Below are 57671 nucleotides of genomic sequence, written 5' to 3'. Positions count from 1 at the left end.
AAGTATCTTGAAAACCGCGGTTTAATCCAGGCGCAAGGACGTAAAGTCTGGGCATTTCTTGGTGATGGTGAAATGGATGAACCTGAATCAGTAGGTGCTTTAACAATTGCTGCCAGGGAAAAACTGGATAATTTAATTTTTGTAGTTAACTGTAATTTACAGCGTCTTGATGGGCCGGTACGGGGTAACGGCAAAATTATCCAGGAGCTTGAAGGATTATTCCGCGGTGCTGGCTGGAATGTCATCAAAGTGATATGGGGCGGACGTTGGGATCCATTATTTGCACGTGATGACAAAGGAATCATGCAAAAGCGGATGGAAGAATGTGTGGACGGTGACTATCAGGCTTATAAAGCAAATGATGGTGCTTATGTTCGCGAGCATTTTTTTGGCCAATACCCAGAGCTTAAAAAAATGGTCGAAAATATGACTGATGAGGAAATATGGCGCTTAAATCGTGGAGGCCATGATCCGCAAAAAGTGTATGCTGCCTATGCCCAGGCTGTTGAGCACCAAGGAAGTCCTACGATAATTCTTGCTAAAACAATCAAGGGTTATGGTATGGGAGCTGCTGGTGAAGGTCAAAACATTACACATCAACAGAAGAAAATGTCTATTGAGCAGTTACGGGCATTCAGAGACCGATTTAGTATTCCTGTTAGCGACGACAAAATAACAGAAATTCCATTCTATCGTCCCGATGATCAAAGTCCGGAAATTCAGTATTTGCGAAAACAGCGAGAGGCGTTGGGTGGCTATTTGCCAGCGCGTACCAGTAAGTTTGAACCTCTAACAATTCCAGCGTTATCCGCTTTTTCAGCCTTGCTCCAAAGTACAGGAGAGCGCGAAATCTCTACAACGATGGCTTTTGTACGCCTCCTTTCTGTTTTACTTAAAGATAAAGCGCTGGGAGCGAGAATTGTTCCCATTGTTCCAGATGAATGCCGTACCTTCGGGATGGAAGGTTTGTTCCGCCAAATTGGTATCTATTCACCAGTAGGGCAGTTATATACGCCTGTTGATCACGAGCAGGTGATGTATTATCGCGAAGCTAAAGATGGCCAAATTCTGGAAGAAGGAATTAATGAAGCAGGTGCGTTTTGCTCATGGATAGCGGCTGCTACCTCCTATAGTTCCAATAAATTGGCAATGATTCCTTTCTATATTTATTACTCTATGTTTGGTTTCCAGCGTATTGGTGATTTGGCTTGGGCTGCTGGTGATATGCAGGCTCGCGGCTTTTTATTAGGGGGTACTGCAGGTCGAACGACTTTGGCTGGCGAAGGTCTACAGCATCAAGACGGCCATAGTCTTATCATGGCCTCGACTATTCCTAACTGCGTTGCTTATGATCCGACCTATGCTTATGAATTGGCGGTGATTATCCAGCATGGTTTGTATCGGATGTATGAAAAGCAAGATAATGTTTTTTATTACATTACCGTTATGAATGAAAATTATTCTCATCCTGAGATGCCGGCAGGCGTGGAAGAAGGCATTATAAAAGGGATGTATTTATTGCAAAAAAGCGATAAGCAAGGCAAACACCATGTTCAATTAATGGGTAGCGGCACCATCCTGCGAGAAGTCATTACTGCAGCAAAAATGCTTAAGGAAGACTTTAAGGTAACTGCAGATATTTGGAGTGTGACAAGTTTTAATGAATTAAGACGAGATGGGTTAGATGTCGAACGGCATAATCGCATGCATCCTGAGAGTACTCCTGGGCAAAGTTATGTCAGTAAACTGCTTACTGGCCGAAAGGGACCGGTGATTGCCGCAACGGATTATATGCGTATCTATGCTGAACAAATTAGACCCTTTATCTCTGCGCCGTTTACTACGTTGGGGACGGATGGTTATGGCCGTAGCGACACACGTCAGCGCTTGCGCCATTTCTTTGAAGTTGATGCCAAATTTATTGTTTTAGCTGCATTAGATGCCCTGGTTCAACAAGGCGAGTTACCTAAATCAATAATAATTGATGCAATGAAACGTTATGGTATTGATAGTGATAAACCCAATCCTGTAACACATTAATTGATTAAGGTTTTTAATAGGCAGTCCTTGCTAATACCGCAAGGAGCTTGTGAGGATAAATGCATGGCAGAAGAGATTAAAATAAAAGTCCCCGATATTGGTGGTGCAACGAATGTTGATGTGATTGAAGTATTAGTCAACAGAGGGGATGAAATAAGCAAGGATACTCCGCTTATTACCCTGGAGTCAGATAAGGCGAGTATGGAGATTCCTGCACCTGAGTCTGGAAAGGTTGTAGACATACAAGTCAAAATTGGAGATAAAGTTTCTGAGGGTGATGTTATTTTAACTTTACTGGTAGAAGCAACTAAGAAAAGCAGTTCAGAGCCCAGGCAATCTGATAGAGAAAAAGAAGGTACTGAAAAATCAAAAGCCAGGGAAGAAAGCGCAGAAAAACCTGTCGTGTCCAAATCGATGGAAGTGCGGGTTCCTGATATAGGTGGGGCAACGGACGTTGATGTGATTGAGATTTTGGTCACGGTCGGAGAAGCAGTTAGCAAAGATCAATCGCTTATTACTCTGGAGGGTGATAAGGCAACCATGGATATTCCCTCTCCTGTTGCTGGGGTAATCGAAAAGATTGCTGTCGGCGTAGGGGATAAAGTTTCCCAGAATTCACTTATCCTTATCATGAGTGCAGAGCAGCCTGCTGAGGAAGTATCAGCATTGCCCTCTGCGCAACCTGCAGCTGCACAGGTAGAGTCTGTAGAAAAAGCAGAAACGAAGCAACCTGTTGCAGCGCCTGCTAATTATCAGGAGAGTGTTGGCACAACTATTTCTGCCGGTCCTGCTGTACGACGTATGGCCAGGGAGTTTGGTATTAACCTCGCTGATATCAGGGGAACTGGGCGAAAATCAAGGATTACCAAAGAAGATCTTCAGCTGTATGTAAAAAACAAATTAAGTGAAAAAGAAACTACAGGCGGTTTTTCATTCCCGGCTGCACCAACTATTGATTTTAGTAAATTTGGTGAAATCGAGACCAAACCTTTAAATAAAATTAAAAGGTTAACGGGTGTAAATGTTCATCGTTCATGGATTACGATTCCTCATGTGACTCAATTTGATGAAGCTGACATTACTGAATTGGAAGCATTCAGAAAAACAGAAACGGAAAAAGCGAAAGAGGGTTATAAGTTAACAATTCTTGCTTTCGTAACCAAGGTTGTTAGTAAAGCTTTAGCCGTGTATCCACAATTCAATGCTTCTCTTGATTCAAGCGGTGAAAATTTAATATATAAACATTATTACCACGTTGGTATTGCTGTGGAAACGCCAAATGGCCTGGTGGTACCGGTTATTCGTGATGTTGATCAATTGTCAGTTAGTGATATTGCAAGAGAAATGGGACGATTAAGCGCCAAAGCGCGTGACAAAGGATTGATGCCGGCTGATATGACTGGTGGCTGTTTTACGATTTCCAGCTTGGGTGGTATTGGTGGAACAGCGTTTACCCCAATTGTAAATAGCCCTGAGGTTGCTATTTTGGGGCTTTCACGATCGAGCATAAAGCCTGTATATGAAAAAGGTGAGTTTAAACCGCGGCTGATGTTACCTTTGTCGTTATCTTATGATCATCGTGTTATTGATGGTGCAGAAGCTGCCCGATTTACCCGTTTTATAGCGGATTCACTTGCGGATATCCGGCGGATTTTATTGTGAATAACGAAGGGTTGCTCCCAAATTAGTAAAATATAAATAATTAAGAGGCGTGAGATGAGTGGAATTAAAGCAGAAGTAGTTGTATTGGGTAGTGGACCAGGTGGATATACCGCAGCGTTTCGTGCGGCTGACCTGGGAAAAAAAGTGGTACTTGTTGAGCGCTTCGATAATTTAGGCGGAGTTTGCTTAAATGTAGGTTGTATTCCTTCAAAAGCGTTGCTTCATATTGCCAAGGTTGTTGATGAAACCCATGAAATGGCAGAGCAAGGTGTGACTTTTGGCAAGCCAAAACTGGATAATAAAAAATTGGTCGCCTGGAAAAATTCTGTTGTCAATAAACTCACTGGGGGTTTAAAAGCCTTAGCCAGGCAACGAAAAGTAGAAGTAGTAACCGGAACTGCCAGGTTTTCCGGAACTCATCAGATTAGTGTGGAAGGAAAAGAGGGTGTTGTTACTGTCGATTTTGAAAATGCCATCATTGCTGTAGGAAGTGAATCGATAAAATTACCATTTATTCCTGAAGACCCACGTATTTTCAGTTCTACCGGGGCTTTGGAGTTGGCTGATATTAAAGGTAGCCTCTTGGTACTAGGCGGTGGGATTATTGGTTTGGAAATGGCAACAGTCTATTCGGCGATGGGTGTTGAGGTAACTGTCGTTGAGTTCATGGATCAATTAATGCCTGGAGCTGATGCCGACTTAGTGAATGTTCTGCAGAAAAGAATGGCTAAAAAAGGTGTCAAGTTCTTGCTGAAAACAAAGGTTACCGCAGTAGAAGCAAAAAAAGAGGGTATTTATGTCTCTATGGAGGGGGAGCATGCAACTGACAAACCGCTTTGCTTTCAGCAAGTATTGTTGTCAGTGGGAAGAAAACCAAATGGAGGCGCTATTGATGCAGAGAAAGCTGGCGTTAATGTTGATGAGCGTGGCTTTATAAAAGTTGACAAGCAAATGCGAACCAATGTATCTCATATTTACGCTATTGGTGATGTGGTTGGACAACCTATGTTGGCTCACAAAGCAATTCCAGAAGGCCGGGTAGCAGCCGAAGTAATAGCGGGGATGAAGCATTACTTTGATCCTAAATGTATTGCCAGTGTTGCTTATACTGATCCTGAAGTAGCCTGGGCTGGTCTTACAGAGAAAGAGGCCAAGGAAAAGGGTATTGCCTATGAGAAAGGGGTTTTTCCTTGGGTAGCCAGTGGACGGGCTTTAAGTATGGGACGTGAAGAAGGCATGACCAAACTTTTATTCTGTCCGGAAACAAAGCGTATTCTTGGAGCTGGAATCGTTGGGGTGAATGCTGGTGATTTGATTGCCGAGGCTGCATTAGCAATTGAAATGGGTTGTGATGTAGAAGATATCGCCTTAACTATTCATCCTCATCCTACCTTGTCTGAGTCTATTGCTTTAGCTGCGGAAGTCTTTGAAGGGACTATTACTGACTTATATCTGCCTAAGAAGAAAAAAGATAAATAGACGAAGCTTCTAAAGTCTTTTAACTCCATACGCCATCCATTGCTTCGCTCGGAATGGCGTATGGAGTTAGTTTTTGTGCTCCATCCAGGCTACCATTAACCGCAGTTTTAATCACACCCTCCATCCGATATTAAATTGCGTTTACTTCAAAACACTCCCTCACCCGCACAAGGAATTTTAATAGTATGATGGCTTTCGCCTAAGTCGAGCCTTGATCATCCGAACTTTGATTATTTTAAATGGATTTCCATAGGAGTTGACCTATTTTTCTTGGCTCCCTTTTGGATAACATGGATTTTTACACATCTTGATTAATTAAAATATATACAAAAAGGCAGATATTTTGCTATCATAGCTGCCTGTGAAAGTTTAACCTTTTTGGAAAGAGATATGGCTAATTTTGAATACCTGGAAGATATTTTAAAGATGGATTTTTCCCAGATGCGAGCATGGTCGACTTCTTCAGGAGAGATGAGGGCTACGGATGACGCTATTTTCTTTTTTGTCACTAACTTAAATATGTTTTTTAATCAATTTGACAGCAAGCCTTCTGAAGAAGAGAAAAATAAATATCGTAGTTGCCTTGAACAATTGGTTAAAAAAATTAATGAAAGCGAATATGAATATTTTAAGAAGAAGTATTCTAATGATCCTGATTATAAGGATGTATCCGAGAAAGAAATTGAAGAATTGGCTAAAGATAGCGGTTACATTAGCTCTATTTACAATATCCCAGCAAGAATGCAATTTTGGGCAAGAGCCGAAGAGCGGGGGGATTCAATAAGAAATGCTGAAGCACATAGGAAGGTTGTCAGCAATCTGAATAAGTGGTCAAGGTCTTTGCAGTCTAAAAGATCATTTTTTGCAGATTACAGTCAGACAGAGATTGAGGAATCACCTACTCAAGCACCCAAGCGCCTTAAGCTGGGCAATTAGAAGACTATCACGGGAAGGGCATTTTTTGATATTAAAAAAGGCTCCAAACCTTTAAAACTGGAACGGATCGCTGCGGTGATTTTCTTTTTTACGTACGGTGCCGTCTTTGGCATGGATATACAAGGCGGCTCCCGTACTTTGACTCATCTTGCGAGCGGCATCGATTGCGTCTTTTTGTTTCTCAAAGTACTGAGCATTACCTGACTCATGCTCTCGTTTCACTTCCCAGCCACCTGCTTTAGCAGGAATAACATGATAATCGCCATATTTTCTCATTTTGCCAATTCCTTTCGCTATTTATTTTAATTTTAGTCAACAGTGAATGGGAATATAACGATTTAGAGTTTTTAGTGTCAGAAATTATTTCTGGTACAATTGATTATTAATGAAAAACAGGATTTCTTATGTTCAATTTTACGGGAACTTACACTGACAAGTATCAGCTTACTATGGCTCAAACGTATTTTATGAAAGGTCAGAAAGAGCATACTGCTATTTTTGATTATTTTTTTCGTAAGCTGCCGTTTGAGGGTGGCTATGCTGTTTTTGCCGGCCTGCAAGTGTTACTCGAAGCACTTGAAAACCTGCGTTTTGACAAGGCAGACATTGATTATCTCTATGGACAAGGTTTTAATCCTGAATTTCTTGACTATTTAAAGGGTTTTCGTTTTCAAGGAAACATTTTTTCTTTTCAAGAAGGAGAGATTGTCTTTCCTGCTTGCCCGGTACTAACCGTTGAAGCGACCTTAATTGAGGCTCAACTTATTGAAACAATGTTGCTGAATTTATTGAATTTTCAAACACTGATTGCTACAAAAGCAAGTCGTATACGGCAGGCTGCCGGTAGTTGCCAGTTAATTGATTTTGGTTTGCGAAGGGCCCAAGGGCCTGGGGGCTATTATGCCAGCCGAGCGGCGATAATTGGTGGCTTTAATGCCACAAGTAATGTCTGTGTTGGTCGTGATTACGATATCCCTACTTCAGGTACTATGGCTCATTCGTTTGTACAAAGCTATGATACTGAATTATCTGCCTTTCGTGATTTTGCCCAAATTTGGCCTGATAACTGTATCTTACTTGTAGATACTTATAATACGTTGGAAAGTGGTGTTCCCAATGCCATTAAGGTAGGGAAAGAGTTAGCCAATCAGGGTTATCAATTACAAGGAATCCGGTTAGACAGCGGTGATTTGGCTTACTTATCCAAGAAAGCGCGGCAGATGCTGGATGATGCTGGAATGCAGCATGTAAAAATTGTAGCGTCTAACCAATTGGATGAATATGTGATTAAAAGTTTAATGGAGCAGCAGGCACCCATCGATGTTTTTGGTGTTGGTACCAATCTGGCTATAGGAAATCCTGATGCAGCATTGGATGGGGTATACAAGCTTGCTTTTTCTAATAACCAGCCACGTATCAAGCTTTCAGAGAATATCGCTAAAATTACATTGCCCTATAAAAAGCAAGCCTACCGAGTTCTGGAAAACAATGGATTTTATTTAGGGGCAGATGTCGTTGCCCTTGAAAACGAGCAGGATCCTCCTGTGATGTACCACCCTTTTGAGCAATCCAAGTCATTGATAATTAAAAATTATAAAAAAATGCCTTTATTGCGCAAGGTGATGGGAAATGGAGAATCCTTAGCTAAGGAAAAAAGCCTTTATGAGATAGCTCAACACAGCAAAGATTGTTTGAAAAGGCTGCCTGATGAGTATCAACGTTTTAGTAACCCGCATATTTATAAGGTAGGATTAAGTAAGCAGCTTAAAAATAAGCGAGATGAATTAATTCAACAACATCAAAATAAAGCATGAAAAGATTAGGGTCTACGCATGAAAATTAAAATAGAATTTAATGACACCGAACTGATCGATATTTCTACCTCCCGTGACTTGTTCACGGGATCCATAAATTTTCGAATGTCACTCGATTCCGCGGATAAACCGCGGAACGTAGAAGTCAAGAATTTTTTCATGCGTAGGCTCTAATGAAGACATTAATTATTATTGATGCTCAAAATGATTTTATGCCTGGTGGCTCTTTGGAAGTGCCAAATGGTGATGCTATTATCCCGGTAATTAATGCGTCATTGAATCAGTTTGATTTAGTCATAGCAACACAGGATTGGCATCCAGGGACTCATAATAGTTTTGCATCGAATCATGTGGGCAAGAAGCCTTTTGAAAAAATTATCCTGAATGGTCTGGAACAGGTACTTTGGCCTGATCATTGTGTACAAGGCACTGTTGGTGCTGAGTTCCATCCTGAACTTGAAACCCGGGCAATTGAAACTATTTTTCGCAAAGGAACTGATCCAATCATCGACAGTTATAGCGGCTTTTATGATAACGGACATTTAAAAAGTACAGGTTTGGCTGGCTATCTTCGTGAAAAAGAAGCGAGCGATCTTTATTTTGCCGGTTTATGTGCCGATATTTGTGTTTTTTACTCAATAAAAGATGCTTTAAAGGAAGGATTTAATTGTTGGCTAATCGAAGATGCGACTTGTCCGCTGAATAAAAATGAATATTCTCGTCTCAAAGCGGGTCTTTTAAAAGAGAGAGTCAAGATAATTAAAAGTAATCAATTGTAATCATTTTCCTGCTATAAGATTTCCTATACTTAAAAGAAATGTAAAGCTGGGGGTAATCTTATGAGTGCCGATAAGCAATCTGTAGAAAGTACTCATTATGATGTTGTTATTTCAGGTATGGGCATCGGCGGGTTGGTTTGTGCTTATGAAGCGGTCTGTGCTGGCAAAAAAAATATCCTTATCATAACCAATCGGGCAAATGATTTTGTCAGAACACAACGAACTGTGCTTAAAGTGGAGGTGGATTTATACGCTGATCATAACAGAATTTATTTGCAAGAAATGATTTCTGACACAAATCCCATAAAACAATTAGCAAAAGAATTATATCAAATCAATGATCGTGAAACGGTGGAATCAATTATTGCTACTATCAATAAGTCGATGGAAGAACGTCCTGAGTTAATTCTATCGTTAGTAATTCCCGAGGGTCATGAGGTAACGATAAAAGCATTACTGTCCCAGATACCCCATACAGCCGATAATATTCAAGATTTGAAAATGCTCTATAGTCTGGAAAAAGATGTTGCTGTTTCGTTAAAGGATATTGAACGTTACCTTAAACGAAGGGTGGATGAGGCTGCCGAAGAAAACAAAACAAATATAGATTGTCTTCAACATCATCAGCTTCAGACAGTTAACTTAACTGATGGTGTGGCAAGTGTTTCATCGCTTCAGGAGATAGACCAAGAAAAAATTGTTACCTTTACTTATCTGGTAGGCGCAGATGGAACCAGGCATCATGCATTGGATCTCGTAAATGCAGGATTTTCTCCCCCTTTGATCACACACAAAAAAGATGAGGTTGAATTTCATGAGCATAACGTCAGTGCTTATATTGTAGTAAAACGCAAGGATGGCTTACCTCTTGAATTACCAGAAATTTCTGAGCAATCAGGTGATGAAGAAATCAAAGCATTAAAAGAGTTCTATATAAGTAAAGACGGTGATTTGGTGTATATTTTTGGTATTGATAAATCATCTTATGCTAAATCCCATAATTTGTCATTTAAAACGAATTTTGTTGGTGAAGTGCCTGGTGGACTTATTGAACTTGATTCCGATCAAAGATTAACTTCTACCAGTAAAGAAAACATATTGGATAGCATTAAAGAAAAAATAACAAATGCGCTTGTTGAAGCAGGTATGAAAGAGGTGGAACTAGAGCTTTTAACGGTTAAACCCAGTAGAAAACATGGGGTTGCCAAGGATAAGGTAAAATTTTTATTCTTTCCTACCCATCTGGAGACGGCTGAAAAAAGTGCTGTCTGCGTAAATGGCCATTATTTCCTGCTTATTGGTGATGCTTATCGTTCTTCATTTTACCCGCTAGGGCATGGTGCTTATGATGCAATTAGCTATGGCAGATATACCCAAGAGGTATTTCAAAGCAATGCTATAGAAAGCTTTAATGAGGTTTGTGCAGAGATAGCGGATAAAATTCAAACGGATGTAAAAAAATTTCAAACTAAAAAAAGCGAGTATTTTGAAGAACACAAAGAAAATATCAGAGATGCTGAAATTTATTTGGCAAGCAATAAATTGTGAGCGAAGCCCTCAAGGACATTCCAGATAAGAATATGCCAGGAGATAAATTCGGTTTAATTTTGCACCGGTCCCTTAGTACCGGGATATAATTTCCAAGGAAAAACCGACGCCACCTGATACAACATGATCTTAAAATAATGATTTCTTTCAATAACCTTGCTATCAACTTGTGACCGTGGTAAAAATGCCATTGATAATATCAAGGAGTGAAATTTGATGTCCTATTCTCCAGGAAAGCACTTCCGATCGCTTATTCAAACTCATTCACCTCTACAGATTGTAGGAACTATTAATGCCTATTCGGCAATGTTAGCTGAGGAAGCGGGCTGTCAGGCAATTTACTTATCCGGTGCAGGCGTTGCGAATGCTTCTTATGGTTTACCCGATTTGGGAATGACCAGTCTACCTGAAGTGCTGGAGGATGCCAGACGTATTACAGAAGCCTGTTCTCTCCCGTTGCTAGTCGATGTAGACACCGGTTGGGGGCACGCATTTAATATGGGTAGAACGGTAAAACTAATGGAGCGCAGTGGGGTTGCTGCCATCCATATTGAAGATCAGGTTCTTGCCAAGCGTTGTGGCCATCGTCCTAACAAAGCAATTGTTCCAATACAGGAAATGGGGGACAGGATAAAAGCGGCTGTAGATGCACGAACTGACAAAGAGTTTGTTATTATGGCTCGCACCGATGCCTATGCGGTTGAGGGGATGAATGCTGCTGTTGAGCGAGCACAGCTTTGCATAGAATTGGGGGCTGATATGCTCTTTCCTGAAGCTATGACCACACTCACCGAGTATAAGGAATTTTGTCGGCATTTTAGTGTACCTGTGCTGGCTAATATCACTGAATTTGGGAAAACGCCATTATTTACCCGCGATGAACTTAAAGCGGTCGGTATTCAGCTGATTTTATATCCTCTTAGTGCGTTTAGAGCCATGTCGCAAGCAGCCTTGTTGGTTTATAAAACGATAATAGAGAATGGAACACAAAGGGAGTTGCTTGAGGATATGCAGACTCGCAATGATTTATACAAAATATTAGGGTATCACAATTACGAAAAAAAACTGGATCAATTGATGGAGGGTAAGGATGGTTAATAAGTCAGGAGCAGGATTGGCAGGCGTTGTTGCCGGGCAATCAGCCATAGCCACTGTGGGTCAAGCCGGTAAAGGTTTAAATTATCGCGGCTACTCTATTTACGATCTGGCGGAGCATGCAACATTTGAAGAAGTTGCCTATTTACTTCATTACGATCGACTGCCTACCCAAAAAGAACTTGATAATTATGTAAAAAAATTAGTTGGCATGCGTCAATTGCCTGACGCCTTAAAGCAGGTATTGAAATTAATTCCTAAGAATACGCATCCTATGGATGTATTAAGAACCGCCTGTTCAATGCTTGGAACACTTGAGCCAGAGGAAAATTTTTCTCAGCAGTATGATATTGCTGATCGTCTGCTGGCGTTATTCCCAGGGATAATGTGTTATTGGTATGCTTATCATTTTCTGGGAAAAGAAATTTCAGGAGAAACCGGTGAGCAGACTATCGGAGGGCATTTCCTGGCCTTGTTACATGATCGCAAGCCAACAAAACTTGAATGCGGTATGATGAATGTATCATTGATTCTTTATGCAGAACATGAATTCAACGCCTCAACTTTTGCTGCCCGGGTTACTGCGGCAACGCTATCTGACTTTTATTCAGCAATCACTACTGCCATAGGTACCTTGCGCGGCCCTTTACATGGTGGGGCAAATGAGGCCGCGATGGAGTTAATTCGCCAATTTAAAAGTGCAGATGAGGCCGAAGAACAGCTCATGAAAATGCTATCCCAAAAAGCAAAGATTATGGGATTTGGCCACCGGGTTTATACTGAGTCAGATCCACGTTCAGATATTATTAAGTCCTGGTCACGTAAATTGGCTGAGGCTCGGAATGACATGCTCCTTTATCATGTTTCAGAGCGTATTGAAGCGGTGATGCGCCGGGAGAAAAAATTGTTTCCCAATCTTGATTTTTACAGTGCCTCCGCTTATCACTTATGTGGTATTCCCACGTCTTTATTTACACCAATTTTTGTTATGTCACGGACTACTGGATGGTCTGCCCATATTTTTGAACAGCGAGCTGATAATCGTTTAATCCGGCCTACATCAGAATATATAGGACCTGAGCCCCAAAAATTCATTGCAATTAATGCGAGAGGTTAAGTATGCATGTTTCTGTGGAAGATAACATAAGACCTGATTATGATGCAGTGATTATAGACATTGCTGATTATGTTTTGAATAGTCCTGTTTCCAGTGTTGTTGCTTATGAAACAGCACGCCTCTGCCTGATGGATACCTTAGGTTGCGGCATGCTGGCACTTAATTTTCCTGAATGCACCAAATTGCTAGGCCCTGTGGTTCCAGGCGCTTTATTGCCGGGTGGTGCTCGAGTGCCTGGTACTTCTTATGAACTTGATCCTGTGCAAGCTGCATTCAATATTGGCACAATGATTAGATGGCTTGATTTTAATGATACCTGGCTGGCTGCTGAATGGGGCCATCCATCAGATAATTTAGGTGCTATTTTAGCCGTTGCCGATTACGTCAGCAGACAAAATTTGCAGCAAGGAAAGCCGGCGCTCAGTATGCATCAAGTATTGACCGCTATGATTAAGGCTCATGAAATTCAAGGTTGTCTCGCACTTGAAAATAGTTTTAATCGAGTAGGACTTGACCATGTATTTTTAGTCAAGATTGCCAGTGCTGCAGTGGCTGCTCAGCTACTGGGTGCCGACAGGGACAGAATGCTTCGCACGTTATCTCAGGTATTTGTGGATGGACAGAGTCTTAGAACCTATAGGCATGCCCCTAATGCAGGATCACGTAAATCCTGGGCGGCTGGTGATGCTACAGCACGTGCTGTTCGTCTTGCGCTTATTGCTGCTGCAGGAGAGATGGGGTATCCCAGTGCTTTAACTGCACCTACATGGGGCTTTTATGATGTATTGTTTAGAGGAAAACCATTCCAATTTCAGCGACCCTATGGCAGTTACGTGATGGAAAATATTTTATTTAAACTTTCTTATCCAGCGGAGTTTCATGCACAAACGGCGGTTGAGTGTGCTGTGTCGTTGCACCCGTTAGTAACAGAGCGGTTTAACGATATTGCTCGAATTGAATTGATTACTCATGAATCAGCAATTCGTATTATAAGTAAACAAGGGCCGTTGTATAATCCTGCTGATAGGGACCACTGCTTACAATACATGGTGGCAATCGGTTTGTTGCATGGTGATTTAAGGGCAGAGCATTATGAAGATATATCAGCAGCAGATCCGCGAATTGATCAGTTACGTGAAAAAATGCATGTTAGCGAGAACAAGCAATTTTCTGTCGATTATCTGGATCCTGAGAAACGCTCCATTGCTAATAGCATAAAATTAATTTTTAAAGATGGTACAGAATCACAACTGGTAACAGCAGAGTATCCTATTGGACACAGGAGGCGACGTGAGGAAGGTATTCCGGTTTTACTCGCCAAGTTCAAGCAAAATTTAGCGACTCGATACACAGCCGATCGGATAGACGCAATTATAACTGCGATGGAAGATACGGACACGTTGGCTGCATTGCCTGTAGTGGATTTCATGGCGCTTTGGCATGCTTAAGCAGTATTTATTGATACGCTTACAGGCTTAAATTTTTTGATCTTGTTCTATCTCAGGGGGAGCAAGGTCAGAATTTTGCATAAATTAAAACTTCCGTTTAATCCCTGCGGAAGCCAGTATTTTAGTTGCAATTTCTTCAATAGAATACCTTGTAGAGTTAAGGTAGGGTATTTTCTCACGTTTATACATGGCTTCGACCTCTGTTACTTCAAGTCGGCACTGTTCAGCGGAAGCATATTTGCTGTTAGGGCGGCGCTCTGTACGGATGTGCTGTAAACGTTCAGGATCAATAGTTAATCCAAATAACTTGTTTTTATAAGGTTTCAAAGCTTCTGGTAATCTAAACGATGTTAAGTCATCGTCTGTAAAAGGATAATTCGCTGCCAGAATACCAAAATGCAAGGCCATATAGATACAGCTTGGTGTTTTACCACAACGGGAGACACCGATTAAAACAACGTCTGCTTTGTCATAATCACGTACTTTTATGCCATCATCATGTGCCAGGGCATAATCTACAGCCTCAATTCGATGCCTATAGGATTGTGAGTTTGCTACCCCATGAGTACGCCCTACAGTATAGGATGATTTGGCGTTGAGTTCTTTTTCAAGGGGAACTAAAAAAGTATTAAATAAATCGAAGATACAGCCCTTCGAGTTAGTGATTGTTTTTACAATATCTGGATTAATAAGTGTAATGAACACAAGTGGTTTGATGCCTGTTTCTTCGTAGCAGGCATTAATGCGTGTTACTGTTGCTTCTGCTTTTTCCATGGTATCGATATAAGGGATTGTGAGTTTATCGAACTGAATACTTTCAAATTGGGTAATCAAACTATTGCCTAAATTTTCAGCAGTAATGCCGGTACCATCTGAAAGCATGAATACGTGTCGCCTCATAATTAATCTCTTTCATCCAATGTAAAAAATATTTTAATCAATAAGATATTTATCTGCCAGCATTGCTTGGAAAACTTTTTTTCTTCTGTTATGGTCATTAAATCAATGAACAATTAGTAAAATTAGCTGCTCGTATGATGGAAACGGTTGTTAATGTAAATCAATTCCAGTTGAAAGGAATTTTCTTGGAACAGAAAGGCTATGTGACACATCGAGTTGATGTGAGAGCCTTAATAGTCCAAACTTTGCAATGAACTTTACATTGTTTATGACTAATTCAGAGTGTATAAAATGGAACATGATCGTTTCAAACAAAATAGTAAGCTTTTTATAATTGGGATAATTGCATTACTGATTAGCTTAAGTTTATTTGCTTTTAGTTTTTATATCTTACCTTACCTTTTGTGGAATTGGATTTATGAGGTACCTTATTTTATTTCTAATTGGCAAGAGTGGATAAAAAGAGAATATAATTTTACCCATACAGGTGCCTCCTGGTTAATTTTTGGTGTATTTATCATTCCCGCATTCATCTTTGGTTATCTCTCTTATCTAATTTCAAACTACATTGACAACCGTATTTATCATATGGTTTCTGAAGAGTTGCCGGAAACAAAAGAAGAAGTCAGTAAAGATGTACGGGATACGCTTGTTTTTTTCTTAAAAATACTGATATTAGGTATTCTGATATTTGTTGTATTAACATTGATTCATCGATTTCTTTCTGTTCCCCCACCAGGCTAAAAGGAGTGTGTATGTTCTTTAAGCGTTTTAAAATTAGACGACTGACAAAAAAATTAAAGGCGATGCAGCAAAGCCGCATACATAATCAGCCACGGGATGAAATATTGGCTAAGGAAATTAGCTATTATCATGAGCTGGCAGCAATTTATGAGACGTTGATAGGCCATAAAAAATATCCTTTTGCTGAAGAGATGATGATCGCTTGCTTGCGGGCGGCTGGTACCCTGGATGATTCAAGTGCCCAATATCAAGTCGCTAAAAAGCTATTGGAAGAAGCTAAATTCAGACAACGATTACAGCTTGAGGGGCTTTTTGCCAGTCCAAGTAATGAACGTCAAATGAAGCAGTTGTATGAGGAGGCACTGGTTTATCTGCAAGCAGCGGAAAAGCTTGGACATATTCAGGCAAAGCGCTTGCATGGACTTTGTTATATCAATGGTTGGGGTGTGGAGTCCGATAAAGAAAAGGGATTTGAGTTGGTAGTTGCAAGTATCGAGCAGGAAAATAGCTGGGATAGAGTGCCACAAATCTTCGCATCAATTGGTTTAAATAAGCCTGAGTTTTTTGCTGCAATTATGAAACATCGTCATAAGCAATGAGAAAAATCAAAAATACTCGTTGGTTTTGGGTGTGATTAAAACTGCGCTTGGTATTAATCAATGGTAGCCTGGATGAAGCGCCAGCGAAATCCAAGGTATTAGTTTACATCAAGCGCTGATCCCGGGTTACAACTTTCAAGGAAAAACCGTACTTAACCTCTTTATTGGTCTGAAAAATTAACTCAGGTCAAATTACCTGTTAGATTTCAAAAAAAGATAATTTCTAGATACCAGGCAATAATGGATTTTCCCCAAAATAGGGAAACAACGCCTGCCACGCAGAGAAAAGGGCCAAACGGAATAGGTGTATCCTTGGTTTTTTTGTTTACTTTCAGGTAAGCAATCCCTGTAATCGCACCTGTGATTGATGCCAGAAATAAAATTAATGGTAATTGAGTCCAGCCAAACCAGGCTCCGAACGCAGCAAATAACTTGAAATCACCATTTCCCATACCTATTTTTCCAGTGACCCAATAAAAAAGGGTTATAAGCAACCAGAGGGCGAGGTAAGCGGTAGCAGCAGTTAAGACGGCGTCTGTTAAAGAGGTGAATAGAGATTGGCTATTGGCTATCAGGCCAAGCCAAAGTAAACCTAAAGTCAGACTATCCGGTAGTAAATAATGATTTAAGTCGATAAAAAACAGGCTAGTAAGAAACCAGATGAACAAGAGTGCAAAAAGGAGCGTTAAATTAAAACCAAAATGCCAGGCTGCATATAATGCGAGTAGGCAACTCAGTAACTCTACAAGAGGATAACGTAATGAGATACGCTTACCACAATGTCTACAGCGGCCTCGCAGCAGGCAATAACTTAAAACAGGAATATTATTGCACGCTGATATCATTGTTTTACAGAAAGGGCAAAAAGAGCGTGGAAGAAATAAATTCAACTTTTCATAAGAACCTGGAGGTAAATTTAATAAATGACGGCAATCTTTTTCCCATTCAGTACGTAACATGATAGGTAAGCGATAAATGATGACATTCAATAAACTGCCAACAGCCAATGCAAATAACGCCAGGAGAAGGTAAGCATAAAGCGAATTAACTAACTCAAATTGATTAAACATAATACCTACATGATGGTGCCAAGTTTAAAAATAGGAACATACATGGCCATTAATATGAATCCAATTAAAATTCCCAAGATCGATATAATAAGAGGTTCTAACAAACGATTTAATGTTTCCACAGCATTATTAACCTCATCTTCATAGTAGTCAGCAACTTTATTAAGCATCAACTCAAGTTTGCCTGATTCTTCTCCAATAGCAATCAATTGTACCATCATACGAGGAAACACCCCTGTATTTTCAATTGCAATCTGCATTTGTTGGCCTGTAGATATTTCGTCTCTAATTTTATAAGTAGCCTGCTCGTAGACACTGTTGGAGGTTATAACTGCAGCAGATTGTAATGCTTCAACCAAGGGCAAACCGGAAGCAAACGTTGTGGCCAGAGTGCGCGAAAACCGAGCTATAATGGTTTTAATGAATATAGGCCCCCAAATGGGTATTCTAAGTACTGCTCGATCAAGGTATTGTGAAAAATGGCGAGAATATTTTCTGGCGTAATTGAAACTGTATCCGCTAATAAGCACTGAGCCTGCCATCCAATACCAATAGCTCTGAAAAATATTGGAAATCATAATAATTCCCCGGGTTAACAGAGGAAGCTCTGCTCCAAATGACTGAAATAATGCAGCAAACTGTGGGATCACAAAAATCAGTAGCGTAGTGGTGACAACAATACTGGTTATCAAGACTGAGGCAGGGTAAACCAATGCTTTTTTTAACTTTCTTTTGAGTGAATGAATATTTTCTTTATAGTGAGCTAATCGTTTCATCATAATCTCAAGAGAACCCGATTTTTCTCCTGCATCGACAAGGCTACAATATAATTTATTAAAAAAAACAGGGTGTTTTTGAAGTGATTCGGTAAATGTTAAACCTGTTTCAACATCAGCTTTGATTGTTTCAATCAAAATTTTCATCCGGGATTTTATTTGCCCCTTGTTAATGATGGTAAAAATTTGGATCAAAGGTATTCCTGCTTCAATCATTACGGCTATTTGTCGTGTGAAAATAACAATATCATTTTGTGTAATTTTCCTGGTGCTTTTACTAATTGGAAGAGTGAACTTTCTTCGGATTTTATTCAAAAGAATGCCTTGGCGGTTCAGCTCCATTTTTGCAAGCAGAAGGCTGGGGGCATCAATAATGCCTCTGGATTCTTTTCCTTCTATGTTGGTTCCTTTCCACTGGTAAGTGATATTTTTACTATCCATAATCAATTGATGGTTACTCTGTTTATTTCTTCAAGGGTAGTAATCCCTTGATTAACTTTTTCCAGGCCGGAACGATAAAGCGTCTGCATTCCTTCAATCTGGGCCTGATTAAAAATATCCAGGGAGTTACCTCCTGATAAAATGAGGTTGGCAATTGTTTTTGACATAGGCATTACTTCAAATAAACCAATCCGTCCGTTATATCCATAAGTACATTGAGAACATCCACAAGCTTGATAACACTTAATCGATTGAGGTTCAACCGGATTATGATTTAAATTACCTTCTTGTAATCGCTTGCAATGATCACACAGTCGTCTTACTAATCGTTGAGATATGAGTAAGCTTATTGAACTGGCAATATTGTAAGGGGCGATACCCATATTCATTAAGCGGGTCAGGGTTTCTGTCGCACTATTGGTATGCAACGTGGAAAGTACCAGATGACCTGTCTGAGCCGCCTTGATGGCTATTTCAGCTGTCTCAAGATCACGAATTTCTCCTATCATAAGTACATCAGGATCTTGCCTTAAAAATGAACGAAGGGTTTTAGCAAATGTCAGCCCTGTCTTGGGGTTAATATTCACCTGGTTGATACCTGGCATTTTTATTTCAACAGGGTCTTCAACTGATGAAATATTCCTTTCCTGAGTATTTAATTTGCTGAGAGCAGCATAAAGAGAGATTGTTTTTCCGCTGCCTGTTGGTCCTGTAATCAGGATCATTCCCTGGGGTTTTTCCAACGCCGTCAGAAAAAGTTTTTCTTGTTGGCTGTTAAAACCAAGTTCTTCAATTCCCAGGTTCGGTGAATCTGAGTTAAGAAGGCGAATAACAATTTTTTCGCCGGAAATAGTAGGGCAGCTATTTACTCTGCAATCAATGGAATCTTTGTCGGATAATTTTAACTGGAATCGTCCATCTTGTGGCAAACGCCGTTCAGAAATATCCAGATTAGACATTATCTTAATGCGAGCGGTGATTCTGCTGGCTAAATCAAGAGCAGGTGCTGCTGCTTCCAATAATATCCCATCTTGCCGATAACGGATTCGATAGCTTTTTTCATAAGGTTCAAAGTGAATATCAGATACTTTCCTTTTAATCGCATCAAAAAGGATTTCATTAACCAATTTTACAATGGAAGCATCTTCATTAGACAGATAAGCAGGTACTGTTTTATTGATAACTGGATTTTCTTTCTTTTCAGTATAATTAGTTACTCGTTGAGCGACTCGTTGGTTAATAATCTGCTCAATAAAACAACGTAGCTTATGAGTCTCCACTACTATAGCGGTGGTGTGCAAGCCAGTATGAAATTGAATTTCTTTCAAGGCAGTTGTGCACCCAGGATCATCCATAGCAACATATAATTGGCCTCCTCGAATGAAAAGAGGCGCTAAGTGATAGCGACGTATTAAATTTTCATTTATTAGCTTTGGGGCCAGGTTAAAATTAATGCACTCTAAATCAAGGAAAGGAATGCCAAAATGTTGCGATATCAGTGTGGCGAGAATTCCAGGGGGAAACTGATGGATCGTAACGAGGTATTCGAGCAGTGTTTGGTTGGTTAACTCCGCTTTTTCTTGATATTCAAGTATCTCCGCTTTTTTCACAAGGTTGTTATGTACCAATAACTGGGCAATGACTTGTAATTGTTGTTGTCTTATTTTTTCCATAGGAGACTTGCTTGTTCATCCAGCACTATAATAGACAAAAAAGACAGACTAAAAAAGTCATGTGCTAAAATTAAAGAATAAAACTTGAAATCAATGAGGGGAAATAGAATGGAAATTGGTGAGCGAATAGCTGATCCACCTCGCTATTATAGTCATCCTTACTCCATACTGACAGATCAGGAGCTGACCAAAGAAGAACAGATTATTGCATTAAAAAACTGGCGAGATGATATTAACTTGAAATTGACTGCGACTGCTGAAAATATGTGCAGAGGAACTGATGACGCATCGCCCATTGCCGAAATTAATGAGTTATTATATTCCTTAGAGAAAGAATGAATATTCAATTACTTCAGCCAGATCAGTTCATAAAAAATACAGTGGATTTTAATATAGTTGCTGCGGAGTATACCTCTATGGTAAAAGTAATAACTGTGCTTTTAAATCATGAGGCATGACTTTGTCTTTAGAAGATGAGGAAAGTAGGTTTAAGGCTCTCCGCGATTGGTTTTGTTCTACCCAAGGCAAGCATGTAGGACATGCTTTTGCTACCGAGCTAGCTTCTGTCGGTGAATGCTTGTATGGACATACCTTATTGCAACTTGGAGATTGCGGCGATAATTTCTGGCTTCAACCTCTGCATTATACTCATAAGTGGCTGGCAACCCCTTACTATAACCATTCCAGTGCACTGATCACCTCATTTAACAAAATTCCTATTGACAGAAACAGTGTGGATTGCGTAATTATGCCTCTTGTTATGGAGGCTTTTAGCCGAAATAACACGCCGATTGATGAGATTGACAGGATTTTAAAACCAATGGGTTATGTTGTTTTCTGGGGCATTAATCCCATGAGCCTTTGGGGGCTTTTTACGCGTTTTGGCCATAATTCTTTCTATGGGAAATTTCCTGTAAATGCTAGCTCAGTTTTTCATATCAAACGTACAATGCTTCATCGAGGCTATATTCAATGTGGCTTATCCAACTTTTATTTTATTCCTCCTGTCCATAAAAAATCTTGGATTCATAAGTTAGAAATTCTAAATGAGCTAGGCAAAATGATCCGGCCTTGTCCTGCCGGGTTTTATTGTCTAATCGTACAAAAATACGAAGAAACCCAACCGAATTTACTGTCTGAGAAAGTGGAAGAAGAGTTATTGGATGCTCAAAGAGTGTCATTACCCGCTTGTCGTTTAAGGAACTCAGTTGATATTAAAAAATAAGTCCTTACCCTGTGTCAGTATTTTTATAAAATACCGCCCCTTACTGCTCCAGTATGTCCAGCGTGGACAAAGTTTCCAGAAGTTTGAATTACTAAAATAAAGTGGAAATAGTATTAAACTACCTGCTTAATTTCGATTTTTATACCCTTATTGGATATAACTCTTGTATCGGCAATTTTAACATTTGATAATTATTAGGAGACTCCCTGGAAAACCTGTTAATTTGACATGATTGCTATTAATTAATGAGATGCTCAGCAAGATTTTGTATAATAGTGCTGGTTCTATTTTTAGGTTGATTGCATGTCAAAAAAATCGCTATATCGGATAACTTTTGCAAATCAAGAGGCAGTTTACGAGATTTATGCGCGAAAAATTTGTGAGAGTGAAATATTTGGATTTCTCGAAGTAGAGGAGTTTGTGTTTGGCGAAAATACTTCACTTGTCGTAGATCCCTCTGAGGAGCGTCTAAAGGTAGAGTTTAGTAGTGTCAAGCGCACTTATATTCCGATGCATTCTGTTTTTCGCATTGATGAAGTGGATAAACAGGGAGTTGCTAAAGTTCACGATAAGTCAAGAGATGATGCTAAAGTAAGCATGTTTCCAATTCCTGGCAAACGTAAAGATTAATTTCTATTTAACTTAGGATTTCTGATGTCTATTCCAACAAAAATTAAAGAGGTATATGAAAAGTCAAGTTGTCTTTTTACAACAAAAGAAGTAGAAGCGGCTTTAGATCGGATGGCAATCAATATTCATGAGCAGTTGCATGATAAAAATCCTGTTCTGTTGTGTGTCATGATAGGTGGCTTGGTACCTATGGGTAATTTATTACCTCGGCTTGATTTTCCTCTAGAGGTTGATTATGTCCATGCGACTCGCTATCGTGGGGATATTAGAGGTGGGGAATTGCACTGGAAGGTTAGACCAAGCCTTGATCTGACTAATAGGGTTGTTTTGGTTGTTGATGATATCCTTGATGGTGGTTTGACATTGGCAGCGATTATCAATGAAGTTAAAACGATGGGTGCCAGTGAAATCTATAGTGCAGTTTTAGTAGATAAACATCATAAACGGGTTCCGGATGGCTTAAAGAATGCTGATTTTGTCGGACTGCAGGTTGATGATCATTACATTTTTGGTTATGGTATGGATTACAACGAATACCTGCGCAATGCACCGGGAATATTTGTTGTAGCACCTGAGCATGAATAATGAGGTTACTGCCAGGTGATATTTTACTGGCAGGATGTTATTTTCTGGCGATTGCAATTTTCTTATGATTGACAGGGTATTGGGCTAAGGCTGTGGCTATTTGTTTATATAATTCAGGTAGCCAACGTGGTTGAGCAAAGTTAGATGTGGCTGGCTTGCCAATCCTTAAATCATTTGGGGCGATAATTAATTTTACATGATTCAGTCCAATGCGGCGGGCAAGCATAAACAACTGATCAATCGCTTTATCACCAACAGCCAGACATCCTACAGAGAGTGATTTGCCATGAATAAAAATATTATTGCCAAGTTTTCTGCGCCCATCCTTAATTGCCTGCAATCGATCAAAATAGTTAGGATAGTCGACCATCATTGATAAATGCATTGAGCTGAAAGGATTAAAAGTAACCAGTCTGTAAATACCTTCTGGAATTTGCCCATCGTTTTCTCTGAGTTTGGGACCTAGACGGCCACTAGAGGCTGTTAATGGATAGGCATGGATATAGCGCCATGATTGATTTTCATTTTTAGCCCACAATTCAATACGTCTCTCTTTTTTAAAAGCCAGAAGCGTTATTTCTGTAGGAGGGTAAGCTATGTTGGCCTGAGCAAAAAAACGCATGAGTTCAGGTTCAGTTTTCAATCCATACTTATATACGGCATTATCTATCGCTTTATCCCAATTTAATTTAGGCGCCATACTAAATGACATCGAAAAAAACAGGAGCAATACAGGCAAGAGTAAACTGCGCATCATCATCATGATCTAGATAATAATTTCCGGTATGTTAGCAAAAATTAAACAATAGGACAATTTATTTACAGCCCTTTGATATTATGTTAAAGGAATTCAAGTTTATCATCCATTTATACTTCAGGAACCAGACTGTATTAAAATTGTGAAGCGAAAATCATTTCTATACATTAAGATATCCTTATCAAGATAACAGGTAAAAAGAAGGCAATTGTTGCTTTTTATCAATCAGAATGGTCAAGTTTTTTTTCTAAAGAAGGTAATTGTTTAGTAATAAAATCAGGTACTGATGGTAGTTCGCCAACAGAAGGAATCAAGCCGTAATGATTTGGGCACATGAATGCTACTTTTTTATCCTGGTTGATTGTATAGAAGATATATTTGTAATCACAGTAGGGCTGTTTACTGAAACTTGCAACCTGTAAAATGGGAGTGCCTGGTAAGCGGTTTTCCACAAATCTTGCGTTAATCCATAAATTGATTAATAAAAGAATTGTTCCCGTCACTAAAATTGCAGATAAAAAGCTTCCTATATAACGTACCAGCCTGTTTTCCATTCCATAAAGAGGAACAAATAATAAAACAAGAAGAGCAATTACAAGCACTATCAGGTTAAGAGAATAGATTGCTGCGTGTAAATAGTCAAAATAACTGCCAAGTATTTCTCCCCCTGCGATACGATAATGCAAAAATAATGCAAATAAACTGACCCAAAAAGCTACCTGGATATAATTTTTCTGCTTTAAATATACACCGAAAACTAAAACAATGAGGCTAACAAAGGGTAGTAAAATATGAATGAGATCCATTATGGTAATCATTGAATAATCCTTAGCTCATTATTTAATATCATTTTGGCATTGGGAGTCTGTTGTCCTTTCAACTTAAGCTGCTCACTTCCCGCTCTTTATGCGTGGGATCCACGCAAACCACACGGAACTAACCATCCTCTTGATAAGGTTTGAGAATAGATTCCGCGCATAAAGTGCGGAACCTAGGCTCTGGTTCCAATTGGCAGCAGACCCTAGTTTAACGCAGAGTAGACAAGATGTCTCGCAGCTTTTTAGTGGAATTTACTGCTCAGGCCCATTGGATGACTCCCTGATTAACAGTACAACGGATTCTACCTTTATTGGTAGTTTTGGCTTCGATGGTAAGAAAATACGGTTTTGCATGAATTTGGGCAACGCATCACTTACATAAAAAATCGAAATAGGATGGCTTGGAATGTTCTGGATGGTCTTTTTTGAATCATGGGGTTTTAACACCCTATGAGGATGAACGCTTCCAAGCCATATTGGTTGGCGGAAATGTTTAAGGTGATAGTTAGAACGCCAGATCCTTAAAATTTGTACCGGGTTGCCGTCAGGTGGTTGATAGGTCATGACGAGCATCGGTTTACGATTTAAATAAAGTTGTGCCATTAAAGGCAGATCACTGGCAGATGTTTGTCCACTGATCCGTGTTAAGAGTGAGTTAAAAAAAGAATCATTTAGTTTCTTCCAGCCATAATCAATTAAATGTTGTTCTATTCCGGCAAGTGATCCAACATATTGAATATTAAATATGCTGGCAGGATGACCAATTCGATTCGTGCGGTAGACCGGTAAAAGAGGTTCACTTTGATTCCACCATACTTCATCCGTCAAAACATATTGCGCCAGATAAGGTTGATGAGCACGAAGGGAGTGCTGGTAATTTAAAAAGCCTGAAATACCACTGGATAAAATTAATAAGCCTAATATATACAGTGGTCCATAGGGCGAACAAACTACTTTCGGATTGTGTCGACGATAAAAAAGCCAAAATATAAAACATAAACTAAAGCCACACAGATAAGCACCCAAGCTATCACTAAGCCAATAGTCTCCAAGGTAAAGCGGGGCAAGGCCAGCCAATAGAAGCCAGGTGGTCATGATAATTTTTACGAGACGCTTCCAAAAAGAATTACAGCAGGAGTTAATGAAAAGTAAGAAAGCAGTAAATAAGGCAGTAATGTAAGTAAGCCCCATAACAGGAAAAGAATTAGCTGTTTTAACTTCGGAAAGCCCGGAGGGCCTAGGACTGTCTATAAGCCAGTGTGATAAAGTCAGGAGGAGCGTACAGGATAAGCCCAGTCCTAACCAATAAGCTAATGAGCGCCAGTCACGATAATAAATGACTATGAAAACCACCGCAAAGAACAGGGAGAGTATAACTGATGGACTGGTAATCTGATCGACAATAATAAAAAAACCGTCAAAAGGCTGGGTACGTAAGCTCTGTAAAAATAAAAAAACAGGATAATTAATCCCATGAATCCAAAGTTTACAGATAACCAAACCCGTCAGTAAGAAAAATAGCAGGGTATTTAAGCAAAATAAAATTACCAATCCTGCTGTGGGGTAATAATTAAGTTCTGTAGCGGGCGTGAGTAACTTAAAAGCCCTCGCTAAAAAAGGATGATTAGCGGACCAATGCCAAAAATTATGTAAACCTAGCCGTAATAATTGATTAAGACGAATAAACAACCATTTTAAAATTACACTAAACAACCAGACGGCTGCAAGTAACACTAATATCAATAGAAAAAGGCGAGTGGCGCTTTCTGGTGATAACTCACTGCTTGCCGCACCGATGAGTACTCCAGGGAAAACGTAAAGAATCGCCCATCCAATTGCAGAGATGACATTTGCAATAAGAAAACGCCATTGACTCATACCCATCATACCGGCTATAACCGGGATGATGGAGCGTAAAGGGCCAATAAAGCGCCCTACAAGAACACTTTTTCCTCCGTGACGGGAAAAATAGTCTTTTCCGTATAATAACCAGTTAGGGTAACGGCTAAATGGCCAGATATTAACCAGTCGATCACGAAAAATGTACCCAAGCATATAACTCGCACTATCCCCTGCTATCGCGCCAAGAGTAGCTGCTAATAACGTCAAATCGATACGCATTACACCTGAGCCTGCAAGAATACCGATTGCAGTCATGGTGACAGAGCCTGGAATAATGCTGCCAATAATAGCCAGTGACTCTGAGAAAGAGATAAGAAAAGTTATTAACAGCGCCCAATGAGGATGAGCATGAAGCCAGCTGGTTAATGGTTGAATATAGTCAGAAAAATAATGCATAATTATTTCTCAAACTGGGTTAAAAATACCTCTGCGAGTTGCTTGCTGACATCAGCAATCTCTAAATGAGGAACATAATTAGTCATTTGAGTCATTTTAAGTCTTGCAAAACCACAGGGATTTATCCCTTCAAAAGGTGTTAAATCCATTGCTACATTAAGAGCAATGCCGTGGTAAGTACAGCCATTTTTGACTCGTAAGCCTATTGAGGCAATTTTTTGTTCATTCACATAAACGCCTGGAGCACCAGTTCGTATAGAGGCTGCAATATCATAATTTGCAAGGAGGGTAATTAAAATTTGCTCCAGTTTGCATACTAAGGTCCGGATCCCAATGTTCCGCCTGCGGATGTCTGTGAGTACATAGCCTACAAGTTGGCCTGGCCCATGATAGGTTACTTGTCCACCTCGATCAGTCTGTATTACCGGGATAGAATTGGGGTTTAGGATATGTTCGGCTTTACCAGCCTGTCCCTGAGTGTAAACAGCCGGGTGCTCAAGCAACCATAATTCGTCCATAGTGTTACTGGTTCTTAAGGAAGTAAATTCCTTCATTTCATTCCAGGTAGTTAAGTAAGGTTGCATGCCTAAATCGCGAACATGAAGCATTATAGCACCATTTTAACATCGGGATGTTTCGTTAACTCAAGATAAAAAGCGTCCAGCGTCATTTGATCTTCCACATAGACAGTAATAGTAATGGAAATATAATTGCCTTGCTGACTTTCTTGATAGCGAATGGCTTCATCAAGTGTTGGCGGGAAGTGCTTGCGTGTAATATCGGAAATTTCCTTAAAGAAATCAACGGTGTGCTTGCCGATAACTTTTAGAGGGAAATCACAGGGAAATTCTATAATTGAATGTTTATCAGTCATCATTGTCCATCAATTAATTGTTGATACTTTTCATTAATTCGACTCCAGAAGGTTCCTCCATACCCTTCACCTATCATTGTATCATTAATACAAGTGACTGGATAAATCTCTTTAGTTGTACTGGTTATCCATACTTCCTGTGCTTTAAAAAGCATTTCAGCAGGAATTTTTTCTTCTCTCAATGACCACCCTAATGAACGTATTAGCTCAATAGCAATTTGGCGTGTGATACCGGGAAGGCAAAAATTATCTAAAGGAGGGGTCCAGATAATGTCATTTTTATCCACTAAAAACACATTATTTGCACTGCCTTCGGTCAAAAAGCCATTACGAGATAGAATAGCAGTATTGGCGCCTTTTGACACAGCATCATTATTAAGTAGAATATTTGCCATTAACGATGTGGTCTTTATATCACAACGCAGCCAACGAACATCCTCAATAACTTTTGCTTTCAACCCTTGCTTTTTAGCTGTAAATGTAGGGTAAGGCATATGAAGGGTGTAGGCAATAACAGTAGGTTGTATATTATCAGGAATATCATGTTTACGAACGCCCTGATTGCCTCGAGTGATTTGCAGGTATAGTTGTAAATCTCCTCCACCATTTTGTTTAATTAGTTCTTTGAAAATGGCAGGCCAGTCTAAATCGGGTTTGGTTATCTTTGTTTCTGTCAGGTTTTTTTCCAGCCGTTGGAGATGTTCATCGACAAAAAAAGGACGTCCTTTATAAACCGGAATAACTTCATAAACAGCATCAGCAAATAGAAATCCGCGATCGTAAATGGAGATTTTCGCTTCATCTGCCTTGCAATACGTACCGTTAATATAAGCAATACCTGACATGATGCTGTCTCTTAGCCAAACCAGCGATGGAATATTAATCGAATAGAATCTTTCATGCGCGTAAAAATACCACCTCTCGATACAGTCTCCAAAGCATAAAGCGGTTGAGTACTGATAATGGTATTATCAAATTGCACGATTAATTCGCCCACTTGTTCGCCTTTCTCAATAGGGGCCTGCAGATTTTGGTTAATTTTAGTATTAACGCTTAATCGTTGATACTGACCATTGGGTATGGTAGCGAATTGAGCTTCATTTAAACCTACTGCCAATGTATTTTTAACGCCTTTATAGAGAGGCACTTCTGTCATTGGCTGGCCTTGTTTGTAAAGTTCATGGGTTTCAAAAAAACGAAAACCATAATTAAGCAAGCGTTCACTGTCGTCCGCTCGCGCCGCTTCGCTTGGCGAACCGAGGACTACTGCTAATAAGCGCATGCTTTGCCGTTTGGCGGATGAAACCAGACAATAGCCAGCCTCAGTAGTATGCCCGGTTTTTATCCCATCAACCTGGCTGTCCCGCCATAATAAGCGGTTGCGATTAGGTTGGCGTATGCCGTTGTAAGTAAACCATTTTTGTTTATACCAATGATAATACTGAGGGAAATTATTAACTAATGAGCTGCCAAGTATGGCCAGATCTTTGGCAGTAGTATACAAATCTGCATGAGGCAGTCCTGTGCTATCGGTAAAATGACTGTCCTTCATTCCAAGGGTTTGCGCTTGTTGATTCATAATGTCGGCAAATCCCGCTTCGCTACCTCCCAGATGTTCAGCCATTGCCACACAGGCATCATTCCCTGAGTCAACAATAATACCTTTAAGTAAATCTTCTATCGATACTGACTGCCCCTCCTTAACAAACATCCGTGAACCGCCTGTTTTCCAGGCATCACGACTAATCCGAACGTTGTCATTAAGATGAATTTGCCCATTATTGAGAGCATTAGAGATGACATATAAGGTCATCATTTTAGTCAGACTTGCAGGGGGTAATTTCTCTTCACTGTTTTTTTCAGCAATAATTTTTCTACTGTTAACATCAATAAGGATGTAAGCTTTGGCATTAAGGGTAGGTGGAGATGGGGTAATAAGTGGCTTGTTACTCATTGCAGTAGCAGAGTTTGTCGCAGGTAAGTTGGTTTTGGGCAGGGTGTCTGTTGCTGCATAAAACGTAGTAGTCTTGATTAACAAGGCTACCGCCAATGATACTCCACAGGATGATGAGAACAGGGACTTCATGTTTTCTATACTCGTAGTTACAAAATTAATAATCTTACCACAGCCTCAATCCTGCAACCAATCAGATTATTGTATCGGGATGCGATAAAGCTGTGGCTTTTCCTTAAAAGTTGTAGCTGGATGGAGCGCTAGCGAAATTCGGGAGCATGTATTTATTATTAAGATCCGATCCCATTCCGCTAGCGCTCCATCCGGGTCATTACTATCATTAGTTACTAACCGCAGTTCTAATCGCATCCATTGTATCGATGCTTATCAACATTCTCTTGAGAAGAGATTTAGTATTTGATGTAATGACTGTTTGATAATAAATAATTTGAGTGAAGTAATGCGATTTTTTTATTTATTTGCCTTATGTTTTCTGACAGGCTGCGTATCGGACTCTATTCCCGATGCATTGGAGTCTAAAGCTGCTCAATCTACTTATTCATCATCAAACAAGAAGGGCAACTCTCGGTACACTATGGAGCAAGATGGAGCGCCAGCAGGTCCGCTCCCTGTCTCCTTTAAGGAGGTAAGTCCTAAACATGAGCCACTTAGCCGCTATGGTAATCCGGATTCCTATGTCGTAGAAGGGCGAGTTTATGAGGTGATGAAAAGCTCAAGTGGATATAAAACTCGCGGTATAGCTTCATGGTATGGTACCAAATTTCATAAGCAAAGAACGTCCAGTGGGGATAACTATGATATGTACGCAATGACAGCAGCCCATAAAACGTTGCCTTTACCTACTTATGTGAAAGTAAGAAATTTGGGTAATGGACGAGTTGCCATTGTTAAAGTGAATGATCGGGGGCCTTTTCGTAACGATAGGGTAATTGATTTATCTTATGCAGCGGCAGTCAAATTAGGTTTGCTACCTCAAGGAACTGCTCCAGTTGAAATAGAAGCACTTGATACAGGCAAGCACACTGCGCACTACTATGTACAGGCTGGTGCATTTGCTTCACAAGAATTGGCGAATGCCTTACAAGGCAGGCTTGAAAAATTAACACCTTCTCCTGTAATTGTTGAACAATATAATCAACAATATGTAGTAAGGGTAGGGCCGTTTGCGGATAAGCAAATGAGTGATTATTTAAAAAATAAACTGGCTGCTAACGGTATTCAGGGTGCTTTTTCTTTATTGCGGTAACACCCTCAATTTAATTTATCCATGCTCGTTAAGAGAATCCGGTCAATGGATTCCCTTAACGCAGGCTGGGTTGTACAGCCTGCCCATAAGAAACTATAAACACCTTTCTTCAGACTCTGGTGTTTATTCCATATTTATTTATACATTTCCTTCATACGTCTGGTGGTTTCTTCCTCAGAGACATCTTCAATATGTGTGGAAATATACCATTTATGGCCAAAAGGATCTTCCAGAGTACCACTGCGATCGCCATAAAACTGATCTTCTACTTTTCTGAGTAATTTAGCGCCGTGTTTAACAGCTTTCTCCGCTACAGCATTAACATCTTCTACATACAAATGTATGCCTACTGGCGAACCGCCATAAGATTCTGGTGCTTTTGCTTCCATATCAGGGCACTCATCAGCAAGCATAAATTTTGATTCGCCAATGGTAAGCTCTGCATGCCCTATTTTTTTGTCTGGACCTTCCATAAGCAGAACTTCCTTGGCATTAAATACTTCTTTATAAAATTCAATTGCCTTGGTGCCATTGCTGACAATCAGGTAGGGTATAATGGTGGAATAGCCTTCCGGCAAATAAGAGGTCTGCTTGTTCATCCTGTCTATCTCCTTAAGAGTGATTATCTTGAGTATTTAACTTCATGTAGAAATGGTTAACTTTTCAGTACTTGCTTTCTTAACAACAGCTAAAATGATTGCACTTCCAGCTAACCCTGCAGTTGCTAATACCATGGGCAATATTGCACCGACCTGGGCAATCAAGCCAGTAAAAATTGATGTTAATCCAAAGCAAAGCGCCATGATAGAACCAGTAACACCCATTACCCAACCCTGTTCATTCTCACCTACCTGGTCTGAGAATATGGTTAGTAACACCGAGTAGGCAACAGACAAACTCATACCAATAAATAAAGTGGCGACCCATGCTACCCACTCTACATTAATCAACAGTGTCAGCAATACATAAGCAGCAGTTAATGATAAACCAACAATGACTATTGAATCATGTGGAAAACGCTTTGCACAGGCATCGACAATATAGCCACAACCAATACTAAAGCCCAGCCCCATTACGGCGAGAAAAAATGAGTTTTCAATTGCTGAATAGTGATAAGTTTGAAAAAGATAAAGTGAAATGAAGGAAAAATAATTGGACCAACCAAAAATCATTACCAGCAAAACCACAGAATACTTATAAATTGACGGGTGCTTGAAGGCTGATATGAAAATATGGATAGCATGATGCCATTTTATGTTTACTTTACCATGTACTTTGGTAAACGTCTCTTTAAAGAAAAAATGCAACAGAAGGGCGTTTATCAAGGCTAATATTGCGGCAAAATACATTGGCGTTGTAAAATTAAACCAGCTTAATAAACGATGATCGGATAAAATACCGCCAAAAATAGGCCCGAAAACAAAACCAAGAGAGACAGCCAGTAAAATTAAACCAATGTTTCTTGCTTTATGTTCTTCCGAGCTGATATCAACAATTGCTGCCTGTGCAATTGGTTGGCTTCCTGAGGTGAAGCCTGCAATGATACGGCCTATAATCAGCAGCCAGAAACTATGGGCTGAAATGGCAATTGCGGCAAGGAAATAACCCAGAAAAGAGCCAATTAAACAGATCATTAATGATTTTTTTCTACCAATGCTGTCAGATAGATCACCTAGAATGGCCGCTCCAAAGAACCAGCAAATCATAAAAATACCAATAGTCAGACCATAGTAGAAGTCACGCACACCGAGACTGATGCTAGCTGCCAGAAAACCAGATTGAGGCTCAATTAAAATAGTATTTAAAATGGGAAATAACAATCCTAACCCCATGCCGTCAATAAATAACACCAAGAACAAGGGTAAGATTGAAATTAGAGATTTGGTTTTAGTCATGGGGTCACCTGATGAAGTTCACGATTACGTCATATCTCAACAGTAAGCAACTTGTTTATAGATTTATAGAACTGTATTTAATTGATGTTTGTTACCGGAGCGGGGTAGCTTTGTTCCACATCGATTTAACAGATACTTGATAATAAAGTTTAATATAAAACAAAAACAGGCAGCTGCCAACAGGATTAATAAGAGATGGGTAAAGGTATGAGTATAATGTGCCTTAAGCTGTAAGACAGTTACTTCTCCAGGCTTAATGGCAGTTAAATTGGCCAATTTACCAGATAGAAATGCACCGATACCTAAAGAAACAAAAAAGATCCCCATCATCGTGCTCACCTTTTTACGGCTGGCAAGTACCGTTATTGCTGATAGGCCAACAGGCGACAGTAACAACTCTGCGATTGATATCATTAAATAAGCAGGGAGGAAATAAAGTGGAGACAGCAAGGTTGCTCCTTGACTGCCATGACATACCACAGTAATCAGAGTATAGGCAATTGTCATAAAAATAATGGCAAGAATAAATTTATTTCCGGTTCTTATGCCGCTTTGCTCGGGATTCAGGCGTTGCTTTTTACCACGGGATAGAAAATAACCAAATACAATCATCCCGATACTTTGAATACTGACATAGTAGGGAGGGGGAAAGAGTATGCCAAATAGTTTGGGTTCAACAACCCGCGATATAAAAAGGGTCAATGACAGAAACATTTGGAAATAAAAAGCCCAAAATACGATAGAAATAATACATAACAATCCAATCACGGCAGTTTGTTTTGCCTGATTTGGCGATTCGCTTTTGATTGAACGAATCAAATAAGCCAGTGACAAAAGGATAACGGTTATAAAGGCAAAGTCAGCAAGGTCAGGATAGTGAAGAATAAGGTAAGATGTTACCCATACCAGTGAAATTATAAAAGTTGCCTTAATTACGCGAGTGAGGGTCAGCCTGGAAGGATGATAGTCAGCAATTTGATAGCGATGGATACCGAAAGCAAATACTGAGAATGCGATAATCATGCCTATTGCAGCACTGGCAAACGCTGTTGACCAACCAAAATAATAATTGAGCTGGCTTGGAAGAGTAGTTCCCAGTATGATTCCAGTAGTTATTCCCATGTAAAAAATAGTAAACCCACTCTCGCGCTTGGGAGAATTTTCAGGGTATTCATTGCCGAGTAAAGATGAAATGTTAGGTTTTAGAAGACCTGTTCCTACCGCGATACCTGCCAGTGCTGCGGTCAACATCTTGTCAGAAGTCAGCAAAAACAAGGATAAGTAACTAAAAAATAAAACAGTCGCCCCGGCAAGGATGGCTTTTTTCTGGCCGAGCAAATAATCAGCTATCCAACCGCCGACCACAGGTGAGAGGTAGGTTAATGCAGTAAATGTCCCTACCAGATTATAGACGCGCTCATCTTGCCATTTAAAATAAAAAGCGAGGTATAGTGCCAAAAGAGTCTGCACCACATAAAACCCATAGCGCTCCCACATTTCAGTGGCAAAAAAGATACTTAGCGTAGGAGGGTGTTTTATTTGTTGGTTTTGCACAATGATTCTAACTACAAAAACAATTCTGCCAGTCTATCATGCTGCATGTTATTTTGACAGTATGCCATTTCAATTTATCGTTCACGGCAGTTATTTGCTAGTGTATGATAGTTTTGATTAATTGCATGAAATACCAGTTTCTGTGGCTTGGTCGCGAGGCATCGGCAAGAAAGCGGCATATCCCTTAAGGCAATATTTTGAGATTAAACATTAACCTTGATTTATTTTTACTGTGATCGATCCTGGGATGGAGAAAAAAATGGCAAAAAATAACGATCGAACTTCTATAAGAGCTAGTAGGGGAACGCAGCTGGAGGCTAAAAGCTGGCTTACTGAAGCTGCTTTGCGCATGTTGTGTAACAACCTGGATTCTGATGTTGCAGAAGATCCTGAATCCCTTGTCGTTTATGGGGGAACGGGACGTGCGGCACGCAATTGGACAGCGTTTGATAAAATAGTTGAGGTACTGAAAAGTCTCGATGAAAATCAGACATTGCTTATCCAATCAGGTAAGCCTGTTGGCGTTTTCTCCACTCATGAAGATGCACCTCGCGTATTAATTGCCAACTCAAATCTGGTGCCTCACTGGGCTAATTGGGAGCATTTTAATGAGTTGGATAGAAAAGGCTTAATGATGTATGGGCAGATGACAGCTGGAAGCTGGGTGTATATTGGTTCACAAGGGATAGTACAGGGAACGTATGAAACATTTATTGCTTGTGCCAAGAAGCATTATCGAGGTGATTTAACAGGCCATTGGGTATTAACGGCAGGGCTTGGTGGCATGGGAGGCGCCCAACCTTTAGCTGCAACGATGGCAGGAGCCAGTGTTCTTGCTGTTGAATGTGATATTTCCCGTTTGGAAAAACGTTTAAAAACACGGTACCTCGATAAATATACGGATAACTTAGAGGAAGCACTATCCTGGATTGAGCAGTCCTGTGAACAAAAAAAGCCATTATCAGTTGGCCTTCTTGGCAATGCTGCCGAAATCTATCCAGAACTCATCAGGCGTGGTGTCAGACCCTCTATAGTGACTGATCAGACCAGTGCTCACGATCCTTTAAATGGCTATTTACCGCTTGATTGGTCTTTGGACGAAGCCGAACAGATGAGGGAAACGGCTCCCCAGAAAGTCATTACAGCGGCCAAAGCATCAATGGCTATTCAAGTCAAAGCAATGCTCGCATTCCAATCTCAAGGTATCCCTGTCTTTGATTATGGAAATAACATCCGCCAAATGGCGTTTGAAGAAGGTGTGAAGGAGGCATTTACCATCCCTGGATTTGTTCCAGCTTACATCAGGCCTTTGTTTTGCGAAGGAATTGGGCCATTTCGCTGGGTAGCTTTATCTGGTGATCCTGAGGATATTTATGCAACGGATGAAAAAGTCAAAAGCCTTCTTCCAGATGATAAGCATTTACATCGTTGGCTGGATATGGCACGTGATAAAATTGCCTTCCAGGGATTGCCAGCAAGAATATGCTGGGTTGGTTTAAAAGATCGCGCCCGTTTGGCATTAGCCTTCAATGAAATGGTCAAAAATAAAGAAGTGAAAGCCCCTATCGTTATAGGCAGAGATCATCTTGATTCAGGTTCAGTTGCCAGCCCGAATCGCGAAACAGAAGGTATGCTTGATGGCAGCGATGCTGTTTCTGACTGGCCTTTGCTCAATGCGTTACTAAATTGTGCCAGTGGGGCTACCTGGGTCAGTATTCATCATGGTGGTGGAGTAGGTTTAGGTTTTTCTCAACATGCAGGGATGGTTATCGTGGCAGACGGTACAGACAAAGCTGCTGCTCGACTTAAGCGAGTGCTCCATAATGATCCGGCAACCGGCGTTATGCGTCATGCCGATGCAGGTTATCAACTGGCAAAAGAATGTGCAAAGGCAAATAGTTTATGGTTACCTATGGAAGAATCCAGTAGGGGGAAGAATAATAGTTGAGCCTTATGGCTTTACCAAGGACTGAGTAAGGACAATGAAATGGAATTAGAAGCGGTATTTAAGCAGCTAAAGCAGGATTTTTCAGTAAATCCTAATCTATCGCAGGATGAACGACGAAAAAATTTGCTGCTGCTTAAACAGCTATTACAGGAAAACGCCAGTGATTTAGCAAGGGCTGTCAGTAGCGATTTTTCTTATCGACCTTATTATGAAACGTATTTGTTAGAAATTTTTATTGCCCTCAATGCAATTAACTATTGTTTAAAGCACTTAAAAAAATGGATGAAAAAGCGTAAACGCCAGGTTGCATGGCTTTTTAAACCGGCGCATGCTTATCTGTTACCCCAATCTCTGGGAGTGACAGGGATCATCGTTCCTTGGAACTACCCGCTTCTTTTGGCTTTGGAACCTTTAATCTATGCTTTGGCGGCAGGCAATGTTGTTATGATTAAAATGTCTGAATTAACGCCTCAGACTGGTGCGACTTTGAGTGGCTTGATAAAAAACTCTCCTCTAGGGAGGAGAGTGGCTATCGTAAATGGTGATATCGAAGTTTCCAGAGAATTTGCCGGGTTGCCTTTTGCTCATTTGTTGTTTACTGGTTCAACAGCTGTTGGTAAGAAAATCATGGAAGCAGCTGCTCGCAATCTGACCCCGGTAACCCTTGAGCTAGGCGGTAAATCACCTGCTCTCGTGTCTAAAACTATCAATCCGAACGATTTCAAACGTCTTTTTATGGGTAAACTTGTTAATGCCGGGCAAACTTGCATCGCACCTGATTACTTATTAATTCCCCAGGGATGGGAAAAGCGTATTGAAAACCTGTTAAAAGATTTTATTGCTCATCATTACCCCCAGTTACCAAATAATGGCGATTATTGCAGTGTTATTTCAGATGATCATAAAGAGAGACTGGAAGAGCTTATCAGGGATGCGCGAGAAAAAGGAGCAGATATCGTACAAATAGGTCAGGAGGTTGAGCAAGGTCGGAAGATGCCTTTTTTCTTGCTTTTAAACGTCAATGCTTCAATGCGTGTCATGCAGGAAGAAATATTTGGTCCTGTTTTTCCTGTAGTAGCTTATGATTCTTTTGCAGATGCTATCGACAAAATTAATTTATTAGCCAATCCTCTGGTTATTTATTATTTTGGCGATGACAGAAAAGAAAAAGAAATGTTGCAAAAAAAGACCCTTTCCGGAGCTTTGTCAATTAATGACACCTTAACGCATGTGGCAATTGATGATCTGCCTTTTGGCGGCGTTGGTGCAAGTGGAATGGGGCACTACCATGGTCAGGAAGGTTTTGATCTTTTTTCCAAATTAAAACCAGTGTTTGTTCAAAAGAGGCTATCTCCGGTAACCTGGTTCTATCCTCCTCATGGCAAGCTGGTTCACTACTTGTTAACATGGATCGCCGGTATTCGGCTTAAGGAGAAGAAATGACAAGTGTTTTGTTTATAAGCGGTGGAAGCCGAGGGATTGGCCGTGCGATCGCACATCGATTTGCACGTGAAGGAGCCTGTATTGCGATTGCTGCTAAAACCGATAAACCGCATCCTACACTGGAAGGAACCATCCATACTGTGGCTAAGGAAATTGAGGATCTTGGTGGTAGTGCATTGCCTCTGATGGTTGATGTAAGAGATGAGAACCAAATTCACCGAGCGATGGAGAAAACCATTTTAACTTTTGGAAAGCTTGATATATTAATCAATAATGCCAGTGCTATCAGCTTAACAGACACCCTTTCTACATCGATGAAGCGCTATGATTTAATGCAGGCTGTTAATACAAGAGCAACTTTTGCTTGCTCCCAGGCAGCTATCCCCCATCTTAAAAACACGGATAACCCCCATATTCTGACCTTATCTCCTCCTTTAACTATGGACAGTAAATGGTTTGCCCCGCATCTTGCTTATACCATTAGTAAATATGGTATGAGTATGTGCACGCTGGGTCTTTCTGAAGAGTTAGCATCCTATGGTATTGCTGTTAATTCATTATGGCCTCGCACTACAATTGCTACAGATGCAATTCGCGTTAACTTTCCAGAGGCCATTTACAGGGCAAGCAGGAAGCCCGAAATTATGGCTGATGCTGCTTATTGGATTTTAACCCAGTCGGCAAAATCATTAACCGGACAGTTTCTTATTGATGAGGAAGTACTCACGAAGGCTGGTGTTAAGGATTTTTCAGTGTATGCTATGGACCCAACAGTTGAGCCTTTTCCAGATTTATTTTTATGAGTGTTGAAATTTATACTGATGGTGCTTGTAAAGGAAACCCTGGCCCTGGTGGTTGGGGTGTATTGATGAGATATAAAGGACACGAAAAAACACTGTATGGTGGAGAACCCCATACTACTAATAATCGAATGGAGTTAACTGCAGCTATTAAGGGATTAGAAGCCCTGACAAAGTCATGCGAGGTCAATCTTTATACTGATTCGCAATATTTGCGTTTGGGAATGATGGAATGGTTGGCGCAATGGAAGAAAAAAGGTTGGCTTAATTCCAAAAAAGAACCCGTCAAAAACGCCGACTTATGGCAGCAATTGGATGTATTAACAACAAAACATAAAATTCATTGGCATTGGATAAAAGGCCATGCGGGACACCCTGAGAATGAATTAGCGGATAGTCTGGCAAATCAGGCAATTATTGAATTATTAAATACTTGATGTTAATCGATGAGTTAATGCTTCGGTGTTAAATTACAAGTTCAAATAGCTTCTACATCCATGAAAATGTTAATATACCTAACTCAAAAACTACCCTAAGGATTTTATGCGTCAAGTGGTTTTAGATACCGAAACAACGGGTATCGGACATGAGATGGGTCACCGAATCATAGAAATTGGTTGTGTCGAATTACTTGATCGCAAGCTTACCGGGAATCATTTCCACGTTTATCTTAATCCTCAACGTGCGGTGGATGAAGGTGCTTTTCGAGTTCATGGCATAAGCAACGAATTTTTGCAGGATAAACCATTATTTAAAGATGTCGTAGATGAGTTTATAGAATTTATTAATGGCGCCGAATTGATTATCCATAATGCCGCATTTGACGTTGGTTTCCTCAATGCTGAATTAAAGTTGCTTAACTGGGCATCCTTGCTGAATGATTACTGTTCCGTTTGTGATACCCTGATTCTTGCAAGAGAGAAGCATCCTGGTCAGCGCAACAGCCTTGATGCGCTTTGCAAGCGTTATGAAATTGATAACTCCAATCGAACCCTGCATGGGGCTTTGCTTGATGCAGAGATTTTAGCGTCTGTCTACCTGGCAATGACCGGAGGGCAAACAACACTGTTTGATAACGAATCTGAATTAATCGCCGCAACGGATAACAAGGAAAGACAGCCTGCGGAAATATTAACCAGTCGCTCACCTGTTGTCACTGCAACAGAGCGGGAGCTTCAACGCCACCAGGATTTCCTGGCATTTTTAATTAAAGAATCAGGTATTAATCGTTGGGAAACTGAAGAGAGTTAAAAGCGGCACTTAGGCTCTGCGAAAAAATTGGTTCACAGAGTCTAGAGGAAAAATAGAAAATCATGAAATTGTGCAATTATTGAACTATATTTAGAGTTAGGGCTTGAACAGTTCTGGAAGAGTCATGGAAGAATTGAAACCTCGCAGAATTTGGCTTATTGGCTTAAGCAGTTTATTTATTGGTTGCATCCCTTTAAGTCAAGCTGCGCAGCAGGCTAATATTATATCTCCTGAGAGTCCTTATTTAACGCTCGCCTCAAATCATACTTTTATATTTAATCCCCGATCACTTACCTGGAAAGCAGTTAAAAATGGTAAGGTCATCAAAAGCGGAAGGGCCTCAGGAGGCAGCAAATATTGCGCTGATGTAAGGCGTCCCTGTAGAACTCCTTCAGGGACTTATCGGATCATCAGCAAGCGGGGTGCTGATTGCCAATCCAGTCGGTATCCTCTGGGAAGGGGGGGCGCAAAAATGCCGTATTGCATGTTTTTTAGTAAATATTATGCAATCCATGGATCTTATGATGTACCTAATTATAATGCCAGCCATGGCTGTATTCGCGTCCATCCTGGTGATGCGCTTTGGCTGCACAGGAATTTTATAAGGATTGGTACCAAAGTTATTGTACACCCTTATTGAAATAAGAGAAGCTTATTATAGGTAATCTGCTCCTATTCGTCATCATCCATGCTAAAGGAGGAGCCACAGCCACAGGTTGTTTTAGCATTGGGATTACGAATAACAAATTGTTCACCCTGAATGCTTTGTACATAATCAATTTCAGCCTGACTCAAATATTGATAACTCATTGAATCAACTAGTAATTTCACTGAAGACTGACCATCAGAACAGGTTTGCATTACGATAGTGTCATCTTCCTGAATGTTTGCATCAAAAGTAAAGCCATATTGAAAACCAGAGCAACCTCCGCCGGTAACGAAAACCCTTAAATTTAAATCAGGATTGTCCTCTTCAGCAATTAAGGAAGCTACTTTATCTGCTGCGCTTACGGAAAAATAAATACCAGAGGCAGTGGGGGACGCATTAATTGCAGCCATGTTTACTCCAAAATACATTAATATTTAATTATACAACATTCTTTGCGTCCTATTGTATCTTAAACTGGGCTTGGGATACGATTAAAGCAGCGGTTTTTCCTTGAAAGCCTGGATGGAGCGCCACCAACCGCAGTTTTAATTGCCTCCCTGTCTATGAAGCTAACGAATAATCTGCTCAATGGTTGCTCCGCCTAAGCATTGGTTCTTCTCATAAAAAACGATATATTGTCCAGGCGTAACAGCTCGTTGTGGGCTTGCAAACATCACGATATGCTGGTTGTTGTCTGCTGGTGAAATAATACAGGCCTGCTCAAGCTGGCGATAACGTGTTTTTGCGTAACAGGTTAATGGCAATTCGATGTTATGCTCAACAAGCCAGTGAATTGGACTGCAGATAAGCCCCTGAGAGTACAGCATGGGGTGGTCTTTACCCTGGGCAACAACCAGAGTGTTGGTCTGGATGTCTTTATCAACAACATACCAGGGTTCATCGCTTCCAGATTGGCATCCGCCGATTCCCAGACCTTGACGTTGACCCAGGGTGTAAAACATCAAGCCATCATGTCGGCCTAATACTTCACCAAGGCTGCTTTTAATATCACCTGGTTTAGCTAAAATATATTCCTTGAGGAATGTTTTAAAACGCCTCTCACCAATAAAGCAAATTCCGGTGGAATCTTTTTTACTGTGGGTCACTAACCCTGATTCTTTGGCAAAATCTCTGATTTGTGACTTATGATAATCACCTATAGGGAACAGGGTTCTGGCAAGCGCTTGAGGTTCAACCGCATGTAAGAAATAGGTTTGGTCTTTTTCTCTATCCTTTGCTTTAAATAACTCGCCTTTATTATTGTTTATTCGCACCTTTGCATAATGCCCTGTAGCAATATAATCAGCCCCTAAAGTGAGGGCGTGATTTAGAAAGGCATTGAACTTAATTTCTTTATTGCAAAGAACATCGGGATTGGGTGTTCTGCCTTGCTCATATTCGCTAAGGAAATGGGCAAATACGCGATCCCAGTATTCCTTGGAAAAATTGATACTATGAAGAGGAATTCTTAATTGGTTGCACACTGCTTGTGCATCAGCCAGGTCTTCTGCTGCAGCGCAATATCCGTCTGTATCATCCTGCTCCCAATTTTTCATGAACAAGCCTTCGACCTCATAGCCTTGTTCGCGCAACAACCAGGCGGCAACAGAAGAATCAACGCCTCCGGACATGCCAACAATAACTTTACCTTTCATAAATTCAACATATATAAAAAAATTAACAATTTTACGCTATAATTAATTACTTTTAAAATTATATACCCATTCAGGGTCTGATTAAAACTGCAGTTAGTGTTAATTAATGGTAGCCCGGATTTCGCTGGTGCTCCATCCGGGCTACCATTTTTAAGGAAAAGCCGCAGTTTTCATCCCTCATCCAATAGCATGTCGTTATTGATTACATAAAGGGCGGTAATTTAAAGAGCGGTTTTAATCCCAGGGAGATTACTTTTCCCTTGATTCTCAACGTCCCGCGGCGTTGACCAGGAAAACTGCGCTGTTAATTGCTCCCCCAAAGAGTTGAGTGTAGTAATATTATGTTTATTAATTTAAAAACTATGGCAGCACAATCTGGACAAGAGCAAGTAAATATAAAGCTTCAAGAGCGATTACCAGCTCATGTGGCATCACCTTGTTCAATTAATTGTCAGTTTAGTGTTGAAAGCTTTGACCATTATTATTTGTTGACACTCAGTGTGGATACTTTATTAGAATTAACTTGTCAGCGCTGCTTAAAAGAATTTAGCTATCATTATCTTAACTTAACGAAATTGGCTATTTGCGATTCAGAGGAAATGGCAGAAGAGTTAATGGAGCGATATGAATGCATTGTGGCTAATAATCATATTGATCTGCAGGAACTGGTCACTGATGAACTCCATCTTTATGCACCAGAATTACATCCTGAAATGATACATTGTGATGGCGAAATTAATAAATTTATAATGACAGAGGCAGAATAAATCATAAATTATCCAAGTAACACTTGGATTACCATTAAAAAATAGGTAATATTCCGCCCCAATGAATGCAAATTGTCTAGGAGTAATACAATGGCCGTACAACAAAATAAGAAATCACGTTCAAGACGTGATATGCGTCGTTCGCACGATGCACTAACCAAACCAACTTTATCTGTGGACTCAACAACAGGTGAAACCCACCTGCGTCACCATATTACGCCTGATGGCTATTATCGTGGAAAAAAGATTTTAGATACTGATAACGTTTACGAACAAGAGTAAATCGCTTGAAAAACATTACCATTGCTATTGATGCGATGGGCGGGGATCACGGTTTAAAGGTGGTGATTCCTGCTTGCGTTCGCGCTGCTAGGCAAAACCCTGATTTGAAATTGCTATTGGTTGGTGACCAGGCGCAGATAAATGCCGGCCTGAAGAAATTTGCTGTGGCAAACAATCAGTTTTCAGTAGTTCATGCTTCAGAAGTGGTTGCGATGGATGAGCTGCCTTCTCATGCGATGCGTAATAAGAAGGACTCATCCATGCGGGTGGCAATCAATCTGGTTAAAGAGGGTCGTGCACAAGCCTGTGTAAGCGCAGGAAATACCGGTGCTCTTATGGCTACTGCTCGATTTGTTCTCAAAACCTTGCCAGGCATAGACAGGCCAGCAATCATTGCTGAGTTACCGACATTGGAAGGTAAAACCCGTGTTATTGATCTTGGTGCAAATGTTGATTCCTGCGCGGAGCACCTTTTCCAGTTTGCTGTGATGGGATCCGCTTTAATTCAGGCTGTTGATAAGAAACCAAAACCAAAAATTGCCCTGCTTAACATTGGTGTGGAAGAAATCAAGGGTAATGATCAGGTTAAACGCACCGCCCATATGCTTGCTGAATGTGGTTTAATGAATTATGTCGGCTATGTGGAAGGGGACCATTTTTATTCAGGTCAGGTTGATTTGGTTGTTTGTGATGGTTTTGTTGGTAATGTCACCTTAAAGGCTAGTGAAGGCTTGGCCAAACTCATGCTTTCAGTGCTCAAAGAATCATTCTCCAGAAATGTTCTTGCCAAATTGGTCGGTCTGATTGCTTTGCCTGCGCTTACTCACTTGAAAAAACGTATGGATCCGGCACGGTATAATGGTGCAAGCTTACTTGGTTTAAATGGGATTGTAGTGAAAAGTCATGGTGGTGCTAATGAACTCGCTTTTCAATATGCTATTGAAGAAGCGGTGCTGCAAGTAAAAAATAATGTGGTCGATTTGGTACGCGAGCAGATTACTGATTTTATTAATCAAGGTTTGTTACTATGAAAAATGCCATTATTAATGGGACAGGCAGTTATTTACCGGAGCACTCTGTATCCAATCAGGAATTAGAGTCCAGGCTGGATACCAGCCATGAGTGGATATACAGCAGAACAGGAATTAGCAGCAGACATATTGCCTCAGAACATGAAACCACCTCGTTTATGGCTTCTGAGGCGGCAAGAAAGGCGCTCGCAGCTTCCGATATTGAAGCTGAAGATATTGATCTGATCCTGGTGGCAAGTTGTACGCCAAATCATTTTTTCCCCAGCATGGCTTGCCATGTTCAAAAAGCACTTAACATTACCCGTCCTATCCCGGCTTTTGATATTGGTGCCGCTTGTAGTGGATTTATATATGCTACGGATATTGCAAAGCAATACATTAACACGGGTAATGCAAAGCATGTTTTAGTTGTTGGCAGTGAGAGTATGTCTCGGGCTTTGGACTGGACGGATCGATCGACTTGTGTATTGTTTGGTGATGGAGCTGGTGCAGTGATTCTGAGTGCAAGTGACAAGCCCGGCATCATAGCCAGCACGCTACATGCCTCCCATGATATAGACGCTTTATTGACTTATCCGAATTACACCTCACTGGAAGGTAAGGCTTTTATCGGAATGAAAGGCAACGAGGTGTTTAAAATCGCTGTGAATATTATGGGTGATATTGTAGATGAAGTTCTGCAAGCCTGTCATTTACAGCAATCGGATATTGATTGGTTAATCCCTCATCAGGCTAATATCCGGATTATTCAGGCTATCGCTAAAAAGTTAAATTTACCCATGTCGCAGGTTATAGTAACCATTGAGAAACAAGGCAATACTTCTGCAGCATCTATCCCATTGGCTTTAGATCACTCCATCCGGGAGCAACGTATAAAACGTGGTGATCTATTACTCCTTGAGTCTTTTGGTGGGGGAATGACTTGGGGTGCGATGGTTATTCGATATTAGTTAATTGCTTGTCGGAGTTAATTTAATGGTAAATTCTGCCTTTGTATTTCCTGGCCAGGGTTCGCAGTCTGTAGGCATGCTATCAGAGCTTGCAGAAACCTATCCATTGGTTAGAGACGTCTTCTCTTTGGCTTCAGAAGGGGTCGGTTATGATGTATGGCAACTAACCCAGGAAGGCCCCGAGTCCCGGTTGAATCAAACTGAATATACCCAGGTCGCTATGCTGGCGGCAGATGTGGCTGTATATAAACTCCTGAAAAAATTGGGAATAGCGCAAGCGAAAATGATGGCAGGGCATAGTTTAGGTGAATATGCGGCTCTGGTGTGTGCCGGCGCAATTAACCTTTCTGATGCAGCCCAACTTGTCGCTAAACGCGGTCAATTGATGCAAAGCCACATTCCACTGGGTCAGGGGGCTATGGCAGCAGTTGTCGGATTGGCGGATGAACAGGTTAAGTCAATCTGTGAAAAAGCGAGCACTGCACATGCTCAGGTTACTCCCGCTAATTATAATGCAATAGGACAAATTGTTATAGCAGGGCATTCGGAAGCTGTTGAAGACGCAATTAAGCTTGCTGATGAAGCCGGTGCGCGCATGGCAAAAATTATACCGGTCAGTGTTCCCTGTCATTGTCCATTATTGATGGAAACAGCAGTTGCTTTCGATGAATATCTTCTCGAGGCGAAATTTAAAGTACCGGATGTGGCTGTTATTTCAAATGTCAATTTAGAAATTTATACATCAATCCAACAAATACGTATTTTGCTTAAGGAACAGCTATATAGCCCAGTCCGTTGGGTGGAAACTATTCAACTGATGAGAAAGCATGGAATTCAATACATGGTTGAATGTGGACCAGGCAAAGTGTTAAGCGGCTTAGCTAAGCGAATTGATAAAACGTTATTGACAGTTAATGTTAATGATAATGCCAGCCTGGATCAGGTGTTATCGCAGTTGACAGAAAAATCTTATTGAGGAAAACTTCATATGGCTAACTTAGAAGGTAAAGTTGCGCTGGTTACTGGCGCTAGCAGAGGAATTGGCAAAGCAATAGCGCAAAATTTAGCTCAAAAAGGAGCTTATGTCATTGGTACTGCGACTACTCAAGAGGGTGCTGGAAATATCAGTAACTTCTTCCTTCAAGAGAAATTGACAGGTGAGGGCAAGGTAGTTGATGTGACAAATAAAGAAGGTGTTGATGATTTAATGACTCAACTCTCAGATTTAGGCAAAATACCGTCTATCCTTATTAATAATGCAGGAATTACTTGTGATAATTTACTTCTAAGGATGGATGATGACGAATGGTATAAAGTAATAGAAACCAATCTAAATGCTATATTTCGATTAAGTAAGGCTTGTCTTAAAGCAATGTTTCGAGCACGGTGGGGACGGATTATCAGCATCGGCTCAGTTGTGGGTGCCAGTGGCAACTCAGGACAGGCGAATTATACGGCAGCAAAAGCAGGGGTTGTCGGTTTTACAAAGTCATTAGCACAAGAAATTGGTAGCCGAAACATTACTGTAAATGTGGTCGCTCCTGGTTTTATTGACACAGATATGACGGGTGCCTTACCTGAGATGGTAAGGGAGGAAATGCTCAAGCGCATACCGCTGAGGCGTTTTGGCAAAGTTGAAGACATTGCTGAAACAGTAGCTTTTTTAGCCTCTGACAGCGCAAATTATATTACTGGTGAGACTATTCACGTAAATGGTGGAATGTATATGAATTAAGTAGGTAGGCGCTAAGTTATAATAATGGCTATAATTTAGCTGCCACCTTATAAATAGGCTTGCGTTCTGTGCAGAATTGAATAAACTAGCCTACAGGAATTTTTTTAATCTAAGAGGAAATACAAGTTATGAGTACAGTTGAAGAACGGGTTCGCAAGATTGTTGTTGAACAATTGGGCGTTAAGGAAGAAGAGTTAAAAAATAACGCATCGTTTGTTGATGACTTAGGTGCTGACTCACTTGATACTGTTGAATTGGTAATGGCTCTTGAAGAAGAATTTGAGACAGAAATTCCAGATGAGAAAGCTGAGAAAATCACTACTATTCAAGAAGCAATTGATTATATCGAATCAAATCTAAATAAAGAAGAAGCTTGATAACTTCAAGGAGTTTTCGTTGACTAAGCGGCGTGTTGTTGTTACTGGTATGGGGATGGTTACCCCAGTCGGTCTAAATGTAGAACAAACCTGGCAAAATATCCTGGCGGGTAATAGTGGTGTTGGATTGGTCGAAGGCTTCGATACTACGGATTACCCTACTAAAATTTGGGCTAAGGTTAAGAATTTCCATATAGAAAACCATGTGCCGCTTAAAGACGCTCGGAAAATGGATGTATTCACCCAATATGGCATGGCGGCTGCTGAAGAGGCGCTGGCTGACTCGGGATTAGTGATTGATGAGAAACTCTCCTGTCGGGCTGGCGTTGCTGTCGGTGCAGGGATTGGTGGTATAGAGACGATTACCAATAATCAGGAAAAGTTAATGAATGGTGGCCCTCGTAAGGTGTCACCATTCTTTATTCCTGCTGGAATCATTAATATGGTAGCAGGTCAGATTTCTATTAAACATCAACTTAAGGGTCCTAATATATCAATTGTGACTGCTTGTACTACTGGTACGCATAATATTGGTATGGCAGGCCGGATGATCGCCTATGGCGATGCAGATGTTATGGTCTGTGGAGGCGCAGAGATGACCACTACACCATTATGTCTTGCCGGATTTTCAGCAGTGCGTTCATTATCCAAACGTAATGATGAGCCTGAGAAAGCATCACGCCCATGGGATAAGGATCGCGATGGTTTTGTAATGGGTGAAGGCGCTGGAATTCTGGTTCTTGAAGAATATGAACATGCAAAAGCTCGCGGTGCCACTATTTATGCTGAATTAATCGGTTTTGGAATGTCTGGAGATGCTTATCATATTACGGCGCCAGATGAGGATGCAGATGGAGCTACCCGTGCAATGGCTGCGGCTGTTCATGATGCTGGTTTAAACGTGAATGAGGTTGATTATATCAATGCTCATGGAACCTCGACTTACCTGAACGATTTAAATGAAACCAAAGCTGTTAAACGCCTTTTCAAGAATCATGCTTATGAGTTGGCTGTTAGTTCAACTAAATCCATGACCGGGCATCTACTTGGTGCGGCAGGCGCAGTTGAGGCTATTTTTAGTATCCTTTCCATCAAGGATCAGGTGGCACCACCTACTATTAATCTTGATAATCCAGATGAAGGTTGTGATTTAAATTATGTTGCGCATCAACCGCAAGAACGGCGAATTAATTTCACACTAAGCAATTCACTTGGTTTTGGGGGTACTAACGGAAGTTTACTGTTTAAGCGAGTCTAGATGAGGCGCTTAGGCAGATCAATTTTGTCAGGATGTTTCGCTTTAGTTTTAATTACTTTTTCTATTATTGGATATGAGAGCTATTGTTTACTAACCAGACCAATGGTGACTGCAGGAAGTCAGCCATTTATTGTAGTGATTGATAAAAATACCTCTGCATTCTCATTAGCTCATATTTTAAAGTCTAATAGATTAATCCAATCTGAGCGGTTATTTTTATTTTTAATCAGAGTCCAAGGGTTAGCTTACCGCTTGAAGGCAGGGGTATATGAGATTATGCCTGGTGAGTCTGTGCAAGAATTCATAAACAAAGTGGCCTCTGGCAAGGTTCTCACAAAAGCCTTTCGTATCATTGAGGGTTCAAATTTTAACCAGGTAAAAACAAACCTTAAGAAAGCTCCCCTTTTAAATTATAATCTGGAGGATTGGCAGGCTATTGCCAGTGATTATCCAACGCCGGAAGGGTTGTTGCTTGCGGATACTTATAATTATGATGCGGGCAGTAGCAGTAAGCAATTGTTGTTGCTTGCTAACCAGAAATTACTTGATTATCTTGATCATTGCTGGAAAAACCGCAGCCAAAGATTACCTTACAAGTCACCTTATGAGTTGTTGACTGCAGCTTCTATTCTGGAGAAAGAAACTGCAATCTCTGAAGAGAGGAAAATTATTTCTGGTGTCATTATCAATCGATTAAAGAAAAATATGCCTCTGCAAATGGATCCTACTGTTATTTATGCACTTGGAATAAATTATCACGGTAAGTTAACCCATGCTGATCTTTCAGTCGACTCTCCTTACAATACCTATCGCTATCGAGGATTACCTCCAACCCCTATTGCTATGGTAGGGAAAGAATCGATTGAAGCTGCAGCGCACCCACAAATTAGTGATTATCTTTATTTTGTTGCTAAAGGAGATGGCTCTCATCAGTTTTCAGTAAATTATGAACAACAGAAGCAAGCTATCTCCCGCTACCAGAAAAAGGATATATAATGATGAAACCCGGACGCTTTATTGTGGTTGAGGGGCTTGAGGGAGCAGGTAAATCAACAGCTATAGAAACTATCAGACAGTACCTTAGTCGTTTTGTCCCTGAGCTTGTTTTAACCCGTGAACCGGGAGGAACTCGAATAGGAGAGATAATAAGGCAGCTTATCAAAGAAAGAATAGAGGGTGAAACGCTGGATCCTCGTAGTGAATTATTGTTGCTTTATGCTGCCAGAGTACAATTGGTGGAACAGGCTATTCGTCCTGCTTTACAGAAAGGAGGTTGGGTGCTCGCGGATCGCTTTGAACTATCCACTTTTGCCTATCAGGGTGGCGGCAGGCATCTCGATAAACAAATGATTGCGAATTTATCTTCTTTTTGTTTGCAGGGGTTTCAACCTGACTTAATCTTTTTCCTGGATATAGAGCCCGAAGAAGGGTTGAACAGGGTAAAAAAGAGAGGGGCTTTTGACCGTATGGAAAAAGAGTCCTTGCAGTTTTTTACTGATATTTATGATAGCTATCAGGAATTAATTAAGACTATGGATAATGTAATCTGCATTGATGCCAGCCAACCACTGGATATAGTGCAGGAAACTATCCTTATACAACTCAAAAATTTTACTGCCCAGTATGCAATCGCTTAAAACAATTGAACTATCAGCTGTACATACTAAGTGGTGGGAACGCTTTATCCAGGTTAGTACAAACCAACGTTTACCACATGCTCTTTTATTGGTTGGCTCTTTGCATGTGTCTATCTGCGATTTTGCTTATCGTATGGCTGCTGCAATCCTTTGCCAGGGAAAAATAAAACCTTGTGAGGACTGTAAATCCTGTAGACTACTCAGGTTAAATGAGCATCCTGATTTATTTGTTCTTGAGCCGGAGAAAACAGGTGGATTTATAAAAATTGATCAGGTTCGTGAATTACAAGCTGTTGCTTACACATCCCCCCAATTAAATAATAATCGTGTAATTATTATTAATCCTGCGGAAAAGATGAACTTGGCGTCGGCGAATGCATTATTAAAGCTTTTAGAAGAGCCACCATCTGATGTTATATTTTTATTGGTGGCTGAGCAAATCAGCAGTATTCTGCCGACGATATTAAGTCGATGTCAACAATGGCAGCTTTCTTCAACCGAAGTTTTAGACAGGGGCTACCTGACCATTGGCGAATGTTATCCGAAAGAGAGTGAGCGGGGGAAGATTTTTAGCCAACACATTGATATTATTAACGATTTGTTTCAATTAGCAAGTAATAAAATTTCGATTTGCAGCTTGGCTATAAAATGGGCTGCGTTTGATTTTAATCAACTCATCTGGTTAATTTACCTGATTAATTCTCAGATGATTTATTATCAATTAATTCATTTTAATTACGATAAGGACTCAAGCGAACTGTTATATGAATTATCCCGATATTTTCAGCCGACTGTTCTATTCCATCAAATGGATGAACTGAATTCAATCATCAGAAAGTTAAACCAAAACATCAGTATTAATCAAACACTTGCATTAGAAGCACTACTCATGGGGTATACAAAGTAAATAAACCATCCCTCAAGATGTAGTAGATGCAGCCTTAATGCAATTTTTCTCGACCAAAACGATAAAATTGCTAAAATTATTCACTCACCTTACGTAGCCCACTATGAGTCGAAAAACAGAAAGCAACTCCTGAAATCCAGAAGTTGCTTGATTGATATTGGAGTCACCATAATGCATTTGTAATAAATGCTTATCTCGTTCTCATTAGAATCTCGGCGATACTGTAGTGTCCGGCTGTTGTTCCGATTGCAAAGAGAATAGTTGGGTTAGTATTAATTCAGCTTCTTCACCGATCTTGATCCTAATTTTTTCATTACTCATGATATCAGTAATAATAGCAGGTCGTTTTGTAGCAATATCAATAATATTATCCTCGGTTAAAACGTCACTTAACTCAGAATCGTTTAAAAGAAACAGGGCAGTTTGATTATGCAATTTGGCTAACTCGACTAAAGCAGCATTATAACCAAGGGATTCGGTGAGCTTGTTTGACTGTACTGCTGATTTTAAAATAGCATTTGCCGCCTCCGGATCTCTGTCTGCCAATTCAAGGATGGATGATGAATCTAAATTTGCAATAGTTAAATATGACAGATGAGGGTAGGTTTTAATCAGCTTTATAAGATCTTCCAATCGCAATTTGTTCGCTAACTGTGGTCGTTGCAGGATGGTTTTTGCGACTCCCACATTGGATAATGCAAAATAACATAAATCTTTATTGGTAAAATCACCATCAAAAACTCCTCTTTCGAAAATTGAGCTAACTTGTTCAGGATTTGATTTTACCAACTTTTGCATTTTACCCATCATGCCGGTATATTCAACCGGCGGATTAATGCTCAGATTATTACTATTGCTAACAGGAGGAATCAAAGCATTATTATTGTTATTATTCAAAGAGAGCTGGTCATTATTTTTCCTAGGAAAAAAATTATTATTATTGCTACTGTAGATACCCTTAGCCGAATGCGAAGACAGACTCATTGAACTTGGTTTATTATTTAAAACATTTTTATTAACATTGAAAGCAGATAACATAGATAATGTATTTTGTCTTTGCTTGATTTCTGTAAAAATGATATCAAAAACCTCGGCTTCTTCTTTACTTAAGACGTTAATCGGAATAATTCCTAAAGGGAACACCCTCTCACCTGCTCTTATTGTTTCTTCAAGAGGAATAAGAGGGGGCCCGGAATAAAGATAGATAAAGCAAAATTTGTTGCTTGCGTAGTCTTTGGAGAATTTTCCGAAAAGAATTTTTTGGAGGTCTAATATAAGTTCAATTCGGTGTCTTACGACAATCCCTCCGCTAATATTTTTCATCTGCTGGTCAAAGGCTTCACAATTTTTTTGTAAATTTTCATCGTCCGCATCTAAAAATGCTTGATACCCTGTTGACTTTAACTGCGGTAACAGCTTTTTTATAAAACTCGGGGTCGCAGGATCATGATGCATTTCCATGAAAAATAAGACTGGGAGATTTTTAAGTTCGCGGTCAGTGGATTGCTTTTTTTCTTCTTTCATTACTATATTTCCTCTACTTACTAAAACCATAGTCGCCTTGTTTGAGGCTAATCAAATAGGATGATTTTTTCATCTTTATAGCAAATAGATGCCAAATGCTAAAAATAGTACTAATTTTATACTTTTCTCATCAAAAGTGGTTAAAATACCACTGATAGATGCTTTAAGTAGTGTTCGCTCCCCTGATATTCTTGATTTTTTGAAAATGATAAATATAGGGCAAATTGTATAAATTTAATATATTATTATGCATGTGTTTTATTGGATAGCAATTGTACACATCAAGTGATAAAGAAGACACGACGTTCTGCCAAAGCTTAGCAACTCCGAAGTGAACACAATGGTCCAGAGATAGTTCATAGAACTGGTATGTGGAGAGAGGTGTTTAAGTATTTTTCTCTGTACTACTCCATCTGCTTTAACCTGATCAATCAAGGCTTCTTCCCACCAAAGCATGCGCGTGATAAACCTGCTAGAATTAATTAATGAATAAATTTAAAGCAAGAAAAATTTTGATACAACGAAAGTGTAATCAAGGGTTCCCTTCCGGGAGAGTAACTTCATGAGAAAGAGTTCCAATTATGAGAAAAAATCAAACAGAAATGGTCTTTGGCAGCAGCTTGAAAAACAACGTGAACGACAACAGAAAGCTAAGATTACCAATGCTTATGTGCTTCTTTTTTGTACAGTTAATGGGGAGATACAGATACTTGTTGGACAAAAACAGGTTATTAGTTATGAAGCATTGGCAAGACTTCCGGCGATAAAATATTCCGAGTTACCTTGGGATGCAATAGAAAGTAAAATTTCCTCAAAAGAAATTGTTCTGCAAAAAAATGGGAATGTCTCTGGGCTTGGCAAGCGATTCTCTGGTGCACTATTACCTGCAGGCGGAAAAGCTGCTTTTTTTGGTGGAAGAGTCGAAAAAACGGAATCACCTAAACAAGCAGCAATTAGAGAGTTATGCGAGGAATTAGATATTCCTGCTAATAATTTTAAAATTGAGGAGTCAGACTTAATTGAAATTTACGAAACTCAATGGGGTGGTATTTACTATAGCTTTAATTTAGATGAGCCGAAATACACAGCATTAAAAAAACATTTACTAGATAATATCACTGATTTACAAGAGGAAATCATTAAATTTGAAGCTACAGTAAGTTTATTATCCATTTATGATAAAGAAAATTACCCATTTAATGAAGTGATGAGCAGTTTTCCCGAAATGCATGCAATCAGGTGGATCAAGCTTGAGGATAGTGTAGCTTACTTAGAGAATAATAATGAAGAATATATACGAACCCAAACTGTATTATTCTGTAAATTTCTCAGTGAGCAGTTAGAGATTAAGGATAAAGAGAAAATAGACTCTTTTGCAGAATCAATTGTGCAGCATATGTTAGCTGAGCCAACGGATAGTAATATAGAAGCGGCTAAGGCTCTAAAAGAGAAGCTTAACTTAAATGAATTACAGGATAAATTAGGAGTGGTTGGTAAATAGTTACCACTTTGCTATCACAGCCTTTGATTTACAGTGAAATCCACGCTTACACGCACAAAAGTTATTACAATAAAACCACATCTTCTTAAATTAACAACAAGTGTTAATCGATAGGCTCCAGGGTAAGTTTCTCTTCGTCCTGAGTTGTTAATTGTCAGGTGCGATGAAATCAAATTTAAAAAAGTGAAAGTCAAGACTTTTTATTTGCGATTTTATCTTATAAAGTGGTCTTGGCTGTTCTTTATCCTTTGTTACATCCTGGCAACCCTGTTCGATTTTATTCATTTGCATAAGCATCATAGGCCTTGACTGGTAAGGGTTTTTTTTAATTGACAGAAGTCCACTTAGTCGTTGTCACGAAATATCTGGAGCGTTTTTGACGGATAAAAATTGAAGGAATTTTTTTGATTTTAAATCATTAACAAAGTATCCTAATTTGGAATAATTTTTTAATATTAAATAACCTATAGGATACTGGCGCAGAGGATGAGCTATCGATTAGATATCAAAAAAGAAGTACTCATAAGGTCCAATGACCGGACCATTGCCAGTAAGCAACAATCAGCACTGGATTTTCCCTTATTTTCATCCTTTTCCATTACATTGCATGGTGTTTCTTTCCTTTATTCAGAGTCTTGTTTCATCTCTTTACTCTACTTAAATCCTATGGTGCACGTTTGTGCATTTATTCCCTTATGCCAATCAATTGCTGCTGACTGCATCATCTTTTTACTTAATGGCTCGGTTTTACTTTGCAAGGAGCGTTTATGAAGCATCGTTTATTTCTTTCTATTGCCGCAGCCAGTGTTGTGTTGGGAGGTATGTCCTTTGCGGGCAGCATAGGGCCTGTTATTTCCTCCAAAGACTGTACCTGGGTTGGTTCCATAGCCGCGGGGCCAGTTTGGACAAGAGGCGGGGCGACACAGACGCTTTTTCTGGTTCCAGAAATTGAAAAGACGTATGCGGTGAGAAAATCCACGAATGCTCTGGCTTCTGGAGAGCTGTTTCTTGGTATGCAGAAATCGTGGCCTCCCCAATGGGTGGGGCAATTGGGATTAGTGGTCGCCACCACTGGTAATGCGACGTTTCAGGGCATGATATGGGACGATGGCGACCCTCAATTTGATAATTACCGCTCAATACAAAATACGAAACACTCGTGTAGCGGTCAAAGGAAAGCTTCTGCTTGGGGCGATGCCCTTGGGCAGAGCGGCAGGTCAGACCCTGAATAGCGGATTAACACTCAACCACCTCTCTACGAATGGGGTATTGTTCAATCTTACTTACGTGGTATAAGGATAAAATAATGCAAAGAAAACAAAGATATTTTTTTAGAAATGCGATACTGACCGCCTTTTTCTCCTGCCTGATATTCACAAGTGTACAGGCGGCAAAGCCCTTATGGACGTACTCTACCCCCAATCCTGCCAGTGTTACGGTATCGGACGGCGGGACGGCCACGGTGACCTATCTGGTGACTAATCAGTCCAAAAGACCAAAAAATCTGATATTACAGCAAGTTCGGGGCTTAAGCGCCTCGCCTTGTCCTCTGGCAGGTAAGGGCAGTACTTGCAGTTTGACTTTAACCATCAACGGTAGCCTGATACCAGATCAGGGTCTTCATACGGGCCCGGTGCTTTGCGAACAAGGCAACCCAAATCAATGTTACCAGCCAAATGCGGCTAACAGCTTAAATATTAACAAAGGTGAGGTGCCTCCTGACACGGCAACTCTCAGCATCAACCCTTCAGTTGTTAATATCGAAACAGGTGAAACCAGCAGTACAGTAACGATTAAAAACGAATCGAATACGGTAACTGCCGAGATGCTTGCCTTTACGTCAACGAACGTGAGTCTGCTCAATAACACATGCACCATCCCTTTGCCGCCACAGAACACGTGCTCTTTTCAAGTGGAGTCCACTGTGGTAGGGCAGCATGCCGTCACCGCCCAGGGAATCAATACCAATGTAGTATCGTTGACGGTAAACGTGAGTGCCGTACCTTTGGTGAATATAAGTATCGACGGTCCTGTTCAGCAAAACCGTATTATAGGGGTGAATCCTGCTGCCTCTTTGTCACTGACTATTCGAAATGATGACGCTTCAAATGCGGCAAATGACATTACTGTAAGTAATCATAACGCCTGTCCAAACTTGACGGTAGATGATAGTGACTGTATCAGCGTTGCTCCTGGCGATGCTTGTATCTTGGAATTAAACTCTGCAACGCCGTATGTGCCTTGTGAAATTACGATAAGCGGCAGTAATACTGCTAATAGTCCAACGACGTTGATTGCCTTTCAAACTGGCGGTGGATTGGTGTATGCCATTGATGGCGCAACCCTCAAAGTGGTCGCTGACAGCGATGAAGGTAACTTGCCATGGGATTCAAGTGATGCGTGTGTATTTTTTTTGAATTGCACTGACATTCCAGCTGCAGAGGACCCAAACGATGGTCCGAATAACACCTTCGCCATTATTATGGCATTAACTGGAGAGCCTGGCGTTACAGACACCAACTTTGCTGCTGGTGCTTGCAATGAGAAGGATGGTGGAGTGGAAGGCTGGTACCTTCCTGCAAGAAACGAGCTGACTACAGTCCATGGTGCGCTGTGCTCCAACTTTGCAACTCCCTGTAACTTTGGCGGGTTTACGTCCGCATTCTACTGGAGTTCGTCGCAGCTCACCATCGACGACGCGCAGGGCATTGTCTTCCCGTCGGGTATCTTTAGCGGCGGCGGTAAAGGCGCCGACAATTCTGTCCGTTGTGTCCGGGATTTTTTTTAACTCTTGACCCCTCTATCCTTTTTCTTTTGAGGCAGTGAAGCTGCCTCATGGCGTGGTGATTTGTACACCCCTTAAGAGATCATTGGAGGTCAAGATTTCTCCAGGAAGATAATACACGAAAGAATTTAAACTGGATGCGATTAGTGTGGTAACTGAACAAGGCTACTCTTGTCCCGAAGCGGCAAGAAGTTTGGGTATTAACTCGAACATTTTGATTCGCTGGATTCGAGAGTCAACAGAAGGAAATGAAGCATTCAGGAAAAATGGCAAACTAACGGAAGAGCAACTTGAAATCCATCGTTTACCCTGGCTTTTTCTTCATCATTGTCAATAAGCATTTTTCCAACTGTTTGCTCATTAATGGTTAACGAGATATCAGTAAAGGGTTGTGTGATATGCTGCAACGCGAAGCCTCCCGCTTGGCTTGTGACAAATTGGAGGGCGTTGTCGCAAAAGTGAAATTAAAAAGTGAAAGTCAAGACTGTTTATTTGCGATTTTATCTTATAAAATACTCTTGGCAATTTTTTATTTCCCTTTGTTACATCCTGTGGATAATTTATCCATCCTGACAACCCTGCCCGATTTCATTCATTCGCATAAGCATACAAAGCGTTGACTGGTAAGGGTTCTCCTTGATTAGCAGAAGCCTACTTATCCACAAAAAGTGTGGATAACACTGTGAATACAGTGTTTAATGCATTGAAATTACAAGCAAGAAAGCGTTGCGCAGGGAATGAACTTTCATTTACTTGTCAATCAGCACCCCAAATTGTCCCCTTGTGATATTCAGATCGTAAAAAAATAGTTCCATTATTTTCTTGATTTAAACCGGTGACTTTCATTGCCGATTTCAATGATGTCGCAATGGTGAGTCACTCGGCCCAGCATGACTGTTGTCATTTTTTTATCGACAAACATATACTTTTCAACAACAGGCTTATCATATTATAGGAAGAACGGCACTGGAAAATCGACTCTTTTACGTTTGCTGGTTGGTTTAGATACTCCCGATTCAGGTTCCATCATTTTAAATAAGCACTATCCAGTTGATCCTCTCCCCAAAACCGATCCGGTATTAATTAGAAAAACCGGCACCTAACACCTTCTGTTTGAACTGATTTGGAGTCAAATTGTTCAGTGAGGAATGAGGTCGGAAATCATTATAATCCTGTCGCCATTCTTCAATTTT

Annotated in this window: 58 protein-coding genes and 2 pseudogenes (1 of these 60 running past the window's edge); 40 read left to right on the top strand and 20 right to left on the bottom strand. The window is 40.3% G+C overall.

The features are described 5' to 3' along the window. The 4 genes from aceE to E1O65_RS05870 form a co-directional block, all read left to right on the top strand. A protein-coding gene (aceE, locus tag E1O65_RS05885) for a pyruvate dehydrogenase (acetyl-transferring), homodimeric type (RefSeq protein WP_133132668.1) crosses the window boundary here: on the top strand, positions 1-2040 show its 3' portion. The gene continues 624 nt to the left of window position 1, outside the view; the window shows 2040 of its 2664 coding nt (coding positions 625-2664); its start codon lies off the left edge, out of view; it ends in the stop codon at positions 2038-2040. A gap of 63 nt (positions 2041-2103) precedes the next feature. Next, a complete protein-coding gene (gene aceF / locus E1O65_RS05880; RefSeq protein WP_133132667.1) occupies positions 2104-3702 on the top strand; it encodes a dihydrolipoyllysine-residue acetyltransferase in 1599 nt (532 codons plus the stop codon). A gap of 54 nt (positions 3703-3756) precedes the next feature. Further along, complete coding sequence (gene lpdA, locus E1O65_RS05875) at positions 3757-5181, top strand: dihydrolipoyl dehydrogenase (protein ID WP_133132666.1); 1425 nt, start codon at positions 3757-3759, stop codon at positions 5179-5181. Between the two features lie 390 nt (positions 5182-5571). After that, positions 5572-6117 carry a hypothetical protein gene (locus E1O65_RS05870; RefSeq protein WP_133132665.1) on the top strand — a complete coding sequence of 182 codons (546 nt, stop codon included), beginning with the start codon at positions 5572-5574 and terminating at the stop codon, positions 6115-6117. A gap of 51 nt (positions 6118-6168) precedes the next feature. Here the strand turns inward: E1O65_RS05870 and E1O65_RS05865 are convergent, their stop codons facing one another. After that, positions 6169-6393 carry a DUF2188 domain-containing protein gene (locus E1O65_RS05865; RefSeq protein WP_133132664.1) on the bottom strand — a complete coding sequence of 75 codons (225 nt, stop codon included), beginning with the start codon at positions 6391-6393 and terminating at the stop codon, positions 6169-6171. Positions 6394-6521: 128 nt separating this feature from the next. Between E1O65_RS05865 and E1O65_RS05860 the strand changes: the two genes are divergently transcribed. The 6 genes from E1O65_RS05860 to E1O65_RS05835 all read left to right on the top strand — a co-directional run bounded on the left by E1O65_RS05860 (position 6522) and on the right by E1O65_RS05835 (position 13918). Beyond that, the gene (locus E1O65_RS05860; RefSeq protein WP_133132663.1) at positions 6522-7931 is read left to right on the top strand and encodes a nicotinate phosphoribosyltransferase; all 1410 of its coding nucleotides are present in this window, start codon (positions 6522-6524) and stop codon (positions 7929-7931) included. A gap of 173 nt (positions 7932-8104) precedes the next feature. Continuing rightward, complete coding sequence (gene pncA, locus E1O65_RS05855; RefSeq protein WP_133132662.1) at positions 8105-8710, top strand: bifunctional nicotinamidase/pyrazinamidase; 606 nt, start codon at positions 8105-8107, stop codon at positions 8708-8710. A gap of 60 nt (positions 8711-8770) precedes the next feature. Next, on the top strand, positions 8771-10258 hold the full coding sequence (locus E1O65_RS05850) for a hypothetical protein (protein WP_133132661.1): 1488 nt from the start codon (positions 8771-8773) through the stop codon (positions 10256-10258). Between the two features lie 216 nt (positions 10259-10474). Further along, positions 10475-11356, top strand: coding sequence for a methylisocitrate lyase (prpB, locus tag E1O65_RS05845; protein WP_133132660.1), 882 nt, complete (start codon positions 10475-10477; stop codon positions 11354-11356). Next, entirely contained in the window at positions 11349-12470 is a 1122-nt protein-coding gene (gene prpC / locus E1O65_RS05840; RefSeq protein ID WP_133132659.1) for a 2-methylcitrate synthase, read from the top strand. Before prpB ends, prpC begins: the two co-directional genes overlap by 8 nt. Positions 12471-12472: 2 nt before the next feature. Then, on the top strand, positions 12473-13918 hold the full coding sequence (locus E1O65_RS05835; protein WP_133132658.1) for a bifunctional 2-methylcitrate dehydratase/aconitate hydratase: 1446 nt from the start codon (positions 12473-12475) through the stop codon (positions 13916-13918). 84 nt (positions 13919-14002) lie between these two features. Here the strand turns inward: E1O65_RS05835 and E1O65_RS05830 are convergent, their stop codons facing one another. Next, entirely contained in the window at positions 14003-14818 is an 816-nt protein-coding gene (locus E1O65_RS05830) for a pyruvate, water dikinase regulatory protein (protein WP_133132657.1), read from the bottom strand. A 291-nt stretch (positions 14819-15109) separates the two neighbouring features. On the opposite strand from E1O65_RS05830, the gene E1O65_RS05825 reads away from it, so the two are divergent. Together E1O65_RS05825 and E1O65_RS05820 are read left to right on the top strand one after the other, a co-directional pair. Beyond that, positions 15110-15562, top strand: a complete 453-nt coding sequence (locus tag E1O65_RS05825; protein WP_133132656.1) for a hypothetical protein — start codon at positions 15110-15112, stop codon at positions 15560-15562. Between the two features lie 11 nt (positions 15563-15573). Then, complete coding sequence (locus E1O65_RS05820) at positions 15574-16161, top strand: sel1 repeat family protein (protein ID WP_133132655.1); 588 nt, start codon at positions 15574-15576, stop codon at positions 16159-16161. A 206-nt stretch (positions 16162-16367) separates the two neighbouring features. Here E1O65_RS05820 and E1O65_RS05815 read toward each other — a convergent pair whose 3' ends face one another. Genes E1O65_RS05815 through pilB form a run of 3 tightly spaced genes read right to left on the bottom strand, consistent with a single transcriptional unit; the run spans position 16368 to position 20121 of the window. Then, a complete protein-coding gene (locus E1O65_RS05815) occupies positions 16368-17231 on the bottom strand; it encodes an A24 family peptidase (RefSeq protein WP_133132654.1) in 864 nt (287 codons plus the stop codon). A gap of 5 nt (positions 17232-17236) precedes the next feature. Further along, positions 17237-18448: a type II secretion system F family protein gene (locus E1O65_RS05810; RefSeq protein ID WP_133132653.1), complete on the bottom strand. Its 1212-nt coding sequence runs from the start codon at positions 18446-18448 to the stop codon at positions 17237-17239. Between the two features lie 2 nt (positions 18449-18450). Continuing rightward, entirely contained in the window at positions 18451-20121 is a 1671-nt protein-coding gene (gene pilB, locus E1O65_RS05805; protein WP_133132652.1) for a type IV-A pilus assembly ATPase PilB, read from the bottom strand. Between the two features lie 108 nt (positions 20122-20229). Here pilB and E1O65_RS05800 point away from each other — a divergent pair, with 108 nt between their 5' ends. The 4 genes from E1O65_RS05800 to E1O65_RS05785 all read left to right on the top strand — a co-directional run bounded on the left by E1O65_RS05800 (position 20230) and on the right by E1O65_RS05785 (position 22561). Further along, complete coding sequence (locus tag E1O65_RS05800) at positions 20230-20460, top strand: hypothetical protein (RefSeq protein WP_133132651.1); 231 nt, start codon at positions 20230-20232, stop codon at positions 20458-20460. Positions 20461-20575: 115 nt separating this feature from the next. Then, positions 20576-21346 carry a methyltransferase domain-containing protein gene (locus E1O65_RS05795; RefSeq protein ID WP_133132650.1) on the top strand — a complete coding sequence of 257 codons (771 nt, stop codon included), beginning with the start codon at positions 20576-20578 and terminating at the stop codon, positions 21344-21346. Between the two features lie 303 nt (positions 21347-21649). Beyond that, complete coding sequence (locus E1O65_RS05790; protein ID WP_133132649.1) at positions 21650-21976, top strand: DUF1820 family protein; 327 nt, start codon at positions 21650-21652, stop codon at positions 21974-21976. Positions 21977-22000: 24 nt separating this feature from the next. Continuing rightward, positions 22001-22561 (top strand): hypoxanthine-guanine phosphoribosyltransferase, encoded by a 561-nt coding sequence (locus tag E1O65_RS05785; protein WP_133132648.1) that lies wholly within the window; start codon positions 22001-22003, stop codon positions 22559-22561. A 37-nt stretch (positions 22562-22598) separates the two neighbouring features. Here E1O65_RS05785 and E1O65_RS05780 read toward each other — a convergent pair whose 3' ends face one another. The 7 genes from E1O65_RS05780 to E1O65_RS05750 all read right to left on the bottom strand — a co-directional run bounded on the left by E1O65_RS05780 (position 22599) and on the right by E1O65_RS05750 (position 29394). Next, positions 22599-23261: a L,D-transpeptidase family protein gene (locus E1O65_RS05780; RefSeq protein ID WP_165474912.1), complete on the bottom strand. Its 663-nt coding sequence runs from the start codon at positions 23259-23261 to the stop codon at positions 22599-22601. 278 nt (positions 23262-23539) lie between these two features. Then, complete coding sequence (locus E1O65_RS05775; RefSeq protein ID WP_133132647.1) at positions 23540-24136, bottom strand: type I secretion system protein LssZ; 597 nt, start codon at positions 24134-24136, stop codon at positions 23540-23542. Positions 24137-24388: 252 nt separating this feature from the next. Beyond that, positions 24389-26434, bottom strand: coding sequence for a VTT domain-containing protein (locus tag E1O65_RS05770; RefSeq protein WP_133132646.1), 2046 nt, complete (start codon positions 26432-26434; stop codon positions 24389-24391). 2 nt (positions 26435-26436) lie between these two features. Further along, a complete protein-coding gene (gene lipB, locus E1O65_RS05765; RefSeq protein WP_133132645.1) occupies positions 26437-27042 on the bottom strand; it encodes a lipoyl(octanoyl) transferase LipB in 606 nt (201 codons plus the stop codon). Further along, a complete protein-coding gene (locus E1O65_RS05760; RefSeq protein ID WP_242601541.1) occupies positions 27042-27311 on the bottom strand; it encodes a DUF493 domain-containing protein in 270 nt (89 codons plus the stop codon). Before E1O65_RS05760 ends, lipB begins: the two co-directional genes overlap by 1 nt. Then, positions 27308-28153, bottom strand: a complete 846-nt coding sequence (locus tag E1O65_RS05755; protein WP_133132644.1) for a D-amino acid aminotransferase — start codon at positions 28151-28153, stop codon at positions 27308-27310. The genes E1O65_RS05760 and E1O65_RS05755 overlap by 4 nt, the downstream gene beginning before the upstream one ends. Positions 28154-28164: 11 nt before the next feature. Then, the gene (locus E1O65_RS05750; protein ID WP_133132643.1) at positions 28165-29394 is read right to left on the bottom strand and encodes a D-alanyl-D-alanine carboxypeptidase family protein; all 1230 of its coding nucleotides are present in this window, start codon (positions 29392-29394) and stop codon (positions 28165-28167) included. A 328-nt stretch (positions 29395-29722) separates the two neighbouring features. Here E1O65_RS05750 and E1O65_RS05745 point away from each other — a divergent pair, with 328 nt between their 5' ends. Continuing rightward, the gene (locus E1O65_RS05745; RefSeq protein WP_133132642.1) at positions 29723-30529 is read left to right on the top strand and encodes a septal ring lytic transglycosylase RlpA family protein; all 807 of its coding nucleotides are present in this window, start codon (positions 29723-29725) and stop codon (positions 30527-30529) included. Between the two features lie 134 nt (positions 30530-30663). Here E1O65_RS05745 and E1O65_RS05740 read toward each other — a convergent pair whose 3' ends face one another. The 3 genes from E1O65_RS05740 to E1O65_RS05730 form a co-directional block, all read right to left on the bottom strand. Further along, complete coding sequence (locus E1O65_RS05740) at positions 30664-31128, bottom strand: VOC family protein (protein WP_133132641.1); 465 nt, start codon at positions 31126-31128, stop codon at positions 30664-30666. Positions 31129-31170: 42 nt separating this feature from the next. Beyond that, complete coding sequence (locus tag E1O65_RS05735) at positions 31171-32424, bottom strand: MFS transporter (RefSeq protein ID WP_133132640.1); 1254 nt, start codon at positions 32422-32424, stop codon at positions 31171-31173. 63 nt (positions 32425-32487) lie between these two features. After that, the gene (locus E1O65_RS05730; protein ID WP_133132639.1) at positions 32488-33978 is read right to left on the bottom strand and encodes a peptide MFS transporter; all 1491 of its coding nucleotides are present in this window, start codon (positions 33976-33978) and stop codon (positions 32488-32490) included. A gap of 259 nt (positions 33979-34237) precedes the next feature. Here E1O65_RS05730 and hutU point away from each other — a divergent pair, with 259 nt between their 5' ends. The 6 genes from hutU to E1O65_RS05700 all read left to right on the top strand — a co-directional run bounded on the left by hutU (position 34238) and on the right by E1O65_RS05700 (position 40060). Continuing rightward, a complete protein-coding gene (gene hutU / locus E1O65_RS05725) occupies positions 34238-35926 on the top strand; it encodes a urocanate hydratase (protein WP_133132638.1) in 1689 nt (562 codons plus the stop codon). A gap of 39 nt (positions 35927-35965) precedes the next feature. Then, positions 35966-37369 carry a coniferyl aldehyde dehydrogenase gene (locus E1O65_RS05720; RefSeq protein ID WP_133132637.1) on the top strand — a complete coding sequence of 468 codons (1404 nt, stop codon included), beginning with the start codon at positions 35966-35968 and terminating at the stop codon, positions 37367-37369. Then, complete coding sequence (locus tag E1O65_RS05715) at positions 37366-38172, top strand: NAD(P)-dependent oxidoreductase (RefSeq protein WP_133132636.1); 807 nt, start codon at positions 37366-37368, stop codon at positions 38170-38172. The genes E1O65_RS05720 and E1O65_RS05715 overlap by 4 nt, the downstream gene beginning before the upstream one ends. Beyond that, the gene (gene rnhA, locus E1O65_RS05710) at positions 38169-38606 is read left to right on the top strand and encodes a ribonuclease HI (protein WP_133132635.1); all 438 of its coding nucleotides are present in this window, start codon (positions 38169-38171) and stop codon (positions 38604-38606) included. The genes E1O65_RS05715 and rnhA overlap by 4 nt, the downstream gene beginning before the upstream one ends. A 106-nt stretch (positions 38607-38712) precedes the next feature. Further along, the gene (dnaQ, locus tag E1O65_RS05705; RefSeq protein WP_133132634.1) at positions 38713-39420 is read left to right on the top strand and encodes a DNA polymerase III subunit epsilon; all 708 of its coding nucleotides are present in this window, start codon (positions 38713-38715) and stop codon (positions 39418-39420) included. A gap of 124 nt (positions 39421-39544) precedes the next feature. Beyond that, positions 39545-40060 (top strand): L,D-transpeptidase, encoded by a 516-nt coding sequence (locus tag E1O65_RS05700; RefSeq protein WP_133132633.1) that lies wholly within the window; start codon positions 39545-39547, stop codon positions 40058-40060. A 32-nt stretch (positions 40061-40092) separates the two neighbouring features. Here E1O65_RS05700 and erpA read toward each other — a convergent pair whose 3' ends face one another. After that, positions 40093-40479 carry an iron-sulfur cluster insertion protein ErpA gene (gene erpA, locus E1O65_RS05695; RefSeq protein ID WP_133132632.1) on the bottom strand — a complete coding sequence of 129 codons (387 nt, stop codon included), beginning with the start codon at positions 40477-40479 and terminating at the stop codon, positions 40093-40095. Between the two features lie 159 nt (positions 40480-40638). Further along, the gene (mnmA, locus tag E1O65_RS05690; protein WP_133132631.1) at positions 40639-41724 is read right to left on the bottom strand and encodes a tRNA 2-thiouridine(34) synthase MnmA; all 1086 of its coding nucleotides are present in this window, start codon (positions 41722-41724) and stop codon (positions 40639-40641) included. A 341-nt stretch (positions 41725-42065) separates the two neighbouring features. Between mnmA and E1O65_RS05685 the strand changes: the two genes are divergently transcribed. The 11 genes from E1O65_RS05685 (at position 42066) to E1O65_RS05635 (ending at position 50668) form a co-directional block, all read left to right on the top strand. Continuing rightward, on the top strand, positions 42066-42491 hold the full coding sequence (locus E1O65_RS05685) for a YceD family protein (RefSeq protein ID WP_133132630.1): 426 nt from the start codon (positions 42066-42068) through the stop codon (positions 42489-42491). Between the two features lie 90 nt (positions 42492-42581). Continuing rightward, entirely contained in the window at positions 42582-42773 is a 192-nt protein-coding gene (gene rpmF / locus E1O65_RS05680; RefSeq protein ID WP_133132629.1) for a 50S ribosomal protein L32, read from the top strand. Between the two features lie 5 nt (positions 42774-42778). Beyond that, positions 42779-43804: a phosphate acyltransferase PlsX gene (plsX, locus tag E1O65_RS05675; protein ID WP_133132628.1), complete on the top strand. Its 1026-nt coding sequence runs from the start codon at positions 42779-42781 to the stop codon at positions 43802-43804. Continuing rightward, positions 43801-44754: a beta-ketoacyl-ACP synthase III gene (locus tag E1O65_RS05670; RefSeq protein ID WP_133132627.1), complete on the top strand. Its 954-nt coding sequence runs from the start codon at positions 43801-43803 to the stop codon at positions 44752-44754. The genes plsX and E1O65_RS05670 overlap by 4 nt, the downstream gene beginning before the upstream one ends. Before the next feature lie 25 nt (positions 44755-44779). After that, positions 44780-45730, top strand: coding sequence for an ACP S-malonyltransferase (gene fabD, locus E1O65_RS05665; protein ID WP_133132626.1), 951 nt, complete (start codon positions 44780-44782; stop codon positions 45728-45730). Positions 45731-45742: 12 nt separating this feature from the next. Continuing rightward, positions 45743-46489, top strand: a complete 747-nt coding sequence (gene fabG, locus E1O65_RS05660; RefSeq protein WP_133132625.1) for a 3-oxoacyl-ACP reductase FabG — start codon at positions 45743-45745, stop codon at positions 46487-46489. 128 nt (positions 46490-46617) lie between these two features. Beyond that, entirely contained in the window at positions 46618-46866 is a 249-nt protein-coding gene (gene acpP / locus E1O65_RS05655) for an acyl carrier protein (RefSeq protein WP_058506471.1), read from the top strand. Between the two features lie 19 nt (positions 46867-46885). Further along, positions 46886-48124, top strand: a complete 1239-nt coding sequence (fabF, locus tag E1O65_RS05650) for a beta-ketoacyl-ACP synthase II (protein WP_133132624.1) — start codon at positions 46886-46888, stop codon at positions 48122-48124. Further along, entirely contained in the window at positions 48125-49120 is a 996-nt protein-coding gene (gene mltG / locus E1O65_RS05645; protein ID WP_133132623.1) for an endolytic transglycosylase MltG, read from the top strand. It abuts the gene before it with no gap. Positions 49121-49122: 2 nt separating this feature from the next. Continuing rightward, positions 49123-49761 carry a dTMP kinase gene (gene tmk, locus E1O65_RS05640; RefSeq protein WP_207384229.1) on the top strand — a complete coding sequence of 213 codons (639 nt, stop codon included), beginning with the start codon at positions 49123-49125 and terminating at the stop codon, positions 49759-49761. Further along, entirely contained in the window at positions 49748-50668 is a 921-nt protein-coding gene (locus tag E1O65_RS05635; RefSeq protein ID WP_133132621.1) for a DNA polymerase III subunit delta', read from the top strand. Before tmk ends, E1O65_RS05635 begins: the two co-directional genes overlap by 14 nt. Before the next feature lie 204 nt (positions 50669-50872). Here E1O65_RS05635 and E1O65_RS05630 read toward each other — a convergent pair whose 3' ends face one another. After that, complete coding sequence (locus E1O65_RS05630; RefSeq protein WP_133132620.1) at positions 50873-52192, bottom strand: hypothetical protein; 1320 nt, start codon at positions 52190-52192, stop codon at positions 50873-50875. A 562-nt stretch (positions 52193-52754) separates the two neighbouring features. Between E1O65_RS05630 and E1O65_RS05625 the strand changes: the two genes are divergently transcribed. From E1O65_RS05625 to E1O65_RS05600, 6 genes and pseudogenes are all read left to right on the top strand, one after another. Beyond that, complete coding sequence (locus E1O65_RS05625; RefSeq protein WP_133132619.1) at positions 52755-53693, top strand: NUDIX domain-containing protein; 939 nt, start codon at positions 52755-52757, stop codon at positions 53691-53693. 486 nt (positions 53694-54179) lie between these two features. After that, a complete protein-coding gene (locus E1O65_RS05620; protein ID WP_133132618.1) occupies positions 54180-54464 on the top strand; it encodes a hypothetical protein in 285 nt (94 codons plus the stop codon). Further along, positions 54461-54925, top strand: coding sequence for a hypothetical protein (locus E1O65_RS05615; RefSeq protein WP_347400067.1), 465 nt, complete (start codon positions 54461-54463; stop codon positions 54923-54925). Before E1O65_RS05620 ends, E1O65_RS05615 begins: the two co-directional genes overlap by 4 nt. Before the next feature lie 242 nt (positions 54926-55167). Beyond that, positions 55168-56481 (top strand): DUF1566 domain-containing protein, encoded by a 1314-nt coding sequence (locus E1O65_RS05610; protein WP_165474911.1) that lies wholly within the window; start codon positions 55168-55170, stop codon positions 56479-56481. A gap of 94 nt (positions 56482-56575) precedes the next feature. After that, a pseudogene (locus E1O65_RS05605) lies at positions 56576-56785 on the top strand (transposase); the annotation flags it as partial. Between the two features lie 91 nt (positions 56786-56876). After that, on the top strand, positions 56877-57098 hold the full coding sequence (locus E1O65_RS05600; protein WP_133132616.1) for a hypothetical protein: 222 nt from the start codon (positions 56877-56879) through the stop codon (positions 57096-57098). A gap of 194 nt (positions 57099-57292) precedes the next feature. Here the strand turns inward: E1O65_RS05600 and E1O65_RS12625 are convergent. Both E1O65_RS12625 and E1O65_RS05585 read right to left on the bottom strand, forming a co-directional pair. After that, positions 57293-57391: pseudogene (locus tag E1O65_RS12625) on the bottom strand (ATP-binding protein); the annotation flags it as partial. Between the two features lie 166 nt (positions 57392-57557). Further along, a partial coding sequence (locus tag E1O65_RS05585) for an integrase core domain-containing protein (RefSeq protein WP_133132614.1) occupies positions 57558-57671 on the bottom strand: 114 nt, incomplete at its 5' end.

The organism is Legionella sp. W10-070 (genome assembly GCF_900640175.1).
Taxonomy (GTDB): domain Bacteria; phylum Pseudomonadota; class Gammaproteobacteria; order Legionellales; family Legionellaceae; genus Tatlockia.
This window is presented reverse-complemented; position numbering and strand designations above follow the sequence as displayed.

What these genes read in the sequence shown, in the direction of transcription:
- E1O65_RS05800 (WP_133132651.1), top strand. Translation starts at nt 20,230, where the DNA reads ATGGAAATTGGTGAGCGAATAGCTGATCCACCTCGCTATTATAGTCAT.
- tmk (WP_207384229.1), top strand. Translation starts at nt 49,123, where the DNA reads ATGAAACCCGGACGCTTTATTGTGGTTGAGGGGCTTGAGGGAGCAGGT.
- mltG (WP_133132623.1), top strand. Translation starts at nt 48,125, where the DNA reads ATGAGGCGCTTAGGCAGATCAATTTTGTCAGGATGTTTCGCTTTAGTT.
- E1O65_RS05745 (WP_133132642.1), top strand. Translation starts at nt 29,723, where the DNA reads ATGCGATTTTTTTATTTATTTGCCTTATGTTTTCTGACAGGCTGCGTA.
- mnmA (WP_133132631.1), bottom strand. Translation starts at nt 41,724, where the DNA reads ATGAAAGGTAAAGTTATTGTTGGCATGTCCGGAGGCGTTGATTCTTCT.
- E1O65_RS05735 (WP_133132640.1), bottom strand. Translation starts at nt 32,424, where the DNA reads ATGACTAAAACCAAATCTCTAATTTCAATCTTACCCTTGTTCTTGGTG.
- fabD (WP_133132626.1), top strand. Translation starts at nt 44,780, where the DNA reads ATGGTAAATTCTGCCTTTGTATTTCCTGGCCAGGGTTCGCAGTCTGTA.
- prpB (WP_133132660.1), top strand. Translation starts at nt 10,475, where the DNA reads ATGTCCTATTCTCCAGGAAAGCACTTCCGATCGCTTATTCAAACTCAT.
- pilB (WP_133132652.1), bottom strand. Translation starts at nt 20,121, where the DNA reads ATGGAAAAAATAAGACAACAACAATTACAAGTCATTGCCCAGTTATTG.
- dnaQ (WP_133132634.1), top strand. Translation starts at nt 38,713, where the DNA reads ATGCGTCAAGTGGTTTTAGATACCGAAACAACGGGTATCGGACATGAG.
- E1O65_RS05825 (WP_133132656.1), top strand. Translation starts at nt 15,110, where the DNA reads ATGGAACATGATCGTTTCAAACAAAATAGTAAGCTTTTTATAATTGGG.
- prpC (WP_133132659.1), top strand. Translation starts at nt 11,349, where the DNA reads ATGGTTAATAAGTCAGGAGCAGGATTGGCAGGCGTTGTTGCCGGGCAA.
- E1O65_RS05720 (WP_133132637.1), top strand. Translation starts at nt 35,966, where the DNA reads ATGGAATTAGAAGCGGTATTTAAGCAGCTAAAGCAGGATTTTTCAGTA.
- E1O65_RS05750 (WP_133132643.1), bottom strand. Translation starts at nt 29,394, where the DNA reads ATGAAGTCCCTGTTCTCATCATCCTGTGGAGTATCATTGGCGGTAGCC.
- E1O65_RS05620 (WP_133132618.1), top strand. Translation starts at nt 54,180, where the DNA reads ATGAGCTATCGATTAGATATCAAAAAAGAAGTACTCATAAGGTCCAAT.
- aceF (WP_133132667.1), top strand. Translation starts at nt 2,104, where the DNA reads ATGGCAGAAGAGATTAAAATAAAAGTCCCCGATATTGGTGGTGCAACG.
- E1O65_RS05815 (WP_133132654.1), bottom strand. Translation starts at nt 17,231, where the DNA reads ATGTTTAATCAATTTGAGTTAGTTAATTCGCTTTATGCTTACCTTCTC.
- E1O65_RS05830 (WP_133132657.1), bottom strand. Translation starts at nt 14,818, where the DNA reads ATGAGGCGACACGTATTCATGCTTTCAGATGGTACCGGCATTACTGCT.
- E1O65_RS05635 (WP_133132621.1), top strand. Translation starts at nt 49,748, where the DNA reads ATGCAATCGCTTAAAACAATTGAACTATCAGCTGTACATACTAAGTGG.
- E1O65_RS05785 (WP_133132648.1), top strand. Translation starts at nt 22,001, where the DNA reads ATGTCTATTCCAACAAAAATTAAAGAGGTATATGAAAAGTCAAGTTGT.
- E1O65_RS05600 (WP_133132616.1), top strand. Translation starts at nt 56,877, where the DNA reads ATGCTGCAACGCGAAGCCTCCCGCTTGGCTTGTGACAAATTGGAGGGC.
- E1O65_RS05795 (WP_133132650.1), top strand. Translation starts at nt 20,576, where the DNA reads ATGACTTTGTCTTTAGAAGATGAGGAAAGTAGGTTTAAGGCTCTCCGC.
- E1O65_RS05630 (WP_133132620.1), bottom strand. Translation starts at nt 52,192, where the DNA reads ATGAAAGAAGAAAAAAAGCAATCCACTGACCGCGAACTTAAAAATCTC.
- E1O65_RS05775 (WP_133132647.1), bottom strand. Translation starts at nt 24,136, where the DNA reads ATGATTACCATAATGGATCTCATTCATATTTTACTACCCTTTGTTAGC.
- E1O65_RS05835 (WP_133132658.1), top strand. Translation starts at nt 12,473, where the DNA reads ATGCATGTTTCTGTGGAAGATAACATAAGACCTGATTATGATGCAGTG.
- E1O65_RS05790 (WP_133132649.1), top strand. Translation starts at nt 21,650, where the DNA reads ATGTCAAAAAAATCGCTATATCGGATAACTTTTGCAAATCAAGAGGCA.
- lpdA (WP_133132666.1), top strand. Translation starts at nt 3,757, where the DNA reads ATGAGTGGAATTAAAGCAGAAGTAGTTGTATTGGGTAGTGGACCAGGT.
- lipB (WP_133132645.1), bottom strand. Translation starts at nt 27,042, where the DNA reads ATGCTTCATGTTCGCGATTTAGGCATGCAACCTTACTTAACTACCTGG.
- E1O65_RS05740 (WP_133132641.1), bottom strand. Translation starts at nt 31,128, where the DNA reads ATGAACAAGCAGACCTCTTATTTGCCGGAAGGCTATTCCACCATTATA.
- E1O65_RS05850 (WP_133132661.1), top strand. Translation starts at nt 8,771, where the DNA reads ATGAGTGCCGATAAGCAATCTGTAGAAAGTACTCATTATGATGTTGTT.
- E1O65_RS05870 (WP_133132665.1), top strand. Translation starts at nt 5,572, where the DNA reads ATGGCTAATTTTGAATACCTGGAAGATATTTTAAAGATGGATTTTTCC.
- E1O65_RS05810 (WP_133132653.1), bottom strand. Translation starts at nt 18,448, where the DNA reads ATGGATAGTAAAAATATCACTTACCAGTGGAAAGGAACCAACATAGAA.
- pncA (WP_133132662.1), top strand. Translation starts at nt 8,105, where the DNA reads ATGAAGACATTAATTATTATTGATGCTCAAAATGATTTTATGCCTGGT.
- E1O65_RS05755 (WP_133132644.1), bottom strand. Translation starts at nt 28,153, where the DNA reads ATGTCAGGTATTGCTTATATTAACGGTACGTATTGCAAGGCAGATGAA.
- E1O65_RS05685 (WP_133132630.1), top strand. Translation starts at nt 42,066, where the DNA reads ATGTTTATTAATTTAAAAACTATGGCAGCACAATCTGGACAAGAGCAA.
- E1O65_RS05625 (WP_133132619.1), top strand. Translation starts at nt 52,755, where the DNA reads ATGAGAAAGAGTTCCAATTATGAGAAAAAATCAAACAGAAATGGTCTT.
- rpmF (WP_133132629.1), top strand. Translation starts at nt 42,582, where the DNA reads ATGGCCGTACAACAAAATAAGAAATCACGTTCAAGACGTGATATGCGT.
- E1O65_RS05780 (WP_165474912.1), bottom strand. Translation starts at nt 23,261, where the DNA reads ATGGCGCCTAAATTAAATTGGGATAAAGCGATAGATAATGCCGTATAT.
- E1O65_RS05700 (WP_133132633.1), top strand. Translation starts at nt 39,545, where the DNA reads ATGGAAGAATTGAAACCTCGCAGAATTTGGCTTATTGGCTTAAGCAGT.
- rnhA (WP_133132635.1), top strand. Translation starts at nt 38,169, where the DNA reads ATGAGTGTTGAAATTTATACTGATGGTGCTTGTAAAGGAAACCCTGGC.
- E1O65_RS05760 (WP_242601541.1), bottom strand. Translation starts at nt 27,311, where the DNA reads ATGATGACTGATAAACATTCAATTATAGAATTTCCCTGTGATTTCCCT.
- E1O65_RS05860 (WP_133132663.1), top strand. Translation starts at nt 6,522, where the DNA reads ATGTTCAATTTTACGGGAACTTACACTGACAAGTATCAGCTTACTATG.
- acpP (WP_058506471.1), top strand. Translation starts at nt 46,618, where the DNA reads ATGAGTACAGTTGAAGAACGGGTTCGCAAGATTGTTGTTGAACAATTG.
- E1O65_RS05715 (WP_133132636.1), top strand. Translation starts at nt 37,366, where the DNA reads ATGACAAGTGTTTTGTTTATAAGCGGTGGAAGCCGAGGGATTGGCCGT.
- hutU (WP_133132638.1), top strand. Translation starts at nt 34,238, where the DNA reads ATGGCAAAAAATAACGATCGAACTTCTATAAGAGCTAGTAGGGGAACG.
- erpA (WP_133132632.1), bottom strand. Translation starts at nt 40,479, where the DNA reads ATGGCTGCAATTAATGCGTCCCCCACTGCCTCTGGTATTTATTTTTCC.
- fabG (WP_133132625.1), top strand. Translation starts at nt 45,743, where the DNA reads ATGGCTAACTTAGAAGGTAAAGTTGCGCTGGTTACTGGCGCTAGCAGA.
- E1O65_RS05615 (WP_347400067.1), top strand. Translation starts at nt 54,461, where the DNA reads ATGAAGCATCGTTTATTTCTTTCTATTGCCGCAGCCAGTGTTGTGTTG.
- E1O65_RS05865 (WP_133132664.1), bottom strand. Translation starts at nt 6,393, where the DNA reads ATGAGAAAATATGGCGATTATCATGTTATTCCTGCTAAAGCAGGTGGC.
- E1O65_RS05670 (WP_133132627.1), top strand. Translation starts at nt 43,801, where the DNA reads ATGAAAAATGCCATTATTAATGGGACAGGCAGTTATTTACCGGAGCAC.
- E1O65_RS05770 (WP_133132646.1), bottom strand. Translation starts at nt 26,434, where the DNA reads ATGCATTATTTTTCTGACTATATTCAACCATTAACCAGCTGGCTTCAT.
- E1O65_RS05820 (WP_133132655.1), top strand. Translation starts at nt 15,574, where the DNA reads ATGTTCTTTAAGCGTTTTAAAATTAGACGACTGACAAAAAAATTAAAG.